Raw genomic sequence first — 57,671 nt, forward strand, 5'->3', positions numbered from 1 at the left:
CCCTCAGCTCAAGTCCAACAATTTAAAAGCGATAAAAATAAAAAAAGCCCTCGAAAGGACTTTTTAAACGACAGTAGATGTCGAGCGATTATTTAAAATAAGCGCCTTCAGCCTGTGTATGATCAGTTTGATCCACAACACGCTGTAACTCTGGTACATGCTGTCTTAATGTGGTTTCTACGCCTTGCTTTAAAGTGACATCAATCGCAGAACAACCTTGGCATCCACCACCGAATTTCAATACAGCAGTCAAACCATGCTCTGGGCTATCCTGTACTTCAACCAGACTACAGTTACCGCCATGACCCGCTAGACCTGGGTTAATTTCTGATTGCAATACATAAGTAATGCGTTCTTCAATCGATGCATCTGGGCCAACACGTGGCACTTTCGAGTTCGGTGCACGGAACGTTAATTGACCACCAAAACGATCTTTGTTGTAGTCAATCACCGCATCAACCAAATACGGAATTGATGGCGCATCCACATAGGCAGGAAAATCTGGATAATCCTGTTTATAGTCTGTTGGCACCACTTCATCAGGTGCACTATATGCCATACAACATTCAGCACGTGGAGTACCTGGATTCTCTACAAAAACACGAACGCCAATCCCTGGTGTATTTTGCTTTGCTAATAAATCACCTAAGTACTCTTGTGCAGAGGGAGTAATTAAAAGGTTTGGAATTTCTTCTGCGACAGCAGTGTTGGTGTTCTCAGTCGACATAACAATAATCCTCAAGCTGATGTCGTTATATTAACCGAAGATGGAGGGTAATTAAAAAAATTCAACCATTTTTGTAGGAATTCTATGCAAGATCATTGTTTATTAAGTTTTTAATGGCATTATTGCTTAGACTCTGATCAATTTAAAATATTTATGTTACATCTACCCTTTGGGCACACTGTGACCCTGATCATTATTACAGTTGCAATTTCCTTATTGGCCTTCTCCAATCAGGCAGTGATGAATCGTCTGATTTTCTGGCCTCCTGCCATGCAACGTGGGCAATATGACCGTTTTATCACGCATGGTTTTATTCATGCCGATGGCACACATCTCCTATTCAATATGATCACGCTGTTTTTCTTTGGCAATATCATTGAAAGCTTCTATCGTCAGTTTTTCTATGACATGGGCTTTGTCTTATTCTATCTGGGCGGTTTAATCGTTGCGATCTTACCTAGTTACCTAAAACATCGCCATGATGCGCAGTGGGCCAGTCTGGGAGCCTCAGGCGCAGTCTCAGCCGTGCTATTCGCCTATATCCTGTTCCAGCCTTGGAATCTGATTTTTGTCTTTTTCATTCCTGTGCCTGCGATTATTTTTGCAATTTTATATGTCGCTTATAGCATCTGGTCGGGCAAACGTGGCAATACCAATATCAACCACAGTGCGCATCTTTGGGGAGCCGCCTATGGGGTGGTGGTGACCATCATTCTGGAACCTCGCGTTGTTCCACATTTCCTGAATCAGTTGACCAAACTTCCTTTTTAAATCCATTCACGATTTGCCCCAGTTTTGGGGCTTTTCTTTTTTTAAGATTAACAATCAAATTTTAATTATTTTTATCATAAAAATCATCTCTCTAAACTCGACTGCATTATTTTAACGGATTAAGTCGATTCTCATGCCTCGTAACAGCCTTCTCACGACCTTGTCGATTGCTCTTTTTAGCCTTTCGATTTCAGCGTGCAGTAATGATGATTCAAATGAATCTAATACTGTGGTTGAAACCAAGAAACAGCCCAATATTTTATTCATCATGGCCGATGACTTAGGCTATTCAGACTTAGGTGCGTTTGGCGGAGAAATTCACACCCCGAATATTGATGCACTGACGCAAGAAGGCCGCATTTTAACCGACTACCATACAGCGCCAACTTGCTCTCCAACCCGTTCGCAATTGATTTCAGGTACTGACCATCATTTGGCAGGAATTGGGGCAATGGCTGAGCTGACGCCTGCACATTTAAAAGGCCAGCCCGGTTATGAAGGTTATTTGAATGAACGTTCACTTTCGATTGCTGAAGTCTTAAAAGACAATGGCTATCGTACGTATATCAGTGGCAAATGGCACTTAGGTTTGACACCTGAAACCAACGCACATGCCAAAGGATTCGATCATTCATTTACCCTATTACAAGGCTTGGACTTACATTTTAAACAAGCGCCGAGTGCCTATAAACGCAATGCAACCTATACAGAAGATGGCAAAGAAGTGCCTATTTCATCTTTACCTGATGATTTCTTCTCGACCAACTATTTCACCGACAAGCTGATCAGTTATTTAGAATCTGGCAAAGATTCAGGCAAACCATTCTTTGCTTATGCAGCTTACACCGCGCCGCATTGGCCTTTACAAGCGCCTGCTGAATATCGAGACCGTTATCGTGGTGTCTACGATGCGGGTTATGATGTAATTCGCGATGCGCGTATTGCTCGCCAGAAACAGTTGGGCTTGATCCCTGCCAACTTCACTGCAGCTGAACCCATTGCCACACAAAATGCACCACAGAAATATGGCAAATGGAATGAGCTTTCAACTGAACAAAAAGCACTGGAAGCACGCAGAATGGAAATCTATGCAGGCATGGTGGAAAATCTGGATGCCAATATTGGGCGGGTCATCCAATATCTCAAACGCAATAATTTATATGACAATACGCTCATTTTCTTTGTTTCAGATAATGGCGCAGAAGGTTTTATCCGCGGCAACTATGGCACTGAATCTGGCTTTGATAACAGTGTCAATAACGTAGGTACATCGAGTTCTTATCATTATGTGGGGCCACGTTGGGCAGAAGTGAGTGCTGCGCCATTCCACTTATGGAAGGATACGGCGGGTGAAGGTGCAACCACTGCCCCAGCAATTGTGAAACTCCCTTATCAAACCAAAGCACAAAGCACTCATCATGGTTTTGCTTCCGTGCTGGATGTGTTCCCGACAGTTTTAGATTACGCCAATATTGCCGTGCCACAAGGCCAATATAAAGGTCGCCAGATTAATACCCCAAGTGGCTATTCATGGAAATCGGTACTTGAAAATAAAGCTCAGGCCATTCGTCCCGTTAACTTTAGCTTTGCCGATGAATTACATGGCAGTAAATATGCACGTCAGGGTGACTGGAAAATTGCCTTACAGGGTAAAGCCGAACTTGGTACAGGCACTTGGGAACTCTACAACCTGAAAAATGATCGTGGTGAAACCCAAAATCTGGCCCAAACTAATCCTGCAAAACTGCAAGAACTGGTAGATGTGTATAACAAATACACCCAGCAAAATGGGGTCAAGGAATACAATCTTCAATGAAACTAAGTCCCCTTCTCGTTTCCCTCTGTAGCCTGTCCCTTGTGGCAGGTTGCAGTAGAGTTGGGCCAGAAGTAAAGCCATCTCAACAACACCCAACAACTCAACTTGCATTGTTGGGCTCTTTATCACAATGTCAGAGTTATTCTGGCTTACCCGATGCATGGCAAAAACATAAAACAGCGGGGATGGTCTGGATTCCTAAAGGCTCATTTCCACTGGGTTCCAATCAGGCCTATCCAGATGAACTCAATTTTGGTGCGAAAGAACGCCAAGTGGATGGCTTCTGGATCGATCAAACTGAGGTCACGGTTGCCCAGTTTTCCAGTTTTGTCAAAGCTACGGGCTATATCACAGATGCAGAAAAACAGAAGCAGGCAGCCGTATTTTCTCCAGATGCCAACCTGCCTAATCAATGGTGGCAGTTAAAGACTGATTACACATGGAAAACACCAAATGGTCCGTCGGGTCAAGCGCCTCTACCCTCCGAACCAGTCCGTTATGTCACCAAGAATGATGCAGAACATTATGCAGTCTGGTTGGGGCACGATTTACCCTCTGAACAGGAGTGGGAATATGCAGCCAAAGCGGGTTCAAAAAATGATACTCCGCTTCATCAGGCGCCACAGGATGCCCATCAACATCCGCAAGCCAATTATTGGCAAGGGGAATTTCCACTTAAAAATACAGCTGAAGACCATTTTGAAGGCGTTGCCCCTGTCGGCTGTTATGCGGCCAATGCATTTCAGTTATACGATATGATCGGGAATGTCTGGGAATGGACATCTTCTGTCTATCATGGTGCGCATGATCAACATATGGGAAATTATACGGATCTACGCCAGCAAAATAACGCGACCACGCAATATGTGCTTAAAGGCGGTTCTTTTTTATGTGCTTCTAATTTCTGTGCACGTTATCGCAATAGCAGTCGTTATCCTCAGGAGTTTGATCTGGCGGCAACGCATGTCGGGTTTAGAACTGTATTAAGGCCACAAGAGTGATATTCATCTCATTTAAAAAATTTTAGTCCCGTTCTGGTAAAATCGAACCGATCGTTTTAAAGTGATATTCAAAGCAATAAAAATACGGGACAGAACCATGAAAAAAATATCACTCTACCTTTGTCTGTTATTCACATTCAGTCTATCCGCTTGTGCGGTACATACGCCACATGGCAGTGTTGTGGTTGATCCAGAGGGTTATCACGATGGTCATGGTGACTTTTGCCCACCAGGACAGGCCAAAAAAGGCCGTTGCTAAATTTAATCTTGCCTAAATCTGTGATGGGTTTAGGCAATTCATTTTGTTCTGTCGTACCTGAATGGCTTAACTCATCTTTTGATTGCATAAAAAGTCACATTTTTTCTGATTGATAATTTTATTTTGGTAAAACCCATATAGACTATATGGAAATAGTTCTTGTTCTTTGCTGGACGCTTTAAATGAATCAAACCCAATCTCATGCTGTACTAGACATCCTGAACAAGGTTCAGCATGCTGATGACTGGATGATTTTCCTCGAAGAGCTTAACCATCATTTTGACTTTCAGGCAGCACAACTTCTTGCAGTTGATCTCGAGGTGCAGGCACTCTCATTCAGTGTGCATCATGGCGTTAATCTTGATCCTCATCAACTTGAACAAGCGGCTCTACAACAACTTCGTTTAGCCTTTGATGATGACCCACAATTAAAAAAATTATTGGCAGCACCAATCACGGGCTGGATGCATTGCAGCCAACATTTTACGGAACAGGACATTGTTCAGACGCAAGTCTATCAACAAATTTTACAACCACTTAATTTACGTTTTTGCTCAGCACTTCAGGTTATTTATGATCATAAAGTCTGTGTGATTCTGGCCTTTCTGACCAGTCCTGATCGTGGTGCATTAAGTTGCTCTGAACTCCAACCGATTTATCAAATATTGCCTCAGATCCAGCAAAAGCTTCAACAGTATCGCCATCATTTTGAATATTCCACCATGACCTTGCTTGGATCACAATTGATCCAGAAAATGAATCAGCCAATTGCGATTATTAATCTCAACGGCGATATTCTGGAAATGAATGGAGAGGCAGAAAAATTTATCGAAAATAATACGCACATCCAGATTGAACAGCGTCGCTTCTTTTTCAAACCCCATCAACAGCAAAAATTTGAACAACACCTGCTTGAATTAGAACGTCTGCATAACACCTATTCAGACGTAGCGTATGCTGAACGAAGTCAGGTGATGCACTTAGATCATCAGCTCTTTTTAACGCTGGATCTACTTTGTCCCGAAAAAACCCATAAGATTTTTGGTTTACGCCCAGTATTACTGGCAACATTTTCAGGGCTTCAACATCAACCTAAATATCAGAAAGACCGATGTAGACAGCTTTTTATGTTCACACCCGTCGAACATAAAATATGCGAGCAACTGCTTAAGGGCAAAACCACCAAAGAAATTGCTCTTTTATATGAAATTCAGGCCGATACCGTGAAAAAGCACTTGCAAGCTATCTTTAAAAAGACCAAAACACATCGACAAAGTGAACTGATCCAACTGCTGATGCAATTACTCTAAATTTTAAGATAGGCAGCGTTATGCAATCTCTGCAGGGAACGCAATCACCTGATCAATCTTGACCTGATTCATCGCAACCATCAACAAACGGTCGATACCTAACGCAATCCCTGAACATTCAGGCATATTCGGCAAAGCTGCCAGTAAATATTGATCGGTTGGAATGATGGCTAAACCCTGCTGTGCGCGCTCTGCATTATCGGCGTCAAAACGGGATGCCAACACATCTGCATCTAGCAATTCATCATAGGCATTTGCCAGTTCCAGACCTTCGATATAGACCTCAAAACGCGCTGCGACCAGTTCACCCTCTTCATCCTGTTTCACTTTTGCCAATGAAGCCATTTCAGGTGGAAAATCGGTTAAAAATACGGGTGCATCGAAGCCCAGACTTGGTTCAACAAAGTGCGAAAACAACAGGTCCATATACCCCAGACGATCATCACCTAAATCAAGGTTTAAACCGACACGATGAGCAGTATCTTTGAGTTGTTTTAAGGTTGCCTGCAACGGATTAATATCCAGACGATCCTGAAAGGCATGCTTATAACTGAGGATCACTGGACGAATTTCACCGAAACGATGTGCCAAGCATGTTTCTAACAAGTCCGCAGTTTCATGCATAAGGGCCTTTAGATCCAGACCCGGACGATACCATTCCAGCATGGTAAATTCACTGTTGTGCTTACGCCCATGCTCATCATCACGGAATACTTTACAGATTTGATAGATTGGCCCACTACCACTGGCCAATAAGCGTTTCATTGGAAACTCGGGTGAGGTTTGTAAATATTGTGTATTTAATTTGCCATGAATATGACGCTGTACCTGCACTGAAGCTAAATGCACATCGGTCACACCCGCCTGAGACAGGACTGGGGTTTCCACCTCAAGTACTTCACGCTCAGCAAAAAACTGGCGGATTTTCTGATACATCACTGCACGCGCTTTTAATGCTTCAATGGAGCACGTTGGTTGATAGTTTTTCATCATCTGGCTCATGCTTTTGGCCCACCATGTGCAGCCCATTCACGGCGCAAAGGATAATTTTTTCGGAGTAAATCAAATGCAGTTTGCTCAACCTTGCCGTCCTGAACACAAGCACGGAGTTGCTGATCATCTGCAGCAATATCATAAATCTGCGTGAGATGCTGTTTAAGCACAACTTTTAAATCCTGCTCAAAGTATTGTGGTACCTGTGGCAACTGGCTCTCAAAACGTTTTGTCACGTCATAAGCAAATGTCTGGCAAAAAGCCTCATAGATCATCTGCGTACCTCTGGCCTTACCTTCCAGACTATAACCCGCAATATGCGGCGTCGCTAACGCCAGTAGATCCAGTAATTGTTCAGAAATTTCTGGCTCGAACTCAAATACGTCCAGCACCACTTGACGTTTCGTTGTTGCAATATCCGCCATCAAGGCCGTTTGCTCAACCACAGGCCCACGCGCACTATTGATTAAAATAGCGGATGGTTTCATTGCAGCAAATGCAGTCGCATCAAATAAATGCTGGGTTGGACAATCGCCAGTCACAGTGAGTGGTACATGAATTGAGATAGCATCGGCGCGTTTTAGCAACGCATCAAAGGAAACATTTTCAATCCCCGCAATTTGCACATAAGGATCGTAACCGATCACATTCCAGCCCAATAGCTGCGCCATCACCGCCAGTCGGCTACCCACATTTCCCAAACCCACAATTGCTAAAGTGAAGTCCTTATTTTTCTCTAATAAATCAACATTTAAATGTAGCAAGGCAGTAATCACATATTCTGCCACTGCTTGTGCATTACAACCCGGTGCATTGCTCCAAGTAATGTTTTGTTGTTTTAAAGCCTGAATATCTAAATGATCAGTTCCAATCGTGGCACTGCCAACAAATTTAATTTTAGTCTGATCAACTAAAGCATGGTTCACTTTGGTTACCGAACGTACCAAGAGTGCGTCTGCATCCTGTACATCGTCATGCGTCAAGGTACGTCCTGCCCGATGCTGTATTTCTGCAAATTCCGCAAAGAAATAATCGGTAAATGCCAAATTTTCATCTGCGATAATTTTCATGCAGAATTTTCCCTCAATAAACCTGTGCTTATTATCCTTAGCCTGATCTGAATTGACAATTCATAAATGCAACTCTGATGAGATTCGCTGGCAGAAAACTGTCTTGATTGGTACACGCATGCGACATATTGCCAATTTACTGCAACATGTTTGGATTTATACTTAAGCTTTCTCCAGTCACTCCAAATCGCAATGACACCCTACTCTCCTTATAAAGGCAAAAATGGCCTCAAACGGATTTTAAATGCAACGGGCTATTCACTCGCAGGCTTTAAAGCGGCGTTTAGTCATGAAGCGGCATTTCGACAAGTCATTTTGCTCAATGTCATCCTCATCCCGCTGAGCTTTTTTGTGCATGTCTCTGCTTTGGAACAAGCCTTAATGGTCGCGGTATGTCTGTTGGCGATTATTGTGGAATTATTCAATTCAGCCATTGAAGCCGTTGTTGACCGCATTTCACTGGAAAAACATGAGTTATCTAAAAATGCCAAAGATATGGGTAGCGCTGCGCAATTCGTTTCTTTAGCCATTATCTTTTTCACTTGGACAATTATTTTATTTAAATAAACATTCAATATTTTGCACGTAAAAAAATCCCTGCATATGCAGGGATTTTTTTTGATCTAGACGTAGATGTAATTACATCATGCCGCCCATACCACCCATACCGCCCATATCTGGTGCAGCTGGTTTGTCTTCTGGGATATCAGTAATCATGCATTCAGTTGTCAACATTAAACCAGCAACAGAAGCTGCGTGTTCAAGTGCAGAACGCGTTACTTTAGCAGGGTCAAGGATACCCATTTCTAACATATCGCCATATTCGCCAGTTGCAGCGTTATAACCGAAGTTACCTTCACCCGCTTTAACTGCATTAATCACAACAGAAGGCTCATCACCTGCGTTTGAAACGATTTGACGAAGTGGCGCTTCGATCGCACGACGTAAAATGTTGATACCTGCTGTTTGATCTTCGTTAGCGCCTTTTAAGCCATCTAACACATTTACAGCGCGTACTAATGCAACACCACCACCGGCAACAACACCTTCTTCAACCGCTGCGCGAGTTGCGTGAAGTGCGTCATCTACACGGTCTTTCTTCTCTTTCATTTCAACTTCAGTTGCTGCACCAATTTTGATGACTGCAACACCGCCTGCTAATTTAGCAACGCGTTCTTGAAGTTTTTCTTTGTCATATTCAGAAGTAGATTCTTCGATTTGCGCACGGATCTGTTGAACACGTTCAGCGATTTGTGCAGCATTGCCCGCACCATCAACAATTACAGTGTTTTCTTTAGATACTGTGATTTTGTGCGCAGTACCCAAATCTTGAAGAGAAGCTTGCTCTAAAGACATACCGACTTCTTCAGAAATAACAGTCGCGCCAGTCAAGATCGCGATGTCTTGAAGCATTGCTTTACGACGGTCACCAAAACCAGGTGCTTTAACAGCACATACTTTGATAATACCGCGCATGTTGTTCACAACAAGTGTAGCAAGCGCTTCGCCTTCAACATCTTCAGCGATGATAAGAAGTGGTTTACCTGTTTTAGCAACAGCTTCTAATACAGTAATCAATTCACGAATATTGCTGATTTTTTTATCAACAAGAAGGATGAATGGATTTTCAAGTTCAGCAGTAAGCGTATCTTGCTTGTTCGCGAAGTATGGAGAGATGTAACCACGGTCGAACTGCATACCTTCTACAACGTCTAAAGCGTCTTCGAAGCCAGAACCTTCTTCTACAGTGATAACACCTTCTTTACCTACTTTTTCCATCGCTTGAGCGATCAGTTTACCCACAGTTGTATCAGAGTTCGCAGAGATTGAACCTACTTGTTCAATCGCTTTGAAATCATCAGCAGGTTTTGCGTTGGTACGGATATTTTCAACAACTGTTTTTACAGCGATGTCGATACCACGTTTTAAATCCATTGGGTTCATACCAGCAGTCACTGATTTGATCCCTTCATTTAAAATTGCTTGAGCAAGTACGGTTGCAGTTGTTGTACCGTCACCCGCGATGTCATTCGTTTTAGAAGAAACTTCACGAACAAGTTGAGCACCCATGTTTTCAAACTTGTCTTTCAAAGAAATTTCTTTCGCAACAGTCACACCGTCTTTAGTGATGTGTGGCGCACCGAAAGAACGGTCGATTACAACGTTACGGCCTTTAGGACCTAAAGTTACTTTTACAGCATCTGCAAGTACGTTAACGCCTGCAATCATTTTTGAGCGAGCTGAATCACCAAATTTTACGTCTTTAGCTGACATGTTAAACTCCGAATCTTTTTAAATACTGAATCTGATAATAAATTTGAGTTATGTGTCGATTAGCCTTCAAGCACAGCTAAGATATCTGACTCTTTCATAATCAAGAGTTCTTCACCACTTACTTTTACTGTTGTACCCGCATAAGTACCGAACAATACTTTGTCGCCAACTTTAACGTCTAAAGCACGAACGCCGTTGTCAGTGATCTGACCATTACCCACTGCAATTACTTCACCTTGAGATGGTTTTTCAGCAGCAGAACCTGGAAGTAAAATACCACCAGCCGTTTTAGTTTCTTCTTCTACGCGACGAATCACAACACGATCATGTAATGGACGAATGTTGCTCATAGTTAACTCCATCAGACTTAGTCTTATTGATTAATGTGTGTCACCAGTTCGTGGCAACACATATAAAATTTTGATATGCCACTTTTTTGGGGATGAAAAAAATGGCTTCAAGGGGAAAATGAAAAAAAATTCTATTTATAGATGTTTTTTTGAGCACAATAATGAAGTTATGCCGAATTAAACAACATTTTGTGATTTCACAAATGTTTTAACGGATTCATCAAACCAGTAATGTTCTATCAGACCGTCATCCGAAATCACATTAAAACTATTTGATAATCCAAAACGTAAACGCTTGGATGTTGCCGTTCCTGCATGAATATCCAGAATAGGATGATCAAATCCTAAATGAAAAATCTGATTGAGATCGTGTACTGCCACTTTATGTAAGTGACCATGCAAAAGACCGAACAAACCTGTTTTGCCCCATTGTTCTAAAGCAATTTTTCCCAATACAGGGCAGTCCTTATCGCCATGGTCATTTGGAAAGGTATAAAAAGGTTGATGGAATACCACGATTTTTATTTTATTGGCTGGCGCACTGTTCAACCGCTGATAAGTTTCATGAATCTGCTCCAGTGAAACATGTCCTCGGGTGTGATATCGCCGCCGAATACTATTTACACCTACCAAATAGAAATGTTCAGTCTCCAAAGTGGTTTCCATACGACCGAAAAAAGCCTGATAACGCACAAAAGGAGAAAAAAAACGGTTCCAGACATGATAAAGCGGAATGTCGTGATTACCAGGCACCACCAGATAAGGAATCGACAGTGCATCCAGAAATTGACGACAGGCATAAAACTGCTTAATACGCGCACGTTGGGTCAGATCACCACTCACCACCACAGCTTCTGGACGATGCTGCTGACAAAATGCCTTGATCGCGTCAATACAAGCTTCACGCTCTGTTCCAAAATGCAGATCAGACAGATGTAATAACATTCGGAACCATCACTTTTAACGCAGATTTTTCGACTGCAAATTTTAATGGAGTTTGCATCTCCTTCAACTCTCCATCTAACGCAACCGTTAACTGTGATTTTTTACACTCAACCAGTATATGTTCAGCACAAAATGAATAAACACCTGAAGCCTGATCGATTTTTCCCTGAATCAGTTTCCATAACATTTTCAATAAACTGAAACGATCACTTTTAGCCACCACCACGCCAGCCAGTTTGCCATTGGCGGCACATTCTGCAATTCTTAATTTCATGTCGCTGAGTTGCAACTGATTATTGCCAAAGAAAATTAATGGTGTTGCGACTGGATATTTTTCCCCATCTACGCTCACGGAAAGCTTTAAGGATTTATGCTCACGCAGTAATACATCTAGCGCAGAGGTATAAGCATTTAAAGGAAGCCGTCCAAAATGCTGATTAAAACGTTCCCGTTTTTTAATAAATAAAGGATATAGCCCAAGACTGGCATTATTTAAGTAAATTTGATCATTGATCGTGGCAATATGGACTTTTTGAATCGCGCCAGTTGCAATCACTTCTGCCGCCTCAAAAACATCTAGCGGGATATTCAAGACACGTGCGACATAATTAAAAGTCCCCAACGGAATAATACCCATCGGAATATCGGTATGCATCAATTTTTTTGCTACTGCATTTAAAGTGCCATCTCCTCCCGCTGCCACCACAACACCGCGTGACTCTGCCTGTTGATGTCGAGCCAGCACCGTTCTCATCATGGCATCAAAATCAGTTTGAGAACTCAACTCAAAAACCTGAATTTCGAATCCATATTGCGTCCAGAAAGTCATGAGACGCTCATATTCTTCATCTTGTTGTGCTGCATGAAAACCTGATTTTTGATTATAAATAATAGACAAAGGCTTTACATCGGGGGCCATAATTTTCAACCTTAAAGAAGATTACAGGCTTATTTTTGTTTACAAAATCAACAAATAATAGCTTGTTTATGTAAATTTTGAATGAGCTTCATTCATATAATCAATAACAATTCTCAAGAAATTTTAAAATATAATAAATATTTGTTTTTATTAAAAATTTATAACAAAAATAACATATATAAAAAAACAAAATAGCAAAATATAAAATGATTAATTTAAGTAAAAACAATACCTTAAAAACAAAAGTGGATTCCATACTTTAGACCCCACCCTATTCTTTAGTCTTATATTTTTTATGATTTTATGCTTTAATACAGCCACTTTTTTTACTTCATCTGTCTTACTGTCATCCAGTAGATGGAACTTGTACGTTGTACACACTTTAAAAAGGCATCACCATGACCCAAGTGAACGCACCAGAATTCGTTCGTCACCCTAAGCTAATTGCATGGGTGGAAGAAATTGCAAAATTAACCAAACCAGCAAATATCGAATGGTGTGACGGAAGCGAAGAGGAATATCAACGTCTAATGGACTTGATGATCGCTAACGGCACCATGCAAAAGCTCAACCAAGAAAAACATCCTGGTTCTTATCTTGCAAATTCTGATCCTTCTGACGTTGCTCGTGTTGAAGACCGCACTTATATCTGTTCACAAAATGAAGAAGATGCTGGCGCAACAAATAACTGGGTTGCTCCTGCGGAAATGCGCGCAAAATTAAATGGATTATTTGACGGCGCAATGGAAGGCCGTACCATGTATGTGGTTCCCTTCTCGATGGGTCCTTTAGGAAGCCACATTGCTCACATCGGTATCGAATTAACAGATTCTCCTTACGTTGCTGTCAGCATGACAAAAATGGCACGTATGGGTAAAGCAGTTTATGACGTGTTAGGCACAGATGGCGAATTCATTCCATGTGTACACACGGTTGCTGCACCGCTTAAAGATGGTCAAAAAGATGTTGCTTGGCCATGCAACAACGAAAAATATATCGTTCACTATCCAGAAACTCGTGAAATCTGGTCTTACGGTTCTGGTTACGGCGGTAATGCTTTACTTGGTAAAAAGTGCTTAGCATTACGTATTGCATCTGCAATGGGTCGTGAGCAAGGCTGGTTAGCTGAACACATGCTTATTTTAGGCGTGACCAATCCGCAAGGTGAAAAACACTACATCGCAGCTGCATTCCCTTCTGCTTGTGGTAAAACCAACTTTGCAATGTTGATTCCACCAGCTGGCTATGAAGGCTGGAAGATTGAGACTGTAGGTGACGATATTGCTTGGATCAAACCAGGTGAAGATGGTCGCTTATACGCAATCAACCCTGAAGCTGGTTTCTTCGGTGTTGCGCCAGGTACAAATACCAAAACCAACCCGAACTGTATCGCAACGATGCATAAAGATGTTATCTATACCAACGTTGCAGTGACTAAAGACGGCGAAGTATGGTGGGAAGGTCTAACTAAAGAAGTTCCAGCTGATCTAATCACTTGGAAAGGCCAACCATACGTTGAAGGCGAAAAAGCTGCACATCCAAACTCACGCTTTACCGTTTCTGCGGGTCAATGCCCTTCGATTGATGCTGACTGGGAAAATCCAGCGGGTGTACCAATCTCTGCGTTTATCTTCGGCGGTCGTCGTGCAGACACAGTGCCTTTAGTCTCTGAAGCATTTGACTGGGTTGATGGCGTTTATAAAGCTGCAACTATGGGCTCTGAAACAACTGCTGCGGCTGTTGGTCAACAAGGTATCGTTCGTCGCGACCCATTCGCAATGCTTCCATTTGCTGGTTATAACATGGCTGATTACTTCGGTCACTGGTTACAACTAGGCAAAGAAGTTGGCGCGAAAGCTGAAGCTGCTGGTAACAAATTACCAAAAATCTTCAACGTAAACTGGTTCCGTCGTGACGCTGAAGGCAACTTCGTATGGCCTGGTTTTGGTCAAAACATGCGTGTTCTTGAGTGGATCATTGATCGTTGTGAAGGCCGTGCTGAAGCGACTGAAACACCAATCGGTTACGTTCCAACTTATGAACAATTGAACTGGACTGGTATTGAGTTCTCTAAAGAACAATTCAACACAGTAACAGCGCAAGATAAAGACCAGTGGATCAAAGAACTTGAAAGCCACACCGAGCTATTTACTAAACTTGGTGATCGCTTACCTCAAGCACTTAAAGATCGTCAAAATGAATTATTAGCAGCTGTTAAATCTGCTTAATCTCTTTCGCCTCCCTCTTTAAAAGAGGGATTCAGAGAAATTAAAAAGGTCGCTTAGGCGGCCTTTTTTAATGGCTCTTCGAAATTTTCTATCAATCCCCTGCTTAGCTCTAACTATTCCCATTAAGCTTTAGACAAAATAAATTGCAAAGTTAACGAATATTAACAATAATTGTAATAATAATATTTCTCATTTACATGGTTGTAGGCATGAGTTCTTCTCCGCTGTTCAAACGCACTCCTCTCTTTTTAGCAATCTCTACATTAGTCAGTATCAGCTCATATAGCCATGCACTTGATGAAGGATCGCAACAACTCCCAACAATTAAAGTTCAAGCTACTCAGGATGATGGTACCAGCGAAAAAACCAAAGCTTACACCATTAAAAATAGCTCAAGTGCAACCAAGCTCAACATTGAAGCCAAAGAAGTTCCTCAAACCATTAATGTTGTCACACGCCAACAAATGGATGATTTTGGCCTTACCAGTTCCCGTGACATTTTAAATAATACGCCGGGCGTTATCGTCAATTCATCTGAAACTGAACGCTCTGTGTATATGGCACGTGGTTTTGAGATTTCGAACATTCTGGTCGATGGCGTCGGCTTTCCTGCAAGCGCATGGAATTATAATGATACCAATCCAGATAGTTTCTTTTATGATCGCATTGAAGTCATTAAAGGTGCAGATGCATTAACCAATGCCTTTGGTGACCCGAGCGCAACCATTAACTATATTCGTAAACGCCCAACTAAAGAGTTTCAAGCCAATGCAGGACTAAGCTATGGCTCTTGGGACACCCAACGCTACGAAGCAGATGCTTCTGGCAGCCTCACACCAAGTGGCAATATTCGTGGTCGTCTTGCTGGCTTTGAACAAACAGGTGACTCGCATTTAGATCGCTATTCTTCCGAAAAAAACGGAATTGCAGGCGTTTTAGAGGCTGATCTTACGGATAGCACCCTACTTACAGTGGGCGCCAGCCAAGAAAAAAATAAACCAAATGCCAACAACTGGGGGGCTTTACCCCTCATGGATTCCTCAGGGAAGCAGATCACTTATGATCGTTCTTACAACCCAAATCCTGACTGGGCATATTGGGACAACACCTCTCGAAATGCTTTCATTGAATTAAAACAAAAGTTTCTGGAAACATGGTCGGCTAATCTTAGCTACAACTACAATGAAAAAGAGCGTCAAAGCCAATTACTCTACTATTATGGTTATCCTAAAGCGGATGGCTCGGATGTCGATCTGACAGCTTGGGGTGGAACAGAACATAATAAATTGCAAACTGCCGATTTTAACCTACAGGGTAAATTCGATCTTTTAGGGCGCGAACACGAAGCAATTGTGGGATACACTTTTTCTCAAAGCGAACAAAAGGATAAGCAAAAATCTGGAACAATCCTCGACAGTAATATCGGAACATGTACTCGTGGTACAGCCCCAAATAGCTATCCAACACAATGTACAACTGGCTGGGCAAGCTGGACACCAAACAATGTAACATGGAGTGCTTTAACGGATGCTGCGGATTACACCCAACGCAACCAATCCGTTTATGCTGCAACACGCCTACATTTGACCAATGACCTCAAACTCACATTAGGTGCGAACTATGTTCAAGCCAAGAGTGAAGGCTCAAGTTATAGCTCACCAATGAATTATGATGAAAGCAAAGTATCACCATATGCGGGTATTACCTATAACTTTACCCCTGAATATACAGGTTATATGAGTTATACCTCGATCTTCCGCCCACAAACTTCAGTGGATCAAACAACAGGAAAAGTAGCCGATCCAATCGAAGGTAAAAGCTACGAAATCGGCGTAAAAAGTGCATGGTTAGACAATAAACTAACAGGCACACTTGCGGTGTTTAGAACTGAAGAAAATAATTATCCTCTCAGACCGACAGATAGCCACCCGCTCAACCGTACGTCAGCAATCAGCGACTTACGTTCACAAGGCGTAGAAGTTGGCTTAGCTGGACAATTAACAGATCAAGTCAATGTTTCTCTCGGCTATACCCAATTTAGCCTGCAAGATCTGAAAAATGGTGGCGCAGCACGAACCTACAATCCAACCCAAAGCTTTAATCTGTTAACAACTTACTCGCCTACTCAGCTACCAAAACTGAAAGTTGGTGCAGGTCTAAAATGGCAAAGCAAAATCACACGCTTTGATCCAAGCTACAACACTTATCTCAAACAAAGTGATTACGCCTTGCTTAACTTAATGGCGAGTTATGAAGTCAGTCCAAACTTTAGCATTCAGGCCAATGCCGATAACGTCACCGATAAAAAATACCTGAACAGCTTCACTGATGGGCAGGCATTCTACGGAGAACCAGCAAATTACACCGTCGCCCTGAAATTTAAATACTAATAAAAAAAGCCCTCTAAATCAGAGGGCTTTTTTATGAAAAGACTTAAGCGGCAACAATTGTATGTGGTTTATTTGCCAAATACGCATCTAAACTTTCAATCTCGCTTTGCGCAAAGTTCAGACCAAGTTTAGAACGTCTCCATAAAACATCCTGACTGTTGCTTACCCACTCAAAAGCATACAAGTAGTCAACTTCTTTTGCATACAAGCCTTGACCAAAATGCTGTCCAAGCTGCTCAACCGAAGTTGCATCACCCAAAATATTCCAGATGCGCGAACCGTATGCAGATGCCCAACGTTTTGCTAATGCTTCAGAAGCATCTGTAATTTGTGCGCGAATTTCTTTTGCCAACTGTTCAGCCGACTCCATATTTTCACCACCCGGTAAAGCTTCTGTTGCAGTCCAGCTACCCTTCATTTCAGGGAAGAATGGTTTCAACTGCTGCATAGCAGACTCAGCCAACTTACGGTAAGTTGTTAATTTACCACCAAATACTGAAAGTAATGGTGCTTGATCAGCCGACTCTTTAGACAGTGCTAAGGTATAGTCACGGGTAATTGCAGATGGATTATCAGACTCATCATCACACAATGGACGAACACCCGCAAAAGTCGACACAATGTCAGCTTGCGTTAACTGATTTTTAAAGTGTGCATTGCTCACTTTAATCAAATAGTCGGTCTCTTCCTGTGTAATTTTCACTTGTGCAGGATCACCTTGATACTCACGGTCTGTCGTTCCAATCATGGTGTACTGATCCAGATATGGAATAGCAAAGACGATACGACGGTCATCATTTTGCATAATGAATGCTTTGTCGCCTTCATACAGTTTCGGCACAATGATGTGACTACCCTGAATCAAACGGATACCGTATGGTGATTTAAGCTGTAAATCCTGCTTGATAAACTGCGCCACCCAAGGACCAGCAGCATTCACCAAAGCTTTTGCTTTAATCTGGAATTGACCTTTTTCATTTTCCAGAACAACGACCCAATATTGCCCTTCACGTTGTGCTGATAAACAACGGGTACGTGTCACAATATCTGCACCTTTTTCACGGGCATGCATTGCATTGAGCACAACCAGACGAGCGTCATCAACCGCACAATCTGAATACTCAAAACCACGGGTAATCGCCGCATTTAAAGGGCTGTCTTCTTTAAAATAGACATTGTTTGAACCCAATAATTTTTCACGCTTACCAAGATGATCGTAGAAGAATAAACCTGTACGAATTAACCAAGCTGGACGCAAATGCGGACGATGCGGCATGATAAAGCGCATAGGACGAATAATATGTGGTGCTTTTGCTAGCAATACCTCACGTTCAGCCAATGCTTCACGTACCAAGCGAAACTCTTTATGTTCAAGATAGCGTAGACCACCATGAATGAGCTTACTACTTGCTGAAGATGTATGGCTCGCCAAATCATCTTTTTCGCACAAGAAGACAGACAAACCACGTCCTGATGCATCAGCTGCGATACCAACACCGTTGATACCACCACCAATCACAGCAAGATCATAAATTTTGTCATTTAACTGAGGAGAAGTTTGCATAAATCACCGCAAATGTTCATTATTGTTCAATTACGAACATTTAAACATGTTAAATGAAAATAAACAATAAAAAATGAGCGCAAAAAACCCAATTTATAAACATTTTTAGATAAATGGTCAAAAATGAAAAGTAAGACAATGCAAAGATGAAAACGATGGAAAGCTAATGTTTATAAGAGAATCAGGATTATTTTAATAAAGTGCTCTTGAGCCAAAAGCCTTTAGCTCAAGAAAAGTAACAATTTTTCGAAAATGAAGATTTATGTTGCAATAATCAAACCAACATCCAGTTCCTGAATGGTTTTCATAAAGGCATCATTCGGTTGCTGATCCGTAAAAATACAATCCACCTGCTTGAGTGAACCTAAGCGAATCATGGCATTACGACCAAATTTACTGCTATCGGCAGCAAGAAAAACCTGACGTGCACTGGAAACGATTTCTTGAGAAACGCAAACTTCCTGAAAATCGAAATCCAGTAAAGTCCCATCCTCTTCGATTCCACTGATTCCTACCAGTGCATAATCGGCTTTGAACTGTTTAAAAAAGTCCGCTGTCGCTTGTCCAATTACCCCACCATCTGGGCGAACACGACCACTAGCAATCAAGACTTCAAAGTCTTCTTTAGTACTGAGGATTTTCGCAACATTAAGGTTATTGGTAATAATCCGCAAACCAGTATGATTTAACAATGCATGCGCAATTGCTTCGGTTGTGGTACCAATATTAATGAATAATGAAGCATGATCTGGAACGGCTGCAGCGACAGCGGCTGCAATCGTTCTTTTTTCTTCCAGCATATGGCCGACACGCATCGTATATTCAGTGTTCTCTACACTTGAATCATGCGCTGCGCCACCATGGTAACGACGTAATAACCCTTCATCCGCCAATTGATTAATATCACGACGGATGGTTTGCGGGGTAACATCAAAATGTTGAGCAAGCTCCTCAATACTGATATAGCCACGTTCTCTCACTAACTCGAGGGTTTTCTGTTGGCGCAATATCAAGCTCATGCTCATCCATCCTGTATTATTTTTTACGTCTTACTCAATCTGGTTATTTTAGCTTAATCTTCCGCCCAATCACGAGTACGTCCGACTGCTTTTAACCAACCTTTATACAGTTTTTCAGTCACTTCCTGACCGCATTCTGGCGTAAAGGTATTTTCGATGGTCATTCTGCTCTTTAACTCGTTCAAGTCAGACCAGAAACCAACTGCCAGACCCGCAAGGAAGGCTGCGCCCATACCCGTTGTCTCTTTCATCGCTGGACGTTCTACCGAAGTGCCCATAATGTCTGCTTGGAACTGCATCAAGAAGTTATTTGCCGTTACACCACCATCCACACGTAAGGTACGTAACTTTTCACCCGAATCCTGTTGCATGGCATCCAGTACATCACGTGTCTGATACGCAATCGATTCCAAGGTTGCACGGATAATGTGTTCAATACTCACACCACGGGTAATACCCAAAATCGCACCACGTGCAGTCGGATCCCAATACGGTGCACCTAAACCAGTAAAGGCAGGCACAACATAGACCCCATTGCTATCTTTTACTTTGGTTGCATAGTATTCAGAATCATGTGAGTCATTAATGGCTTTCAGCTCGTCACGTAACCACTGTACACATGAGCCACCATTGAACACCGCACCTTCCAATGCATAGTTCACTTCACCACGCGCACCACATGCAATCGTGGTCAACAAACCGTGATCTGACTGAACAATACGTTTACCTGTATTCATGAGCAAGAAACAGCCCGTACCGTAGGTATTTTTTGCCTGACCGACTTCAACACACATTTGACCAAACAAGGCTGCCTGTTGATCCCCCGCGATCCCGGCAATTGGAATTCCAATTTCCTGACCACTAATGGTGTGAGTATAGCCATAGACTTCAGAAGAACTACGCACTTCTGGCAACATTGCTTTCGGAATATTTAATGCTTCAAGTAGCTTGTCATCCCACTCCAATGTTTCAATGTTGAATAACATGGTGCGTGATGCATTGGTGTAATCAGTCACATGGACTTGACCATTGGTCAGTTTCCACAACAACCATGTATCAACGGTACCAAATAACAGTTCGCCACGTTCTGCGCGCTCACGACTTCCCTCAACACGATCAAGAATCCACTTAATTTTTGTTGCCGAGAAATATGGATCAATCACCAAGCCCGTCACTTTACGTACGTAGTCTTGCCAACCATCCTGACGAAGCTGATTACAAATCTCATTGCTTTGACGGCTTTGCCATACAATTGCATTGTAGATAGGTTTACCTGTCTGCTTATCCCAGATGACCGTTGTTTCGCGTTGGTTAGTGATCCCAATCGCCGCAATCTGATCACTTGAGATGCTTGCCTGCGCTAAAGCTTCTACCCATACTGCGCTTTGCGTCGCCCAGATTTCCATAGGATCATGCTCAACCCAACCTGGTTGTGGGTAAATTTGCGTAAATTCACGCTGAGCAATACTGATGACATTCGCATCGTGATCCAATACGATTGCACGTGAACTCGTTGTACCTTGGTCAAATGCAACCACGTATTTTTTTTGACTATCTGTAGAGATCATGACATACCTATCCAGACTTGCTTGTGTATAGTGCAATAAATTAAATGCCCGTTAAAAAACGGGCTCTAAATACTGCAAAAAAGCAATGACTTCTGTATTAAATAAAAAACTTGGCAGATTATATGCAAAATTGTTCGAAAACGAAAATTCTTTCTTTAACTTTGAACATAAAAACGATGAATAGCCCGTGTTTTAAAGATAACTCACAATAAAAAACTGTTTTTATGCGATACTAAAAGCAGAAATAACAGGACCATTGATATGAAAAAAACGAATTTATTCTTTCTTGTAAGCGGTACTCTTCTTATTGCAGCCTGTCAAAGCAGTCCACATCAATATAATGGTGTGACTGGCTATCAAATTGAAAATAAAACAACAACTTCGGCGACGATTGCTTATACACTTGCCGCTCACAGCAATCGTGATATTGACGAGAAAAAGTTACAACACGCTTGTAAGCAAGTGTTAGGTGCAGAAAAAAACTACAAAATTTCAGTGCTTAGCGTTAATGAAATTATGAATCCGACACAGCAAGAACAATACGGCGTCAAACTTGGTAACAGTCGCGCAACTTTTGGTCTATCGAACTCACCAGACTTAAATAATAGCGAAGGTTATGCGACCCGTCAGGCACTTGAAACACGTCCAACTACATTAAAAGTTGTACGTTACACCTGTTCTTGATCAGGCTGATTGTGAAAAAAAGGACGTATCCAGCTCAGAATACGTCCTTTTTTTATCATTTTAGAACATCGTGAATAGAGAGATCTTTATCAAATACAGATTTTGCAAAAGGACATAAAGGAATGACTTTTACCTGATGCTGCCTGACGAATGCGATTAATTCATGTAGAAGCTTGTGTCCAACACCTTGACCACGAAATTTATCGCTGACATCCGTGTGGTCAATAATTAACATGCTATCTCCTGCCCATGTATACGCCATTTCTCCCGCTAGCACGCCATCTTCCAACAGCTTGAATGAGCCATGTTTACCATCATCAGTTTGTTCAATTCCCATGTACGCTCCTCATCTTGTTATTCAATCCAGTCGCAAAATTTCATTTTTTAACTTCAATGTTTTAACATGGGCGTTAACCCTGCTTTGTTAAAATTTTATATTTATTTATGAGGCAATCGTGGTCATCCTTAACCACAATCACATTTATTTAGTACGATAAAAACTCACATTTCGAAACTCTTTGGATTCATCCAGATCAGGCCACGTTGTGGCACTACGTTCGTCAATTTTTAGATATTGAGGATGACTAAAATTCTTCACCCGACTATCTGCCACCCACACTTCAGGTGCAAATTTCAAGAATTCATCTAAAAAGAAACGATTACATTGATCATAGAGTACATCGGCTGCTAGCAGCACATCGACTTGCTCTGCTTGATATAAATCCTCCAGATATTCCAGTTCAACATCATTCAATAATGCATTTTCACGACATGATGCCAAACTGACAGGATCAATATCACAGCAAATCACCCGTTTTGCGCCCGCCATTTTTGCTGCAATGGCGACCACACCAGATCCAGCGCCAAAGTCCAGCACCACTTTATCTTTGACATGGTGCGGCTCTGCCAATAACCATTGCGCCATTGCCAGACCAGATGCCCAACAAAAAATCCAGTACGGTGTTTCATTCCAGATTCTTCGGATCACTTCATCATCTAAACGATCTGTTGGAAATACCGGGGGAATTAACCAGAGTGAAATCGGTGTTTCAGGCAGTTGCTGCGCCAGCAAATCCGTGTTTGGAATCACTTCATGCAATGCTTTAAGCAATTGCTCAGGGGCTTTGGCAAATTGAAAAGTACAGCTCATATTTGTTTAATTCTAAAAAAACCCCTCTTAGCGAGGGGTTGTTGATGCTTATCCTAATGCTTTTTCAGCAGCTTCTACGGTTTGACGAATTAATGTGGTAATGGTCATTGGACCGACCCCGCCTGGTACTGGTGTATAAGCAGACGCAACTTCTTCGATGCCGACCAACTGGATATCACCTACACCGCCACCATCACGCGGGTGGAAACCAGCATCAACAACAACTGCACCTTGCTTGATCCAGTCTTTTTGAATTAATTCAGCTTTACCCACTGCACCCACAATAATATCTGCCTGTTTTACAAGATCAGAAAGATTTTGTGTACGTGAATGGCAAATGGTCACAGTTGCATTGGCTTGTAATAGCATCATTGCCATTGGTTTACCCAAAATCGCTGAACGGCCCACCACTACGGCATGTTTACCTGCGATTTCAATATTGTTTTCTTTTAGAATCGTCATGATGCCCGCTGGTGTTGCAGAACCATATGCTGCTTCGCCCATTGCCATACGACCAAAACCAAGACAAGTCACACCATCTACATCTTTTTCTAATGAAATCGCATCAAAACACGCTCTTTCATCAATTTGTTCAGGCACTGGATGTTGCAACAAGATCCCGTGAACATCTGGATTGGCATTTAATTTTTCAATTTCAGCCAAAAGCTGTTCAGTTGTGGTTTCTTTTGGAAGTTCAACTTTAAGAGAATCCATACCGACACGGCGGCAAGCATTTCCCTTCATACGCACATAAGTTGCAGATGCACCATCATCGCCAACCAGAATGGTGGCCAAGATTGGGGTACGTCCCGATTTTGCTTTTAATGCTTCTACACGTACCAACAAATCCGTTTCAATTTGTTTTGCTAATGCACGACCGTCTAAAACCAATGCCACAGCGCATCTCCAAAGTGGGTATGAATGAATTGGGTAAATAATACATGATAATTTGACCAATATTCTTTTAGATGTTGTTTTTATGTGCATATTCGCAATAAACACTATTGTTTTTTTTTTAAAGATTGCTAATATGTGCATCACCAAGAGATGGCGGGGTGGCAGAGTGGTCATGCAGCGGACTGCAACTCCGTGTACGCCGGTTCGATTCCGACCTCCGCCTCCATTGGTAAAGCCCGAGTGGTGAAATCGGTAGACACAGGGGATTTAAAATCCCCCGCCCACAAAGCGTGCCAGTTCGAGTCTGGCCTCGGGCACCATTTTTCAGCTAATGAAATATGGTGCAAATAAAAATCCAGCGTAAGCTGGTTTTTTTATGCCTGAAATTTGGATCACAAGAAAAAAAGCCAAGCACGATAGCTTGGCCTTTGCTACTTTTAAATTTATGCCACCTGTTGAGCAGTTTTCATTGGCAATAAATTTTTATCCAGACTTAACTGATAGCCACGGTTTTGATCAATCGCATATACAGGTTTTTTGATTGAATCCAGATAAATCCATTGGGATTGGACTTGTGTCTCATCAAACTGAACCATCAAATACCCTCTCTGATTCAAATTGCAATAATTCAATTCATCAATCAATGTATTAAAAGCAAATTCGAATTGCTGTAACTGCGCCAAAGGAATATTCAGGTACTTTTCCAAACCCGGTGAAGACACCGAACTGGTGGCAAGCTCTACACCGACAAATGCACCATCTTTACTATATAGATTAGAAGACCATGCATTATGTGTATCCCCTGCCAACACCACGACTTTTTTCTTTAATTGCGCCAAAGTGCCATAAAGAATTTCACGCTCTGCAAAATAACCATCCCACGCATCAAGGTTATAAGGCGCGACAGTTAACACACGTGCTTTTTCTTGTGCAGTTAGCGTCGGATCACCTTTCTGCAAACGGATTTTGAGGGTAATCAGCTCAGCAATCTGTGCATTCATTTTTTCCAAAGTTTCATCACTCGGATTTCCCGAAGTAATTTCTGCCAACGCAAACAGTAACTCAGCGGGTACCAGCATTTTAGTCATGAGAATTTGCTGACCCAAGACATTCCATGTCGCTGTTGATTGCTGCAATTTTCCAAGCAACCAGTCTCGTTGGGTATAACCCATCAAAGTACGTGCGGGATTGGTTAAATCAGCCTGAAACTTGGCAATATCCAGTCCTGTAGCTGTCAGATAGTCGTCATAATCAAGTTGTTCATCACGCGCAATAATACGGGTATCTAACATGGTTAACTGAACCAAATTACCGAAATCGAATTGGCGATAAATCTTGGTATGTTGATCATCAACTGGACGAATCGGCATCCATTCAAAATAAGCCTGTAATGCGGCAAGTTTACGCTCTAAGAAAGGCCCTTCATCTGACTGATGATTTTCCGCACCTTCTCGCCAAGTATCATTGGCTAACTCATGGTCATCCCAAATCACAATAAAGGGATGACGTTGATGTGCTGCCTGCAAATCCAGATCTTTACGATAGAGTGCATAACGCTTACGATAATCATCCAGCTTGATAATTTCCTTATCATTATCTGCGGGTAATGTCCGTCCCAACTCCTTCGCTTCTTCCGTAGCATAGCCAGTGGCACCATATTCATAAATATAGTCCCCCAGATGGATGATCACATCGACATTTTGCTTGGCCATTTCACGATAGACATAAAAATGGCCTGCTGGATAATTCGAGCATGAACACACCGCAAAACTGACTTTAGAGGTGCTGGTGGGCAAAGTCTTGGTTCGCCCGACTGGAGAAATTTTATCTCCAAAGATAAAACGGTAGAAATAACTTTGATCTGGAGTTAACCCTGTCGCATCGACCTTGACGGTAAAATCTTGCGATGCAGCCGTTGTCACTTTATCCGTTTTTACGATCTGCTTAAATTGGTCATCCAGTGCAATTTGCCAAGTGACTTGCAAACGTGCACTGCTGTCATTGGGTGTCAAACGCGTCCATAAGATCACACGATCTTTTAACGGATCACCACTGGCAACCCCATGTTCAAAATTGACTTTTAAAGTTGAAGATTCCTGATCAGAGCTATCATTACACCCTGTGAAGCCAACCGATAAAGATAACGCGCCGAAACCGAATAAACTTTTTTGAATGAGTTCCCGCCGAGAAATTTTTGCTGTCATGTGATAGCTACCTTTACTTTTATTCGTTTAAATAAATGAGTAAAGTTAATTTGCCAACATGAAGCTTTGATCTCAGTTTAATGAAATAATCATGAAAAGAAGCCTTTGCCGTTTATTTTTTATCAGATAACTGCATGAATCGCTTGAAAAGAAAGCAAATAGTGAGTTTTACTCTTGCCAAGTTTTAAAGTGTCCTCTATTATTGCGCACATGCCCGAGTGGTGAAATCGGTAGACACAGGGGATTTAAAATCCCCCGCCCACAAAGCGTGCCAGTTCGAGTCTGGCCTCGGGCACCATTTTTCAGCTAATGAAATATGGTGCAAATAAAAATCCAGCGTAAGCTGGTTTTTTTATGCCTGAAATTTAACACTACAAAATAAAAATGCCCGAGCAAAAGACTCAGGCATTCGATAGAAAACAATAAAGATTATTCCACCCGAATAATTTTACCATTCTCATCATGATGAACAACACTCACCTTCTGCTGACGTCCCGCCTGAATTTCTTGCTCAGGGAGCTCAAAATAACGTGCGTAGTCAGGCAGTGTCTTTTCCACCACATGTTTTTGATGCACACGTTTGGCAGGCAACAATCCCCAAAGCAATAACGCAACTGCACACATAAATAAGGCAGTTACACCGTGCTCAAGACCATCACTAAATGCCGACATCAAACGCTGGGCAATATGGGTCTTTTGTAATTCAACCAACACCCACACCAAAATAAATGGACGCCATAATAATAACCAGGCTGCCCACATCATTGCGGTAGTTGTTGTCGAAAAATAACGTTTATGCCATGGGAGCTGGCGACGTACATCAATAATCAAACTGTCTGCTTTCATTGCTTTTTCTCAGCAAAAATGAATCTTTGCGATTCAACGAATTCCACGATCTGGGCTAATCCAACGGGCACGCTTTTCATCATTACGCAACAGGACCTTTGGAAAGGCGACGATTGTAGCAGTAATCGTGATCAACCAAAACACAAATGGGTACCAAATCATCCAATAATAATTTTTCCCTAGGTTTGGTTCATAACGACTATCCATCCATTTGCTTAAAGCAAACTGAATTAAACAGGTTGCCCCCAATAAAATTCCACTACCATACGGTAAAAATGGTGAGCTGACGATCGCCAATGCTGGTATTGCCAGAATAAAATGCAATAACCAGATCACAGCCATAATAAGCATCAAATATGACCAAATGAGTGTCAAACACAGCTCAAACATCAAAGGCCATAAAAAATTTAATTTTGGTTTCAGGAATACATCAATATTCTTGACCAAAACCTGTGCCCCACCCATAGCCCAACGCAAGCGCTGCTTCCATAAGCCATTTAAAGTTTCAGGCATTAAAATCCACACCAGCGCATTCGGCTCAAAGCGTACATCCCAGCCTGCACGTTGCAGTTTCCAGGTAATATCAATGTCTTCAGTCAACATGTTCGGTGACCAATAATCCACTTGATGCACAGCACTTTTACGGAATGCGGTAATCACACCAGATACGGTAAATAAACGACCAAATGTACGCTGGGCACGTTTGATCATACCGACAATCGAGGAAAACTCACCAACCTGAATCCGTCCAAGCAATGTTGAACGAGTCCGAATACGTGGGTTGCCTGTTACAGCCGCAACCGTTGGATCTTCCAGAAAGTGTCGCATCATCCATTTTGCGGCATGTGGATCCAGCAAGGCATCGCCATCAATCCCGATCAGGAATTCAGCATCAGTCATCAAACTGCCCGCTTGCAATCCCATTGCCTTACCCTGATTTTGTGCCAAATGCACCACACGCAATTTGTCATACTGTGTCGCTAAGCGATCCAGTACTTCCCCTGTATTATCAGAACTACCATCATTAATTGCGATGACCTCAAAATTTGGATAATCCAATTTCAGTGCATGACTAATGGTTTCTTCGGCATTGTCCCCTTCGTTAAAGCAGGGAACCAATACCGCAACTTTTGGGTATTCAGGCAAAGTGGCGGGTTGCTGATAAGGCGGATCCTGACGCTCTTTCCAGTAGAAAATGATTGCTCCAACCATCCACAAATACGACATAAATAAGGGATAGTAAAAAACAAACTTAATGGCGTATGACCACAATAAAGCAATCCAACTCATCTCATTACTCCACTATGGTACTAATTGAGATGATTTTAGACTAAAAGCCTTATGCATTGTTTCTACATCTGGATGTCCTTTGATCGGATCGTCAGGATAATAGGCAATATGCATCGCACCTTGCTCATATAAAGACTTGATTGTCGCTGACATTTCTTCAGAAGGCACCTTTTCATTGTTGCGCCAGTTAATGGCCTGCAATTCCATGACCGTCTTTTTAATGCCATTTGGATATTTTTTCACGCGATTTAAAATATCACTATAGAACTTTTCTGGATTCTCAGATTGTTCCATATAAGGCATCGCCATGATTGCAGTGAAATCATAACGGTTGATCGATTGCTCTAAGGATTGGGCATACCAGTTTTCCGCATACGGATTTAACGCCACTTGTGCATATAGATTACGGGCAGTCACGAGGAAAGGTTGATATTGACGCACCTCTCCTGCCAGCTCCATCGCAAAATCATCTAAATAACGCGTCTTATACGCTGTCCATTTTTGCAAATCAGCATCATTATCACGAATTTTAGCTAAATCAGTTGGTAGACCTTGTTTTGCATAAGCAGCCAAAGCTTCTGGGCTGGCATCTTCATAGTCAGACAAGGTCACGTCATCATGGAACAACAAACCATCAAACGGCGTCGATTTTGCCAAATCCTGATAAATTTCCTTAATGGTTTGACGTGCTTCTGGTGAGAATGGGCTGAGACGGATATAACCCATATTCAAATGGTCACCTTCTTTTGCCTGCTGGGTTTCAACCAGATCTTTGGATACAGGATCCGTTTTTGGCAGCTCCCAAGCCAATAATGGCATCCACGCATATAAACGTTGTACAGGTGTGCGGGTCTGGATTTGCCAAGCCACACGGTTAAACAAGTCCGCACGCATTGGAATATGACGGTTCGGGAAATACACCATATCCGCTGAGCCGTTGGCATCTGGATCAGAGAAAGCTTGTAAATAGACGGTATTGACGCCCATGCCATTAATACGGTCAATCAGATGATCCAGATTACGTTCTTGCTGCTTCTCATCTGGATCATAAATATAGTCCAGATCAACATGCATGATTTTTTGCGGACGATTATTGTCGTTCAGGTTCAATTCACGGTTTTTAATTTCTTGTGCTAGTGCGCTGGTCGACATACTACCCTGAATCAGAATACGACTCATATTCTGTAAGGATTGCTTGGCATGGTCTGCCCCATCATCCAGTGTAATGGTAATTGGCATACCGAGCTGTTTCGCGGCTTGTACCAGTTGCATATTATAACGACCATAAGGCCAGACCATAACACGCGGTGAACGAAGACCATGTGCTTTTAGTAGCTCATTGTTCTTTTTCAGGTCTCCAAAAACACGTGCCTGATAAGTTGCATCACTTTCATAGCTTTTGCTTTTTGGATCATAAATTCGCGCAATTGCAGCAGGTTCCAGATTGCCCTGTGGATTGGCATTAATCCCTTGATGCAAATGATAGCTGTGGCTGGCAATTTCCACCAAGCCACTGTTTTGCATTTCTTTAAGTTCTTCCCAACTCAAGATTTTATTACGTGCAATTTCCTCACCACCAAAGTCCACCTTTTGGCCCGCCTTTGGTTCTAGCCACGATCCGACTACAGCCAAAACAACCGGGATTTTTTTCGCACGAATAATTGGATAGGCATTTTGATAAAAAGATTGATAGCCATCATCAACTGTTAATAAAACAGGTTTTGTGGGTAACTTATATTTACCTTGATGGGCCTTAATCAATTGATCAACATTAATAAAGTGATAGCCATTCTTCTTGAGCCAGTCGATATGCTCACTGAACTGTTGTGCAGTCACCGAATAACTAGGAATCAGCGCATCTTTTCTGTCTGTGATTTCATGATAGCCAATGACGGTTAAGGTGGTCGCATCAATTTTTGGTTTTGCCGCAAAAGTAGTGGTGCTTGCAACCACGCCAAACACAAGACCTAAAAATGCATTTAAGGTCGGAGACACTAAACGTGTTGTCATAGAGATATCGTCTCAAGATTAGAAATGTGCTGATCGCAAAGCATGCCTGAATCATCTTACCGTTTATGGAAACACAAGATGATTTAAATGATCAGCTGGGAATATGGATTGTATTTATAATTTTAAAAACTGAAAATAAACTTAAAAGTATTTTTTATGAAATAAATCACCCGATAACGGCATATTGATTAACAAAAATCTAAAAACTCCTAAGATGACAAGCAACATTAGGAGTTTTCAAGCAGTGAGCGAGTTAAATTAATACTGGATTGACTGAAAATTTGGATGCTCTGCGAGTTGCTGTAAATAATGACGCTCTTTTTGATAAAAATATTTATTTAAACGGTTCACCCATTCTCCACGGCGAAAGGTCAATATTTTTTTATGGACACCATCATATTCCAGCAATACCACATTACTGTCATCTTCCCCTGAGGCTAAACGGGTAATTTTATAATCATGCGGCGCATATTGATGTGAGGGCTGTAATGATCTCAAAATTTCTACTTTATATTCACCATCCAGCCAGTAATGTTTATCCATCAGGGCTTTTTCATTGACCCAGAAACCAGTCTGTGCGCCATCATGCGTATCGATCAGAAAAAAATGATCGAGCTCTCTTAATAATTCTGATGCAGTGATATCCAAATAATCATTCATACCCACCTCTACTCACTCAAATTCTTATCGTTGCTTATTGCCATATTTTTATCGTGGATAAACTACAAGTGACTGTTCCCCCATCCACCCGTAGTAATCCGAAGTGCAAACTTTCACGACCTGTATTGAATAATCGTGCTTTAAAATAGAATCGTAGAAAATTGCTCTTTTAACTCAAAGATATACAGGACTGTATACAGAATCAATATTTTTCTCTTGGGTTGCCGTATAATTCAGATAAAAGAAATTTATATAAAAATCAAAATGTTAGTTGGAGATTGTATTTTTATTAATAGGTATTTGATTTTAAAGTGATTTAGCTCAAAAATAAGACTAAATCACTTTAATTTCGACATGACAAACGTGTTATTCGTCGCGCGTTTTTACATCAAAAAGTTCGATTTCAAAAGTCAGATTGGCATTAGCTGGGATAATTTTCCCAATCTTACGTGTGCCATAAGCCAAGTGTGCAGGAACGATCAATTTACGCTTTCCGCCTACTCGCATCCCCATAATGCCCTGATCCCAACCTTTGATCACACGGCCTGTACCAATCACGGTTTCAAAATAGTTGCCGCGATCAAGTGAAGAATCAAACTTTGTGCCATCTTCCAGCCAGCCGGTATAGTGGGTCGTGATCAAAGCACCACGAACTGCCTCTTTACCTTCGCCTACTTTTAAATCAATAATTTCTAATTCTGCAGTCATTTCTATCTCTCCAAATTACTCAAACCAAGATTATTGCAATTGTTGCCATTGAATGTCGACCTGACCTTTGTCACTTAACAACGACCATTCTCCATCCATAATATTGAGCTGTAATTGCATGGTTCGTTCGCATAAGCTTTCAAGTGCTTGCGTGGTTTGAGGAGCCAATTGCCATACTTGCACATTACTTAAGGTTTTAATCTTGCTATTCTTCTGCCACCAGTCATCTGCCTGTGAGCCATAAGTCACGACTGCCACCTGCTTACAACGTGCGCTGGCCTTTTTGACTTTATCTTCCGATGGGCAACCCACTTCAATCCACTTTTCTAAAAGTCCAGTCAGATCTTTTTGCCATAAAGCAGGCTCATCTGTTTCAAACAAGTCTTTGGTAAATTCCAGACGCTCATCGGCAAAACGTGCATAAGCAAGAATACGAACCATTAAACGCTCAATCGTTTCTGATGGATGCAAAGCAAGTGTCAGTTGGTAATCTGCATAGATATGCTCATCCATATTGGCAATATTCAGGTCTGCCTTATATATTGTTGCTTTTAACGCCATAAACGATACTCTTAAAATGCGGTGCTCTCAAATTTGGCGCTAAGCATACTCTATTTTGGGGGCAAGAATGCGCTGAATTATTCAGGTGGTCGACGAATCTTCAGGATTGCGACAAGCCAACAACTGGGTCTCAAATGCCAGCCAATCCTGCTCAGACTGCGTAATCACCTCAATCCGGTTATCAATGCCCTCTTCGGCAGATTTATAGTTAAATTGCTGTGGATTGAAATTAAAACTTTTCCAGCCCTGATCGGTATTAAAGATTCCCTTAATGCGCACCCAGTCTTGCTGCGCACACAACACATCCAGCAGATCATAAAAATTAAACTGCCAGCGTTTGGGAAGTTTCCAGCCTGCAACCGTATAGCCCTGAGCTGTTTCAATATAATGATAAGGAAGCTGTTTAATCTCAGCGTTTGGCACATGCGTCGGCTGTGCTTGCTGTATCTTTAATAAAGGCTGAATTTTTCGTTGCAGCGCTTGCTGTTGAATATCTAATTGTTGAATATCCACTTGTCCATTTTCAGCTTCAATCCAATATTGGACATAAGGTTCATATTCTTGTTTTAACGCCATATAAGCTTGACGATCTGCTGCTGTCATACAATCGATATGAGATAACACCACAATTTGTGCCGCTTTGAGTTGATCGGTATATAAGTTTTGCTTAACCCATGCCTCGTCATGCAAACGGCTACCATCTACCACAATAACCAAAGCTCGCATCGCCAAACTGCTTTGCCAATGTGGCTCAGTCAATTGTTCCAAAAGTTGAGCTGGATGCCCTAAACCTGTCGGCTCGATAAATAAACGGTCAGGCTTACTTTCAGTTAATAAACGCGCAAGTGCAATTTGCATCGGCAATTGACTACTACAACATAAACAGCCGCCTAATAATTCTTTAACTGCATAACCTTTCTGTTGGCTAATCAGTTGCTGATCGACACCAATTTGCCCAAATTCATTCATCAATATCGCCCAAGTCTCATTCTCAGGCTTTTGCGTCAGTAAATGCTGTAATAAAGTGGTTTTACCCGCTCCAAGAAAACCAGAAATAATATGGGTTGGAACCATTTTGGGAGCAAGAAATTTCACGATGCACTCGCATTAAAAATTTATTTCATTTTAAAGAGAAAAATTTATTAAATAAATTAAAGAATAGAGATTTAATATAATTTGCCTTTTGACTCACTAATTAAAAATAAAGAGATATACATCACAAACAATATCTAGAAAGCTTATTTAATGTTGAAAACTAAATGGTTTATTCAATTAATAGATATTCGTCAAACTTAAATCAATGTTTAAAATACGTAAAAAACCAGCTTGTTTTTTAACCACAAAAACATATTTCCATACATTTTCATCCTTAATTTCTCCATGCTGTTTTACATAGCAACTACATAAAGCGACCCAATATTTCATATTGTTAAGAATGACGTAATAGATTGTTAAGGATGTTGCCGCAAAAACGTTTGGCCCATAGCATGGACCTCATGCCGAAATGAGAGATTTGGATTAACCGAATCATCCATTGATGGCTGTTATTTTAAATGAAATAAGGATGCCAAACATGAAACTTATCAAAACTCTTCTTGCAACAACTCTTACTCTTGCAGCAGCTTCTTCATTCGCAGCAACAGCTGAAGAACAAGCTCAAACTCAGGACCAAGTTGTTGTTTCAACTCAAGAGCAACCTGGTACTCAAGCTGCAACTGATGCTACAGCGCCTGCATCTACTCCAGCACCAACTAACTAAGCAGATCTAAAGATTTCCTCCAAATCTTTAGACCAACATTCGTAATGATCTAACGCTTATTTCATTACCAATGTAAAAAAAGATCGGACCATGCTGCGGTCCGATTTTTTTATTTTTGAATGATCTATAACTTAAAGCATTAGCACTGCGTTGATTTTTTAAACATACTGCATGAAGGTTGATGGACTTCTTGCAAACGCGTTGCTTTACGTTGCTCTGCTGCCTCAAAACGACAACGCTTCCACTCAGTGTCTAAATTTAATTGCGGCACTTCTTTTGGCTTACGCTGCTCATCAACTGCGACCATAGTGAAATAACAGGTATTGGTATGGCGTATGGTTCTGTTCTGAATATTCTGTGCTTCGACACGAATACCGATTTCCATTGAAGTACGGCCAACGTGGTTCACACTGGCCAGAAATGTCACCAGTTCACCCACATAAATCGGCTCTTTGAAATTTACGCGGTCAACCGATAAAGTCACCACATAGCTCCCCGAGTATCGACTTGCACAAGCATACGCAACTTGATCTAACAGCTTGAGGATCGTACCCCCATGAACATTGCCTGAAAAGTTTGCCATATCAGGCGTCATCAAAACGGTCATGGTCAACTCTGACTGGTCGTCAGGTGCCTGGTTCGCTTGATCTAATTGATACATGAGAAGAGCTCATTAAGAATGCAACCTCATTATTATCGTTTATTCATGCAGATAAAAATATGCGCAAAATGCTAAAACATCATCAATTATTTTTATGATCTGTCTATTTATTCATTTGAAATAATGACATTAAAGCTGCTTCTACAAGAGAGATGACATTCTCTCCCACATAAAAACAGCTCCAATTTCAAAAATTCAGATCCTAAGCGGTTTAGCTTAGATTGGCTGAACGAATCAGTCCTACTACGCCATTCACGATCATATCAATCGCAATCGTACCAATCAGCAAGGCAGATAAACGACCAACGATATCAAAATACCGGTCAATATATTTGGCATGTTTATAGCGAAGATGATCATGACCAAATTTCATCAGGATGAGAATACTACAAGTCAAAATCAAGGTTAATGCGATCACCGCCATTGCGCCTGTAAAAGGTACGCTCACCCCTGTTACAACCGCCGCACTAATCGTACCTGGGCCGATCATAAAAGGCATCGCAATTGTACCCGCCAGATGCTCAGGTGCGCCGCGCATTTCACCAATGGTTTCTGCACCCTGAAACACATAACGATAGCCAATGACCAGAAAGATTAAACCGCCAAAAATTTGAAAAGATTCAAAACGCACATTCAAATAGCGACTAAAAATGTTCTCGCCGCCCCAGGCAAACAGGATAAATACCCCAAAAGCAATCAAACTCCCCTGAATCAATGCCTTACTAAATATCTTGGCATCCGTATTGCGGATCATCCCTACCATATAAACACTCATCAGGAAGGGATTTAAGAGTGAGAAAAATAATGCAAACGCATGAATATAAGGAGAAAACATGGCACTCTCGTTATCAGCGGAAAATATTAAAAACGATCAACATAAAAATCAGATATCGCGCTTATGAACCTGCGACCAATGACTTACAACGCGGTGTCACATTCTTGAGCTGATCATCTTTATTCAGATCCAATGTCACCCCTAACCCCAGCAGACTCACGCGTATTTTTGCATTGCTATTATTTAATGCTTTCACATTAAATTTCACGCCTTGATCACTATAAAGCACATTGTCGACCAACTTCACTTTATAAGACATCGCTTCCTTACGATCGTCCAGACACAATACGTCACTTCCCTGACGATTCAGATTTAAGACTGCCATCGACGAACCCGCTTCCCCTGACCAACTCCCTGAAAATGGTAGTTGGGTAGCACTTAACTGATTAAATTGAGCAGGTGTCATGGTTGTTATCGAAGTACAGCCCACCAAAGCAAAAGCGAAAATCCCGGGTAATAAAATGTTCTTCACAACCATCACCTAAACTAATAAAAATAAAAGAATTCCTTCCATTTTCCCACATTTAAGCTTTTTTTAATTTGTAGCGCATGTATATAGCTAGTATCGGAAATGTTAAGAAATTTAGATCACTTCGACGTTACTCCGCTATTTTTTCAACAGTGATCTAAAAATAATAATTGTGAATGAGAATATAAAAATGTTCATTCTTATCTTAATAAATCAATACCGACTCCATTAAATGTGAGCACTTTGTAATAATTAATTTAAATATAAAATTATGACTTGATTTCTACTCGATTCATCTGTAGATTTTCTTTTTGAGCGAGTAATTCAAATGACTTTCCAAACGATCTTTGAAACCTTTCAAACACTTCCAAATGGAACGGATGCTTACAAACAAATAAAAAACCAATGTGAACAGGCAATTATCAATGCCGAAAACCCTCTGGAGCATTGTGCCTTATTGCTGGTTTATGGTTTCACAAAAAACTATGTTTTGCTCTACGAAGATCAACCTGTCACCCCTGATTTTTCAAACAAGGTAAAAGCCCAACTCATTCATTATATGCAGGAAATCAGTACTGCTTTAGCCACTGAGGATGCAGCTTCAATCCTGACTGCCTTAAATCATATTTCTAAACAATACATCGATAGTTCTAGAATTTTCTAGTGAGTTAAGGCGCGAAAAATAAAGGACAAGGTTCATCTATTTTCAGTATCGCTTCTAAATAACGTCTCATTATTATTTTTATACTGAGATTATTATTTAGAAGCGACTCAATATAAATAAAATATGAGATGTTTTAAATACATCTCATATTTTATGTCGTGCATAAAAACATATAATATTTATCTTAAAGAGTAACCTTTATATTTTTAGATCAGAATCGTCTTTGCGTGACTCACAATATGTTCAGTCAAAAGCTGTAAAGGATTGGATTGCTGATTCCAGTGATGCCAATACAATGGCACTTCTATTTTCGCTTCTGGTAGCAACTCAACCAGAGTATCCGCTTTATTTTCACTCACCAACTGAAGCTCCGGCACCATGCCATAGCCCAATCCCAATTTAATTGCAGTCACAAAAGATTCCGAAGAAGGAATGAAATGACAAGGATAGCTGCCTTTCATTAGACCGTAACCTTTTTCCAGAATATCGAAATGCATACGATCTTTATCATTAAAGATAATCGCAGGTGTAGTCCTTAAGCTTTCCCGATGAATACCGTCTGCAAACCATTTTTGACTAAATTTTTGAGTCGCAACCATTCGATAACGCATCACACCCAAATATTCAGTATGACAGCCCCGCATCGGCTTATCTTCAATCGAAATACAAGCACTGACCGTTCCCTTCTCTAATAAAGAATAGGTATGAGACTGGTCATCTATTCGAATCTCAAGCGCAATTTTCTGTTTGATCAGAACGTCTTTTAAGGTCGGCAATAACCATGTCGCCAGAGAATCAGCATTTGAAGCAATCACCGCCTTAAAAAAGTTTGATTCAACGCCACCCGTCAGATCGTGCAGCATGTTTTGTTCTAAACGCTTTACATGCTGCAAATGCTCAAATAACTGTTGTCCAGCTTGTGTAAGAACACAAGGACGACCACGGATCAATAACAGCTTGCCCAGCTCTTTTTCCAAAGCCTGCACTCTTAATGTGACAGCAGAAGAGGTAATGCAAAGCTGTGCCCCCGCCTGTTCAAAACTTCCATTCTCCGCAACTGCGAAAAAAGCTTCACATTGTTTAGTATCTAGCATCACAAACCTTAAAAAAATTTAGGCAACCCAAAACAATCTTAATTTTACTGACTTTTCTAATTTAAAAAAGATAATAGCAAACATAAATTTTCAATACGCAAAATCTCCCTTTCTTTCAAGATCAGATTGAATGCTCCGTCAGAAGTTAAATCAACGGCATCAGCTCGGATCCAGAAAGATAAATCCATCTCCACCACAATTATTGAGGAGCTAAAAATATGACCGCATTCTTCTATGGGCTAGGTATCGGCTTTTCTTTAATTTTAGCTATTGGCGCACAAAATGCCTTTGTATTAAAACAAGGCTTAAAACAGCAGCACGTTTTTTGGGTCTGTTTAATCTGTGCACTTTCTGATTCTATTCTGATCTATTTAGGTGTGACTGGTTTCTCGAAAATTGTTGTCGATTATCCTCTAATTGTCACGCTTGCAAAATATTTTGGTGCAGCATTCTTATTTCTCTATGGACTCAGAAATTTTTATTCAGCCATTCACAATAATGCTGGACTCAATCCAAGTGAAATTGAAAAAGACTCATTACTTAAAATTATAGGTATGTGTCTTGCCTTTACCTGGCTGAACCCACATGTGTACTTGGATACCGTGATTCTAGTAGGTTCTATTTCTGTGCAGTTTGCAGATCAGATCTATTTATTTGCAGCAGGCACTATTCTGGCTTCATGGATTTTCTTCTTTGCTCTCGGTTACGGTGCAAAAGTATTGCTACCTTTATTTAAGAAAGCCGTTTCATGGAAAATTCTAGATGTGCTGGTCGGTATCATAATGTGGGCGATTGCCACTAAATTATTGTTCTAAATCATCAGACAATAAAAAAGCCCTTGTTTTCACAAGGGCTTTTTCGTATTTGGCGGAAGCGGTGTCCGTCTAACACCAATCCTAAGAAGTCCAATCCAATATTATAAATTAATATTTTTCAATTAATTACAATTACACCCATCCAACTCAGTCTTGTCTAATCCGACTATTTCCAGTATTTTATGAGGGGTAATTTGAGGGGTAGACAATAACATGCCAAAGAAAGCTAAAGAGCTATCTGCGCTTAGTGTAGCAAAAATTAAAGAGACTGGTCGATATCACGTAGGTGGTGTTGATGGTCTTTGTTTAAACGTCGAAGGAACTTCCCGTGTCTGGATTTTACGTGCGGTGGTGGGAAAACATCTGGATAAAGATGGAAAATTAAAACCTCATCGACGTGATATTGGTATTGGTCCATACCCTGAAGTTTCTTTAGCTGAAGCTCGTGCTAAAGCCACTGAATTAAAATTACAAATACGAAGTGGTATTGATCCAATTGTCCATCAACAGGAACAGCTTGCAAAGCTTCATGTTCAGCAACTACGGAACAAAACATTCATGGAATGTGCAAAAGTTGTTATTGCCAATAAAACCCGTGAACTCAAAAATGAAAAACATATTGGACAATGGTCATCAACACTAGAAACTTATATTTACCCAACTTTGGGCAATCTTACTATTAGTAACATTACCAAAGCCGATATTGCTGAAGTTTTAAGACCTATTTGGGTTGAGAAAAACGAAACAGCCAAACGTATCCGTGGTCGTATAGAAACCATTTTTGATTATGCCAAAGCAATGGGATATTTTGAGGGTGACAACCCTGCCGAATGGAAAGGCAATCTTGAACCTATATTAGGTAATTTAAAGCAGGAATCACGCCCTCACCCATCCCTGCCCTATGAACAGGTTGCTGAGTTTATCCAACACTTAAGACAGAAAAAAGGAATTTCACCAAAAGCTCTGGAATTTGCAATTTTAACCGCCTGTCGCTCTGGTGAGATTTTTGGGGCGAAATGGCAGGAAATTGATTTTAAGAATAAAGTCTGGATTATTCCTAAAGAACGTATGAAAGCAGAAAAGGAACATCATGTGCCTTTGTCGAAAGAAGCGATAAGTTTGCTTGAATCAATTCAAAATCATACTCTAATTCAAGATTTCATCTTCCCTGCGCCACGGAGTGGTGAGATGCTTTCTGATATGTCTTTGACGACCCTAATCAAACGACTGCATGAGCAAAAGCTTAAAGAAAATGGCTTAGGCTATATTGATCCCAAACAAAACCGAGTCATTACAACGCATGGCTTTCGGTCTACTTTCCGTGATTGGTCGGCAGACAAAACAGATTACCGTAGAGAAGTGTGTGAACATGTTCTCGCACACAAACTTCCAGATAAGGTTGAAGCTTCTTATTTACGTGGAGGCTATTTAGAAAAACGTAAAGGCTTAATGGCTGATTGGGCAACATATATCATGCACAAATAGCCTGAAGCCATGTGGTACAGCTCAAAAAAGTACAATCCCAATTACAAAAACACTTAATATAAAAATAAGAGATAAAGGAATTTTATCTCTTATAAATCTGAATTTTAATTGCTCATCCATCCAACTAATTTGATGTTCCCAAAAGAATTTGTAATGAGCATACCAATTACTAAAAAGGATCTGCTTACTTATCCCACACTCGCTTTAAGTAAGCGAATCCGAAATAGAGAAACGCTGGCGTAACACTATAAGTAGCTAAATAAAAAAACAATATAGAAAATCTAACTCCACCCATGAGAGGTGGAGTTAGCTTGATTTATTTCAGTGAATGTATTGATTATTCTTGATTGTCTAAATACTTTTCAGCATCCAATGCTGCCATACAACCCGAACCAGCCGAGGTAATCGCTTGACGATAAATACTGTCTGCCACATCACCCGCAGCAAATACACCCTCGATAGATGTAGCTGTTGCATTACCCGTAGTTCCACTTTGGACTTGGATATAGCCATCACGTAGGTTCAATTGACTTTCAAACATTCCTGTATTGGGTTTATGTCCAATCGCAACAAACAAGCCTTGCACTTGAACATCTTGGATACTTGCATCTTGAGTGGATTTAATACGTACCGCCGTTACACCTGTGTTGTCACCTAAAACCTCATCAACTTGATGGTTCCAAATAATGCTGATTTTGCCCTCTTTTTCTTTGGCAAAAAGATGGTCTTGCAAAATCTTTTCAGAACGCAGACTGTCACGACGGTGTACCAGTGTCACATGTGCAGCGATATTTGACAGATATAAAGCTTCCTCAACCGCAGTGTTACCACCACCAACCACCATGACATTTTGGTTTTTATAGAAGAAACCATCACAGGTTGCACAGGCACTCACACCCTGCCCCATGAAAGCTGCCTCTGACTCAAGACCTAGATATTGAGCCGTTGCACCTGTTGCAATAATCAGTGCATCACAAGTATATTCACCCATGTCACCTTTGAGTACGAATGGGCGAGTTTTGAGATCCACCTCATTGATGTGATCATAGACCATTTCTGTACCAAAGCGTTCTGCATGCGCCTGCATACGCTCCATGAGTACAGGACCAGTTAAGCCCTCAGCATCGCCAACCCAATTATCAACTTCAGTCGTTGTTGTTAATTGCCCGCCTAATTGTAGTCCAGCAATCAATGTTGGTTTGAGGTTGGCACGAGCTGCATATACGGCTGCACTATAACCCGCAGGTCCCGAACCTAAAATAATTAAACGAGAATGTTGATTTTGCATTTAATTTTCTCCAGCATTCTACAAACTTCGCTGATTAACACGTTTTGATAATTCTTCAGCAGATTCTTTACGCTCAGAATAACGATCAGTTAAATACTGACTTTGCCCCCGTGTCAGCAAGGTGAATTTATACAGCTCTTCCATCACATCCACGATACGGTCGTAATACGATGATGCTTTCATTCGCCCATCTTCTTCAAACTCTAAAAATGCTTTTGGAATTGAAGACTGATTCGGAATCGTGATCATCCGCATCCAACGCCCTAAAATACGCATTTGATTGACACTATTGAAAGATTGCGAACCACCACTGACTTGCATTAGTGCCAGTGTTTTTCCTTGAGTGGCACGAATCGCACCACCTGCCAATGGAATCCAATCTATCTGTGACTTAAAGATCGAACTCATTGAACCGTGACGTTCAGGCGAACACCACACCATGCCCTCTGACCATGCCAAAAGCTCATGTAGTTCTTTTGCTTTTGGGTGTTCCATATCCGCATCTTCTGGCAAAGGTAGCCCTTTCGGATGAAAAATTTTAACCTCAGCACCAAACTGTTCCAAGATTCGACCTGCTTCCATCACGGCTAAACGACTATACGAACGCTCACGGTTAGAACCATATAACAACAAAATACGTGGCGCATGATCTAACGATTTAGCTTGAACTTTTTCCAAAGTTGGCTGTTCAAGTAGCTCCATATCAACATTAGGAAGATTCATTACAATTACACCGATTTAAAATACTTTTTTCTGAGCCATAGAGACACACTCACTAAAGCGATCAATACAGGTACTTCAACTAAAGGACCAATCACGGTGGTAAATGCCACAGGTGAAGCCAAACCAAAGGTTGCAATCGCTACAGCCAAAGCCAACTCAAAGTTATTACCAGCAGCCGTGAAAGAAATTGCTGTGGTTTTAGGATAGTCATTGCCCATCCATTTACTCATAAAGAAGCTGATGAAAAACATCACAATAAAATAAATCGTGAGTGGGATTGCGATACGCAGAACATCCAATGGTAAGCTCACTACATCACCACCTTTTAGGCTAAACATTGCCACGATGGTAAAAAGAAGTGCCAATAAACTGAGTGGGCTGATCTTGGGTAAAAAGACATTTTGATACCAATCTAAGCCTTTGGCTTTGACCAAAACCAAACGAGTCAAGAAACCAAGAAGAAATGGAATCCCCAAGTAAACCAACACCGCATGGGTAATCGTCCAGAAATCAACATTGATCACTTGCCCTGCAATACCGAAATAGGGTGGCAAGAATGTGAGGAACAGCCAAGCATAGGTACTAAAAAACAGAATCTGGAAAATACTATTGAATGCCACCAACGCTGCTACATATTGGTTATCACCACAGGCTAAACCATTCCACACCAAGACCATTGCAATACAGCGAGCCAAACCGATCAGGATCAAGCCTGTCATGTACTCTGGATAGCTATGTAAAAAAATAATTGCTAATGCAAACATTAATACAGGCGCAATCACCCAGTTCTGCACCAAAGACAAAGTTAAGGTTTTCTTGTCTTTAAACACTTGTGGCAAAGTAGCATAGTCCACTTTGGCTAAAGGTGGATACATCATCAGAATCAAACCAATCGCAATTGGAATATTGACGGAATCCACACTCATTTTGTCTAAAGTAACGGAAGCTTGCGGAAAGAACACACCTATCGCAATCCCCAATGCCATGGCGATAAAAATCCATAGAGTGAGGTTACGATCTAGAAAAGATAATCTTTGTTGAGCCATGATGTTCTCATTCAATATGCGAAATTTGATTGATTGCTGCAATCAAATCTGGGCGAGACATATGAGTTGTATCTAGTGCCAATAAAGCGTCTAAGCGGCGGTTGATATGATCAACAGTAACTTGGAATGCTTTTAATTTTTCTTCTTTCGGCAAATCTAAATGTGAAGGATCAGCCAAGCCCCAATGTGCCTTAATCGCTCCACCTAAATAAAGTGGACACGCTTCTTGAGCTGCTGAATCGCAAACAGTAATCACGACGTCAGGTTGATATTGTTCGCAGTCATCAATGGTTTTACTCCACAAACCATCTGTTGAGAGACCAAGATTTTCTAAAGTTTCTATAGTCAATGGATGTACTTGCCCTGATGGCTTACTACCTGCACTGTATGCTTTCCATCCTTCAGGCGCACGACTGTTAAAAAGGACTTCTGAGAGGATGCTACGGCAACTATTTCCAGTACACAAAAAAAGAAATTTCATATTCTATTACTCACAATAGCTATTTATTTGGATATTTTGGGAATCTTTATTTACTATGGTTTGACTGCTTACCAAAAGATTCAGAACGTCATGGCACCACATTGGTAATTGCGGATTAATGCTGTAATACACCCATTGGCTTTGTCTCCTGTCCTGTAAGAGACCAGAAGAACGCAATAACGCTAAATGCCTAGAAATCTTTGGCTGACTCAGTTGCAACTTTTCAGTCAAATCACAAACACATAATTCTTTATTCTCAGCGACTAAAGTCACGATATTTAGTCGAGTTTCATCTGATAAGCATTTAAAAAAATTAACTTGGTCCATTCTTAACTCCCATTCACTTATTTGGATATGCGGATAATCACATACAAAAAGTAAAATTTTTAATTCACTCGTTGACCATTTTCATCAATCACTTTTTCACCATCCTCTTTCGTAAAGGCACCCTTCTGAGGTAATGGTAGAATATCTAAGACAACTTCAGAAGGACGGCTTAAGCGAGTGCCTAATTCAGTAACAACAAATGGTCGATTAATCAATATTGGATGATCAAGCATAAAACTAAGTAACTGCTCATCACTCAAATCACTACGATCAAGGTCTAAATCCCGATAAGGATCTACATTCTGGCGAATGGCCTCTCTTACTGTTAATTTTGCATCCTGAATCAATTTAACTAATTCGTCATGACTAGGTGGTGTAATGAGATATTCAATCACAGTTGGCTCAATCCCTGTATTACGGATCAAAGCCAAAGTGTTGCGAGATGTCCCACAAGCTGGGTTGTGATAAATCGTCACAGTTGATGAAGTTGTCATCGAATTGAGCTCTTTTGATAATTTATAATATCTTTATATTCGAATTACCATATATATGCAATACCATATGTTTTGTTTTTTATTAGAGAATAAGGCTCTTTTGAAAAGAACCTCATTACTATCAAAATTCTATCTACTAAATCATCCTATTTTTTTAACTTAGCAGCTACGACTGTGTATGTTTCTCCCTCAGCCTTTAATTCAAAATCAACTTTTTGCCCTACTGCAAGCCCATTCAATAATGCAGGATCAGCAACTTTAAAGCCCATGGTCATCGCAGGCCATTTAATCGCAGGAATTGCCTCATGATCGAGTGTCAAAATATTTTCTTTCGTATCAATAGCCGTAATCACTCCAACTGCTTGAGTTGTCGTTGCTGTAGATGATTCTTTACTCATCTGCTCCATAGGCGCTTCCGCTTTCTTTTGCTCTGACGCCTCATTTTTACTACATGCACTTAACGCAGTAACAGTGGCAACAAGAGCGACAATTTTAATAAATTTAAACATAATAAAACCTCTTTGAACGAAATAAGAAAACTATCAAGATTTTGATAGTTTTCTTTTGATTAAAAGCTGATATGCAGCGGGAATAACAAACATTGATAAAAGTGGAGCTGAAATCATGCCCCCAACCATAGGTAAAGCAATACGACTCATCAATTCAGAGCCCGTTCCAGTTCCTAAAAGGATAGGAATCAAACCCGCCAGAATGACAGCTACAGTCATCGCTTTAGGGCGAACCCGTAGTACTGCCCCTGTACGAAGGGCATCATTGAGTTGCTGCTCAGTTAAAGATGATAAATTTTGTTGAGCATGTTCTATCGCCTGCTTTAAATAAAACAACATGACCACTCCAAACTCTGCGGCAACACCGGCAAGTGCAATAAAGCCTACTGCAATGGCAATTGAGAAATTATAACCACTGAAATACATTGCCCAAATACCACCAATTAAAGCGAATGGTAGAGTCAGCATAATCAGAGCAGCATCTTGTACTTGTCTAAAAATCAGATACAGCAATAGAAAAATGATCATCAAAGTGATTGGTATTACTACCTTTAGGCGAGCATTTGCTCTTTCCATAAATTCAAATTGACCTGAATAACTAATACTCATACCCGCAGAGCGTTTCACTTGTTGGTCAATAGACTGTTTCAAATCCCGAACAACGGAGGCTAAATCACGTCCTTGTACATCAACATAGACCCAACCACTTGGACGAGCATTCTCACTTTTTAACATCGGAGGACCATCTGTGATTTGAATGTTGGCAACACTACTCAAAACAATTTGCTGACCTGATTCAGTCAGAATTGGTAAATTTCTTAATGCCTCAAGTGAATCTCGAATTTCTCGCGGATAACGTACATTAATAGGATACCTTGCTAACCCTTCAACAGTTTCACCAATATTTTCCCCACCAATTGCTGATGACACAATTTGCTGTACATCGGTGATATTGAGACCATAGCGTGCAGCTTCCATTCGATTAATATCGATATCAACATATCGCCCACCAGTGAGTCGTTCAGCTAAAGCTGAGCTAACACCGGGCACTTTTTTGGCAACCTGTTCAATTTGTTGTGCTACCCGATCAATATCTTGCAAATCATTTGCTGAAATCTTGATCCCGATTGGGCTTTTAACCCCGGTCGCCAACATATCAATTCTGTTACGAATAGGCGGCACCCAGATATTTGTTAAACCCGGTACTTGAACAGCTTTATCCAGTTCTTTTATCAACTTATCTGGTGTCATACCTGAACGCCATTCAGATCGTGGTTTAAACTGAATCGTGGTTTCAAACATTTCTAAAGGTGCAGGATCTGTAGCCGACTCTGCTCGCCCAGCTTTACCAAATACAGTGGCAACCTCTGGAACAGTTTTAATCATTCGATCAGTCTGTTGAAGTAATTCAGAAGCTTTTGCTGCGGACAATCCCGGTAAAGCTGAAGGCATATACAGTAAATCACCTTCATCCATATTAGGCAGGAACTCTCCACCTAATTGCGTTAAAGGAAAAAGACTGATAAGAAAAATGAGTAACGCACCTAATAACGTTGTCTTTGGATAAGCTAAGACTTTATCTAACATAGGACGGTATATTTTGATGAGAAAACGGTTTAATGGATTCCGTTGTTCAGATGGTAACTTCCCGCGAATCCAGTATCCCATCAAAACTGGAATCAATGTAATAGATAGCCCCGCAGCAGCAGCCATGGCATAAGTTTTAGTAAATGCCAATGGAGAGAACAATCGTCCTTCTTGTGCTTGCAAAGTAAAAATGGGAATAAAGGATAAAGTAATGATGAGTAAACAGAAAAATAAAGCAGGCCCAACCTCACTGGCAGAACGTGTAATGATGTCCCAACGCTCTTGTATTTCTAAAACTCGATCAGGATGTTCATGTTGCCAAGCTTCGATATGCTTATGTGCATTTTCGACCATAACCACAGATGCATCAACCATAGCACCAATCGCGATTGCAATCCCACCCAATGACATGATATTGGCATTTAGTCCCTGATAATACATCAATAAAAAGGCTGACAAGATTCCCAAAGGCAAAGAAACAATCGCAACCATTGCTGAACGTAAATGCCAGAGGAATAGCCCACAAACCAAAGCCACTACAATAAACTCTTCAATTAATTTATGGCTGAGATTCTCTACCGCCCGATCAATCAATTGACTGCGGTCATACACAGAAACAACTTGTACACCTTTCGGTAGACTTTGTTGTAATTCAGCAAGTTTTTCTTTTACAGCAGTAATGGTTTCACGTGCATTTTTACCAGCACGTAAAATCACAACACCTCCAACAGTTTCCCCTTGTCCATTGAGTTCAGTAATTCCACGACGCATTTCAGGACCGAGTTGAATCATTGCAACATCTCCAAGAGTGATTGGAACACCTAAATCGTTTGTACGTAACGGAATCTGCCGAAAATCTTCTAATGTTTTTAAATAACCTGAAGCTCTCACCATATATTCAGTTTCAGCCATTTCTAGGACTGAACCGCCAGTTTCCTGATTTGCCTTTTGAATTGCTTCAATTATGCTTCGCTGAGTTATACCGAATGCTGCCATTTTGGTTGGGTCTAAAACAACTTGATATTGTTTAACCATCCCCCCAATTGTGGCGACCTCAGCCACATTTGGTACTGTCTTCAGTTCATACTTCAAAAACCAATCTTGTATGCTTCGCAGTTGTGAGAGATCATGTTGCCCTGTTGGATCAACCAAAGCATATTCGTAGATCCAACCAACACCTGTAGCATCTGGTCCTAATGAAGATTTTGCATTTGCAGGCATTCTTTCTTGTATTTGATTGAGATATTCCAATACACGAGAACGTGCCCAATAAAGATCAGTATGTTCATCAAAAATGACATAAACAAACGAATCACCAAAAAAAGAATAGCCCCGAACAGCTTTAACACCGGGTACTGATAACATGGTCGTTGTTAAAGGATAAGTCACCTGATTTTCAACAATTTGTGGTGCTTGACCGGGAAAATTAGTTCGCACAATCACTTGTACATCAGACAGATCTGGCAAAGCATCAACCGGAGTATTCTTGACAGCCCAAGTTCCCCAAACGGCAAGAACTACAGCAGCTAATAAGACAAATACTCGATTTGTAATTGAAAAACGAATAATACGGGCGATCATAATGGTTCTCCCGTTTAGTTCTGCATAGATGTCATAGACATCTTGGAAATGTCAGAAATAACATAAGCATCCCCAACACGTGTAAAACGAAAACTGACCTGCTCGCCTTGCTGAATTTGGGTAAATGGTTGTACTGGTTGTTTAAAGCTCATGGTCATAGCCCCCCACCCCAATTCAGCAATTGCATGATGTGAAATGGTAATGTCTTGAGCTGTAACTTTTTCCACTTTACCAATGCCTTGGTATATTGATGCCTTAGTCACTTGAGATGATGTAATCGATTGTCCAGTGTTCAGCTTATCCAGTACACCCTGTAAATTGGCCTCAGAATCAATTAGGAATTGTCCCGAAATCACGATTTTCTGACCAGCGTTCAAACCCTGTAGAATTGCTATTTTATTTCCGTCACTCTGTCCTAACTGTACAACAACAGGTTCGAAACGCCCTTTTTCATGTGCGACAATAATAATATTACGAGTACCTGTACGTATAACAGCTTGCTCTGGCACAACTAAACTGCTTTGAGGATTGTTGGAAAATTTGACAGAAGCAAACATTCCGGGCTTGAGTTGCCCCTCTCTATTGGGTAACTCAATACGAACTTTTATGGTTCTGCTTGTAGTATCTAATGTCGGTAAAATATCAATGACTTTGCCAGACACTTTTTGAGGGTACGCAGCAAAAGTTGCTTCGATTTTATCTCCTCGCTTTATCCCAGCAATTTGCGTTTCAGGCACTGCTGCTTCTAACCAAATTGGATTCACGCCTTTAATGGTGGCAAGTGTTTGCCCCATAGCTAAAGCCATTCCACTACGAACTTCTAGTGAGTCAATGAATCCACTCAAAGGAGCACTCAAAGTCATATTAGACTGTACTTGATGTGTCCGTTCGACTTGATGGATCACATTTGGTGGGATTCCCAGAAGCTGTAGGCGTTGTCGACTTGCTTGAATAAGAGAACGGTCTCCTATTTTAAGTACTGCCAAAAACTCAGTCTGTTCCCCAGTCCACTCAGGGATTGAAATATCAGCAATCGGACTCCCTTGAGTCACTATATCCCCGACTGCATGGCCATAAACACGCTGAACAAAACCACTTGCTCGTGTTTGCAGAATTGCTACCTGTCGTTCATTCGCTTGTAATATGCCATTGGTTAACAAGGTATTGCCCATTACAGCCTGTTCGACTGTGGCATAACGAATGGCTAGATTTTGTTGAAGAGCTGGATCAATCTTTACTCCTGCACTTTCAGTTATTCCAGAAGTACTTTCATCCGCATACTTAGGGACTAACTGCATATCCATAAAAGGGGATTTCCCTGGCTTATCAAAATGCTGTTCTGGTTTCATTGGATCGTACCAGTACAACACTTTAGCAGTTGCCTGATCACTTACAGTTTGCTTTTCATCATTTTGATGCGCATACCAATATCCAATCCCACTACCGACTCCCAAGCTGCCCACAATCAAGCCAGCAATTACAAATGCCAATTTATTTTTTAACATTATCTTGACTCCTCAGCATGGTTTAAGGTGGGTTCTACAAAAGAAAAATAGAGCTGGGCTTTGATCATTGCTTGCTGTTGTTGTAAATCGATGAGACGTAATCGCTGATTTAGTAATGCTTGTCGTGTCTCAATGACATCTGACAAATTGGCTTTACCAGCCTGATAACTTGCTAACTGTAAAGTTACTTTTTCTTTAGCCAAAGGAAGTGTACTTTGAACGGTACGTTGGATTTGTCTTTCAAGAGCTTTTAAATCCGATAGCCCCTCATCTAACATGGTGAGATGGTCGCGGTATTTTATCTCCTGATCTGCTGTAATCCGATTTTGTTCAGCTAATGCTGCCTGAATGAGCGGACCACTACGTTTTTTTGAAAATATTGGTAGTTCTGTTGTCAGTTGTACACCAATCATATCTCCAAATTCAGGAGCACGATGCTGATAGGCAAGCTCAATACCCCAATCTGGTTTTTGAAGGGCTTGGGCTTGCTTAAGCTTTGCTTCAACAGTTTGCTTTTCTGCTTGGAATGCTTTTAGTTCAGGGTGTTGATGCAGATGATGATATAAACGTGATGTATCAAAATTAATTATAGGTTCTTGGGTAGGCAAACTTTCTATTTCAGTTGTACCACTAGAATCCTCACTGATTAATCGGTGTAATTCTAGTTTTGCCTTATTTATATCTCGAAGCAAATCATCTTTTTGATCAAGCAAAATAGTTTTGTCCAGCCTAGGGGAAATTGTATTAGCAACCATGGTTCGACCAGACGCAACCTGTGTTTGTGTAATCTGGGATAGCAATCCATTTTCTGAAAGAAGGTCATCATATAACGCCAGTTTACGCTCAAGATAAAAACGTTTAAGCCATGCCGATGCTACTTTTTGACGTAACTCAATTCGCAGAATTTCTGTTTGAGCATTTGCTGAACCCAATTCAGCTTTTGCTAATTCAACTTCAGCTAATCTTTTGGCACGATTTGGAAAATCTTGCATGATGCCAATCTTTTGCATCGTCATCCCCTCTTGTGTGACAGACCATGCAGCATCACCTGATACAGGGTAATTATCGAGACCCACAAATAGTTTAGGATTGGGCAAAATACCTGAAGCTGAAACTATATTCTCAGCACCTTCAATCTGAGCACTATTAGCTCTTAGAGCAGGCGCATATCGCTCAGCAAGCTTCAATGCTGTATCCAAAGTCAGTGGCTGGGCATAAGCATGTCCATAACTCAAGAAAAAACAGATCGTCGCAATCGAGCATCCACCCCATTTTAGGGACAGCTTTCCTTTATTAAAGTTCATATTTTTAGCTCTAAAATGATGTACACGCGCACGTGCAGAACACCCATAGAAAACTCTATGAATGATGAAGAATCATCAAATTAGTTAAAGCGTGGGGGTTTCCATAAATTGGAAAGATCAGATGAGATGAAATTTTGATTTAATGGAGAAAAAGTAGACTGTTCCGCAGGTAAAAAAATCATCGACTGCAAAACATCCAGCGCTGTAGATGTATATGCAATTTTAGAAAATGACATAATACAATCTTGCTTAGACATACATGATGGATCATGTAATTGCTTCTTAATCTTTACCTCAGCTTTCATACAATCCATGTGCATAGCACTTGCTTTTTCATGATCTTCAGAATTCATCATTTGCATGGATTGTGTATCTTGAGATGACATTAAACATGGGCTATGTACAGATGCAGCAGCTGCTGCCGATCCTACAATTAGGATAGCAAAAGATAAAAACAGCGATAAGCATGTCCTTAACAAGTGCATAACATCAAGACCAAAATTTAACCTTTTTAGTTTTACAGATTATCCTGTAAATAACAATCCTATAATTAATTAAACTAATTCATTAAACAGCGGTTGTTGGTTTATATCAACAACCGCCTTCTAAATTAAAACCGACTTATAACTTGATAAGTTATAAAGGAAAATAAATAAGCCAATGAAAAGAGATATACAGCCATTACGACTGGTTGTTTCCAACTCCCTGTTTCTCTTCGAATGGTCGCTAGTGTTGCTAAACAATGCGGGGCAAAGATAAACCAAACTAACAATGACATACCTGTCGCTAGCCCCCATCCATCCGGACCAGATATTTGAGATAATAAAGTCTGGGTAACTGCATCTTCATCACCAGACATTGCATAGATCACCCCTAACGCAGCAATAATCACTTCACGAGCTGCCATTGCAGGAATCAAAGCAATACAAATTTCCCAAGTAAATCCAATCGGAGCAAATATTGGATGGATTAGATGCCCTAACTGTCCAGCAATACTATAATTGATTGGTGGCATTGTTGGATTATCAGGTGGTAAAGGGAACGTTACCAAGAACCATAATAAAATAGAAAGTGCGACAATAATTCCACCAACTCTTTTTAAGAATATAGTTGCTCTATCATAAAGCCCCAAAGCTACATTTCGAACATCTGGAATACGGTATGTAGGTAATTCAAAAATGAAAATACTTTCAGTTTTATCTTTTCTGACTAATTTCAGGAATAAAGAAACCAATAAAGCGGATACGATTCCTGACATGTAAAGCCCGAACAGAACTAGACCTTGTAAACTGAGCCAACCATAAACCAACTTGTTTGGAATGAATGCAGCGATCAGCAAAGCATATACAGGTAGTCGTGCAGAACACGTCATTAAAGGTGCAATCATAATCGTTGCTAAACGATCTCTTTCAGAGCTAATACTTCTAGTCGCCATGACTCCGGGAATTGCACAAGCAAAGCTCGAAAGTAGTGGAATAAATGAACGCCCACTTAAACCAGCTTTAGACATCAGCTTATCTAACAAAAAAGCAGCTCTAGGTAAGTATCCCGATTCTTCTAAAATTAAAATAAAGAAAAATAAGATCAGAATTTGAGGCATGTACGCGAGTACACTACCAGCACCTGCAATTACACCATCAACGACCAAACTTCTTAAAAGTGGATGAGTAATCAGAGGTCCTATCGCCCCACCAAACCATGAAATCGAATCCTCAACAAAGGAAATTAACGGTTGAGCCCAAATAAAGACAGCCTGAAACATTACAAACATGGTAAAGGTCAATATTAATAATCCAAAAACTGGATGTAAGAATATTTTGTCCAAGAAAGCCGTTCGTTTATCACCATTATCATTTTTCAAGATGACTTGTTTTGTAATATATTTGATTTGGTCAAAGTGACTCAGATCAGAATGATAAGGGGCAACAAACAAATTCTTTTGATCCAATTGGGTCAATAGCCCCTGAATGCCTTTTGTTTTTACAGCTACTGACTCAACAACAGGAATACCTAAAAGCTGAGATAGCTTCGTTGTATCAATTGAAATCCCACGCTTTCTAACCTCATCCATCATGTTAAGAACAAGTAACATTGGTCTGTTTAAAGCCCTGACTTCAAGTACAAGACTTAAATGAAGATGAAGATTCGTAGCATCGACAACACATACAAAAATATCAGGTATAACTTCGCCTTTTAATTCACCAAAGCATACTGCTCTAGTTACCTCCTCATCTAAACTGCTCGGTTTTAAACTATAAGTCCCAGGCAAATCCAATACTCGAACGGTATCACCAGATGGCAGTTTAAAAAATCCCTCTTTCCGTTCTACCGTTACCCCAGCATAATTTGCAACTTTTTGACGAGTCCCTGTGAGGGTGTTAAAAAGTGATGTTTTACCGCAATTAGGATTACCAACAAGTGCAATATTTTTAGTGTCCATTGGTAATCTCTACAAAAATTCGTTCTGCTTCATTTTTTCTTAAGGCGAAACGTGAGGTTTCGATTTGAACCAACACAGGATCACCACCAAAAAGCCCTTTCGCAAGCACTTGTAAGGATTCACCTACTCTAAAGCCCAGCAGTTCTAAACGCTCCAGAACAGGATCATTTTTATCTTGATACTGTTCACCCTTTTTAAGATCAATGATTTTTACAGTCTGGTCTTGCTTTACTTGAAATAAATTCATTGTCAGCACCCTACTTCAACGCCAAAATTTTTCGAGCGCCATTCAGTACAAACAGTGAAACAAGAATACCAATAATCAAATCTGGGTAAGCTGAACCAGTCCATGCAACAAGTACACCTGCTAAAATAACCCCCATATTTACTATTACGTCATTAGCTGAAAAGATCCAACTCGCTTTCATATGGGCTCCGCCATCTCTATGCCCAGAAATGAGATACAAGCACGTCACATTGGCAATAAGTGCTAAGAAGCCAATAATGATCATCAAATCTGACTCTGGTTCACTACCGAACATGAAACGTCTGACAACATCAATAATAACGATCAAAGCTAATAAAAGTTGAATCCATCCTGCAAAATGAGCTGCTTTTAATTGGTATTTAGCCGCTTTCCCTACCGCGTAAAGTGCTATACCGTAAACGGCCGCATCAGCAAACATATCAAGAGAGTCCGCAATGAGCCCCGTCGATGCGGCAATAATTCCACTTATGAACTCAATAAAAAAAAGAACACCATTAATCGCTAGTAATAATTTAAGGACTTTCGCCTGCTTAGTCGGATCTGGTGTTTCAGGCAATTCCCCAGTGGCTTTTACTGTTTCCACGAGCTTTGCACCAAAACCTAGGGCTTCAAGTTTTGTGGTAATTTCATTAATCCCATTGGTATGGAAAACAACTAACTGTCTTTGCGCCAAATCAAAAGATAAACCTTTAACTTCATGCAAGGGAGAAAGTGCCATTCTTACCATTTGCTCTTCTGCCGAACAATCCATCTTCGGAATCAGAAAAGTACTAGCTTCTTGTGCTTGTTCTTTATTTTCATAAGCTTCAGTTTTATTTAATTTTGCCCCAAATCCAAGAGCTTCAAGTTTTGCAGTGATTTCATTACTTTCACCATTATGCAGAACTTTTAGGTTTCGGTTCGGCAAATCAAAAACCAAGCTCTTAACATCTACCAATGAAGATAAAGTCATCCGAACCATTTGTTCCTCTGCGGAACAATCCATTTTCGGGATGCTATAGTCACTGATGAAAGTCGCTGTATCTTCACTCCCCCTAATCTTTTCAGGTGAAGTTATCGAATCCGAACCACAGCATGAATTCGACTGCTTACTACCGCATGAATCTTTTTCATCAGGGTTAGGTTCTTGCTGTACCTCATTATCGCAACAAGAACTTTCACTTTCTTCTGTAGCTAAATCTTTAATTTTACAAGAATCTGTTTTTGATTCATTTTGTTTTTGCTTAGTGTCTTCACAAGAACTTTCTTGATTACAACCGCAACCACTCATTGATGTGCCTATAGTCATATCTTCACGTATTGCATATTAAAATCCCTATAGCTACTATAGAGTCAATAGATCAGGTGACTTGAAATGAACTTAAAAATTGGTGAATTATCTCAGCTATCCGGTTGCCCTGTTGTTACAATACGGTTTTATGAAAAAGAAGCTTTATTACTAGCCCCTAATCGTTCGGAAGCTAATTATCGACTTTATAACAAAGACCACTTAGAGCGACTTCTATTTATTCTTAATTGCCGAACTTTGAATATGAGCTTGGACGAAATAAAAATTTTATTAGCATACAAAGACAAACCTTGTGGAAACTGTAGTTCTATTAACATCTTAGTTGATAAACATATTCATCAATTAGAGCAGAATATCCAAAAACAGATTCAGCTTAAGCAACAACTTTCTGATTTAAGAAGCAAATGCTCTGGTTTTTTGGAAATTAACTCTTGTAAAGTACTTGAAGGGTTATCCGTAAGTTTAAAATAATTAAGAATGAATAATGGAATATCACCATTATTCATTCTTAATAAAATATTTAGAAAACTAATTCAATACCTGCCCCGTATAACCACCCCTTTTCAGAATTTGTAGCTTCTTGAAAAGTTGTTAATTTCTGTCCTTTTTCATATTGATAAGCGACATCAACAAATGGTCTTATACGCTTATTAATCTCGTAACGAGTTTTTAGACCTGTCTTTAACTCAGACAAACCTGACTTTGTAGCAAAATCAGAATTATCATTAAACACAATATCTGCTGCAATATATGGCTGAGTAATTAGCTTTTGAGTGAGTAATAGATCTCGATCAAACTCAAAACTGGCTCCCCAAAAATTATTTTCACCACCATAAAGGTAGGCTTTTGTCTCAAAGAAATAAGGTGCAAGGCCTAATAATCCAATAACGCCATCAATGCGATTACTATTACGGTTATTTTTGTCCTCACTATACCTTACCCCAGCTTGTACATCCCAAAATGGTGCAACATTTCTACTGTAAAGAGCTGATACATCATATTTGGGATCATTACTCTCCGCTTTATTCATATTAGCTTCAACAAACATTCGATTTTCATCTGTTCCAATCAATGCCTCGAAACTCGAACCTAAGCTGCCCTTTCCATCTTTATCAACTATCCACTCATTGGAAAATTTAGTTGTCTGATAAATTTGCCCACCATGCTCGTTCATATGATTTTGGCTAAAAGCTAAAGTTTCAGACCCTTTGCTGTTTGAAGACTTTTGATCAGTATTACGTTCAACATAGCCTAATCCGCCTGATTCGCGTAAAAGCACACTCATACTTGACGTACTCTTATTTAGATTTTCAGTCGAATTATCATTCGCAAATGCCATACCCGCTAAGCCAATTAAAGCAACAGATAAAATTGTTTTTGAATATAACTGTTTAGTGATGTGCATGTTGATTCACTCCCTCATGGCTAGTTTGAGGTTGGGCAACGATACTTTTCGTATCATCATCATTGCTATCTACATTTGCCACAATGAGTTTGTTCATCATTCCAGCTGCCATGTGATATAACAAATGGCAGTGGATAGCCCATTCACCCAATTCATCAGCAGTAAGTAAAGTTGTAACTGTTTTCCCCGGTGGCACAATGATCGTGTGTTTATTTGGCATATTACTTGGATCTTGACCATTTTCAAGCTGCATAAACATACCGTGCAAGTGCATTGGGTGAGCCATCATACTGTCATTCACAAATTTCAAGCGTATACGTTCCCCGTATTTCACTTTGAATGGTTCTGTTTCATTAAACTTCTTACCATTAATTGTCCAAATATAGCGCTCCATGTTCCCACCAAGACGGATTTCCATTTCACGTTCAGGGGCACGAGTATCTGGTTGAGGCTTTAAAGATTGTAAGTCACTATATTGAAGTGCTTTTTGACCAACAGGTGTTGAAGCATTTGCCCAGCCATATACAACATCACCATTCTTTTCTTGTGTAGGTGCATTAGATGTAGTCATTTGCATGCCATGGTTCATACCTGACATAGATTGATCTTTTGAGCTGTCTGTCATAGACGACATATCGTGATCCATGCCTTTCATTGAAGACATGTCATGGTTCATTCCAGACATTGACTGATCTTTTGAGCTGTCTGTCATAGACGACATATCGTGATCCATGCCTTTCATTGAAGACATGTCATGGTTCATTCCAGACATTGACTGATCTTTTGAGCTGTCTGTCATAGGCGACATATCATGATCCATGCCTTTCATTGAAGACATGTCGTGATTCATGCCCGCCATAGAAGACATATCATGCCCCATCCCCATATCTTCCATAGTTAATAAAGAACGAGGACGTGACTTCGGCATTTTGATTTGATTTATTGGAGGAGTATTCTCATCATGTAAGGAACCAACTGAAAAACCACTCCTATCAATTGATTCTGCTTCAATTTGATAATTTGATTGTTTGGGTTCTACAATAACATCATACGTTTCAGCCGTCCCTATTCTGAATTCATCAACCGGAACAGGTTTCACTGGTTGCCCATCTGCACTGACTACCGTCATTTTCAAGTTAGGGATTCTGACGTCAAAGAATGACATTGCTGAGGCATTAATAAACCGAAGACGTACTTTTTCACCCGTCTTAAAATTACCAGTCCAATTTTGTTCTGGAGTCTTACCATTCATCAAAAAAGTATATTTTGTCACATCAGACATATCTGTCTTGAGCATTCGCATCTGGTTCCACATCGAACGGTCTTGCCATGTTGCTTTTAAACCATCTTTTTTAATTTGTTTAAAAACATCAAAAACAGTTTCACGACGGTTCTGATAATAGTCAGCTTCTTTCTTTAGATTATTCAT

56 protein-coding genes and 3 tRNA genes (1 of these 59 cut by a window edge) are annotated in these 57,671 nt (G+C 40.6%); 17 read left to right on the top strand and 42 right to left on the bottom strand.

The genetic code is table 11. The features are described 5' to 3' along the window. Positions 1-88: 88 nt before the first annotated feature. The gene (gene nfuA / locus AWW72_RS04045) at positions 89-727 is read right to left on the bottom strand and encodes a Fe-S biogenesis protein NfuA (RefSeq protein WP_004770341.1); all 639 of its coding nucleotides are present in this window, start codon (positions 725-727) and stop codon (positions 89-91) included. Between the two features lie 153 nt (positions 728-880). On the opposite strand from nfuA, the gene AWW72_RS04050 reads away from it, so the two are divergent. From AWW72_RS04050 to AWW72_RS04070, 5 genes are all read left to right on the top strand, one after another. After that, positions 881-1,498 (top strand): rhomboid family intramembrane serine protease, encoded by a 618-nt coding sequence (locus AWW72_RS04050; RefSeq protein ID WP_004770342.1) that lies wholly within the window; start codon positions 881-883, stop codon positions 1,496-1,498. Between the two features lie 133 nt (positions 1,499-1,631). Further along, complete coding sequence (locus AWW72_RS04055) at positions 1,632-3,314, top strand: arylsulfatase (protein WP_062846532.1); 1,683 nt, start codon at positions 1,632-1,634, stop codon at positions 3,312-3,314. Further along, positions 3,311-4,315, top strand: a complete 1,005-nt coding sequence (locus tag AWW72_RS04060) for an SUMF1/EgtB/PvdO family nonheme iron enzyme (protein WP_062846533.1) — start codon at positions 3,311-3,313, stop codon at positions 4,313-4,315. The genes AWW72_RS04055 and AWW72_RS04060 overlap by 4 nt, the downstream gene beginning before the upstream one ends. A 97-nt stretch (positions 4,316-4,412) precedes the next feature. Further along, positions 4,413-4,574, top strand: a complete 162-nt coding sequence (locus AWW72_RS19395; protein ID WP_004770345.1) for a hypothetical protein — start codon at positions 4,413-4,415, stop codon at positions 4,572-4,574. A gap of 182 nt (positions 4,575-4,756) precedes the next feature. Beyond that, positions 4,757-5,884, top strand: a complete 1,128-nt coding sequence (locus AWW72_RS04070) for a helix-turn-helix transcriptional regulator (protein ID WP_062846534.1) — start codon at positions 4,757-4,759, stop codon at positions 5,882-5,884. Between the two features lie 18 nt (positions 5,885-5,902). Here AWW72_RS04070 and epmA read toward each other — a convergent pair whose 3' ends face one another. Beyond that, entirely contained in the window at positions 5,903-6,877 is a 975-nt protein-coding gene (gene epmA / locus AWW72_RS04075; protein WP_171254676.1) for an EF-P lysine aminoacylase EpmA, read from the bottom strand. 5 nt (positions 6,878-6,882) lie between these two features. Continuing rightward, positions 6,883-7,947, bottom strand: a complete 1,065-nt coding sequence (locus AWW72_RS04080; RefSeq protein ID WP_062846536.1) for a 4-phosphoerythronate dehydrogenase — start codon at positions 7,945-7,947, stop codon at positions 6,883-6,885. A gap of 192 nt (positions 7,948-8,139) precedes the next feature. On the opposite strand from AWW72_RS04080, the gene AWW72_RS04085 reads away from it, so the two are divergent. Beyond that, positions 8,140-8,514, top strand: a complete 375-nt coding sequence (locus tag AWW72_RS04085; RefSeq protein WP_004770353.1) for a diacylglycerol kinase — start codon at positions 8,140-8,142, stop codon at positions 8,512-8,514. Between the two features lie 72 nt (positions 8,515-8,586). Here AWW72_RS04085 and groL read toward each other — a convergent pair whose 3' ends face one another. From groL to AWW72_RS04105, 4 genes are all read right to left on the bottom strand, one after another. Then, the gene (gene groL / locus AWW72_RS04090; RefSeq protein WP_004770360.1) at positions 8,587-10,221 is read right to left on the bottom strand and encodes a chaperonin GroEL; all 1,635 of its coding nucleotides are present in this window, start codon (positions 10,219-10,221) and stop codon (positions 8,587-8,589) included. A gap of 59 nt (positions 10,222-10,280) precedes the next feature. Beyond that, positions 10,281-10,571, bottom strand: a complete 291-nt coding sequence (locus tag AWW72_RS04095) for a co-chaperone GroES (RefSeq protein WP_004652030.1) — start codon at positions 10,569-10,571, stop codon at positions 10,281-10,283. A gap of 177 nt (positions 10,572-10,748) precedes the next feature. Then, positions 10,749-11,516: a metallophosphoesterase family protein gene (locus AWW72_RS04100; RefSeq protein ID WP_047426618.1), complete on the bottom strand. Its 768-nt coding sequence runs from the start codon at positions 11,514-11,516 to the stop codon at positions 10,749-10,751. Then, the gene (locus tag AWW72_RS04105; RefSeq protein ID WP_062846537.1) at positions 11,497-12,435 is read right to left on the bottom strand and encodes a diacylglycerol/lipid kinase family protein; all 939 of its coding nucleotides are present in this window, start codon (positions 12,433-12,435) and stop codon (positions 11,497-11,499) included. Before AWW72_RS04105 ends, AWW72_RS04100 begins: the two co-directional genes overlap by 20 nt. A 398-nt stretch (positions 12,436-12,833) precedes the next feature. Here AWW72_RS04105 and AWW72_RS04110 point away from each other — a divergent pair, with 398 nt between their 5' ends. Together AWW72_RS04110 and AWW72_RS04115 are read left to right on the top strand one after the other, a co-directional pair. Continuing rightward, on the top strand, positions 12,834-14,663 hold the full coding sequence (locus tag AWW72_RS04110) for a phosphoenolpyruvate carboxykinase (GTP) (RefSeq protein WP_005259074.1): 1,830 nt from the start codon (positions 12,834-12,836) through the stop codon (positions 14,661-14,663). A 197-nt stretch (positions 14,664-14,860) separates the two neighbouring features. Next, the gene (locus AWW72_RS04115) at positions 14,861-17,053 is read left to right on the top strand and encodes a TonB-dependent siderophore receptor (protein ID WP_062846538.1); all 2,193 of its coding nucleotides are present in this window, start codon (positions 14,861-14,863) and stop codon (positions 17,051-17,053) included. Between the two features lie 43 nt (positions 17,054-17,096). Here AWW72_RS04115 and glpD read toward each other — a convergent pair whose 3' ends face one another. From glpD to glpK, 3 genes are all read right to left on the bottom strand, one after another. Next, the gene (glpD, locus tag AWW72_RS04120) at positions 17,097-18,617 is read right to left on the bottom strand and encodes a glycerol-3-phosphate dehydrogenase (protein WP_047426609.1); all 1,521 of its coding nucleotides are present in this window, start codon (positions 18,615-18,617) and stop codon (positions 17,097-17,099) included. Positions 18,618-18,877: 260 nt separating this feature from the next. After that, the gene (locus AWW72_RS04125) at positions 18,878-19,636 is read right to left on the bottom strand and encodes a DeoR family transcriptional regulator (protein ID WP_047426606.1); all 759 of its coding nucleotides are present in this window, start codon (positions 19,634-19,636) and stop codon (positions 18,878-18,880) included. A 53-nt stretch (positions 19,637-19,689) separates the two neighbouring features. Continuing rightward, positions 19,690-21,204 carry a glycerol kinase GlpK gene (gene glpK / locus AWW72_RS04130; protein WP_047426602.1) on the bottom strand — a complete coding sequence of 505 codons (1,515 nt, stop codon included), beginning with the start codon at positions 21,202-21,204 and terminating at the stop codon, positions 19,690-19,692. Between the two features lie 261 nt (positions 21,205-21,465). Between glpK and AWW72_RS04135 the strand changes: the two genes are divergently transcribed. Then, on the top strand, positions 21,466-21,888 hold the full coding sequence (locus tag AWW72_RS04135; protein ID WP_004770368.1) for a hypothetical protein: 423 nt from the start codon (positions 21,466-21,468) through the stop codon (positions 21,886-21,888). A 55-nt stretch (positions 21,889-21,943) separates the two neighbouring features. Here AWW72_RS04135 and AWW72_RS04140 read toward each other — a convergent pair whose 3' ends face one another. The 3 genes from AWW72_RS04140 to folD form a co-directional block, all read right to left on the bottom strand. Beyond that, a complete protein-coding gene (locus AWW72_RS04140; RefSeq protein WP_047426598.1) occupies positions 21,944-22,225 on the bottom strand; it encodes a GNAT family N-acetyltransferase in 282 nt (93 codons plus the stop codon). 144 nt (positions 22,226-22,369) lie between these two features. Further along, entirely contained in the window at positions 22,370-23,038 is a 669-nt protein-coding gene (locus AWW72_RS04145) for a class I SAM-dependent methyltransferase (protein ID WP_047426595.1), read from the bottom strand. 48 nt (positions 23,039-23,086) lie between these two features. Beyond that, on the bottom strand, positions 23,087-23,935 hold the full coding sequence (folD, locus tag AWW72_RS04150) for a bifunctional methylenetetrahydrofolate dehydrogenase/methenyltetrahydrofolate cyclohydrolase FolD (protein WP_005259091.1): 849 nt from the start codon (positions 23,933-23,935) through the stop codon (positions 23,087-23,089). A gap of 152 nt (positions 23,936-24,087) precedes the next feature. Here folD and AWW72_RS04155 point away from each other — a divergent pair. Then, positions 24,088-24,161: transfer RNA gene (locus AWW72_RS04155), tRNA-Cys, on the top strand. A gap of 8 nt (positions 24,162-24,169) precedes the next feature. After that, positions 24,170-24,255 (top strand) — tRNA-Leu (locus AWW72_RS04160). Positions 24,256-24,378: 123 nt separating this feature from the next. Here the strand turns inward: AWW72_RS04160 and AWW72_RS04165 are convergent. Next, complete coding sequence (locus AWW72_RS04165) at positions 24,379-26,139, bottom strand: alkaline phosphatase D family protein (protein ID WP_062846539.1); 1,761 nt, start codon at positions 26,137-26,139, stop codon at positions 24,379-24,381. Positions 26,140-26,351: 212 nt separating this feature from the next. On the opposite strand from AWW72_RS04165, the gene AWW72_RS04170 reads away from it, so the two are divergent. Next, positions 26,352-26,437: transfer RNA gene (locus AWW72_RS04170), tRNA-Leu, on the top strand. A 131-nt stretch (positions 26,438-26,568) separates the two neighbouring features. Here AWW72_RS04170 and pgaD read toward each other — a convergent pair. From pgaD to AWW72_RS04205, 7 genes are all read right to left on the bottom strand, one after another. Beyond that, complete coding sequence (gene pgaD, locus AWW72_RS04175; RefSeq protein ID WP_005259094.1) at positions 26,569-26,985, bottom strand: poly-beta-1,6-N-acetyl-D-glucosamine biosynthesis protein PgaD; 417 nt, start codon at positions 26,983-26,985, stop codon at positions 26,569-26,571. Positions 26,986-27,018: 33 nt separating this feature from the next. Then, the gene (pgaC, locus tag AWW72_RS04180; RefSeq protein ID WP_062846540.1) at positions 27,019-28,275 is read right to left on the bottom strand and encodes a poly-beta-1,6-N-acetyl-D-glucosamine synthase; all 1,257 of its coding nucleotides are present in this window, start codon (positions 28,273-28,275) and stop codon (positions 27,019-27,021) included. Positions 28,276-28,287: 12 nt separating this feature from the next. Further along, positions 28,288-30,285 (bottom strand): poly-beta-1,6-N-acetyl-D-glucosamine N-deacetylase PgaB, encoded by a 1,998-nt coding sequence (gene pgaB, locus AWW72_RS04185; protein ID WP_062846541.1) that lies wholly within the window; start codon positions 30,283-30,285, stop codon positions 28,288-28,290. 258 nt (positions 30,286-30,543) lie between these two features. Then, entirely contained in the window at positions 30,544-30,945 is a 402-nt protein-coding gene (locus tag AWW72_RS04190) for a hypothetical protein (protein WP_004770378.1), read from the bottom strand. A gap of 366 nt (positions 30,946-31,311) precedes the next feature. Further along, positions 31,312-31,653: an FKBP-type peptidyl-prolyl cis-trans isomerase gene (locus AWW72_RS04195; protein ID WP_004770379.1), complete on the bottom strand. Its 342-nt coding sequence runs from the start codon at positions 31,651-31,653 to the stop codon at positions 31,312-31,314. A 30-nt stretch (positions 31,654-31,683) separates the two neighbouring features. Further along, positions 31,684-32,214 carry a YaeQ family protein gene (locus tag AWW72_RS04200; RefSeq protein WP_062846542.1) on the bottom strand — a complete coding sequence of 177 codons (531 nt, stop codon included), beginning with the start codon at positions 32,212-32,214 and terminating at the stop codon, positions 31,684-31,686. Between the two features lie 81 nt (positions 32,215-32,295). Then, positions 32,296-33,309, bottom strand: a complete 1,014-nt coding sequence (locus AWW72_RS04205) for a CobW family GTP-binding protein (RefSeq protein ID WP_062846543.1) — start codon at positions 33,307-33,309, stop codon at positions 32,296-32,298. A 478-nt stretch (positions 33,310-33,787) separates the two neighbouring features. On the opposite strand from AWW72_RS04205, the gene AWW72_RS04210 reads away from it, so the two are divergent. Then, positions 33,788-33,973: a hypothetical protein gene (locus AWW72_RS04210; protein WP_004770385.1), complete on the top strand. Its 186-nt coding sequence runs from the start codon at positions 33,788-33,790 to the stop codon at positions 33,971-33,973. A 139-nt stretch (positions 33,974-34,112) separates the two neighbouring features. Here AWW72_RS04210 and AWW72_RS04215 read toward each other — a convergent pair whose 3' ends face one another. From AWW72_RS04215 to AWW72_RS04225, 3 genes are all read right to left on the bottom strand, one after another. Further along, entirely contained in the window at positions 34,113-34,634 is a 522-nt protein-coding gene (locus tag AWW72_RS04215) for an acyl-CoA thioesterase (RefSeq protein WP_004770386.1), read from the bottom strand. A 211-nt stretch (positions 34,635-34,845) separates the two neighbouring features. Next, positions 34,846-35,469 carry a MarC family protein gene (locus tag AWW72_RS04220; RefSeq protein WP_004770387.1) on the bottom strand — a complete coding sequence of 208 codons (624 nt, stop codon included), beginning with the start codon at positions 35,467-35,469 and terminating at the stop codon, positions 34,846-34,848. A gap of 61 nt (positions 35,470-35,530) precedes the next feature. Next, a complete protein-coding gene (locus tag AWW72_RS04225) occupies positions 35,531-35,947 on the bottom strand; it encodes a J517_1871 family lipoprotein (RefSeq protein WP_062846544.1) in 417 nt (138 codons plus the stop codon). A 319-nt stretch (positions 35,948-36,266) separates the two neighbouring features. Here AWW72_RS04225 and AWW72_RS04230 point away from each other — a divergent pair, with 319 nt between their 5' ends. Next, on the top strand, positions 36,267-36,602 hold the full coding sequence (locus AWW72_RS04230; RefSeq protein ID WP_062846545.1) for a hypothetical protein: 336 nt from the start codon (positions 36,267-36,269) through the stop codon (positions 36,600-36,602). A 206-nt stretch (positions 36,603-36,808) separates the two neighbouring features. On the opposite strand, the gene AWW72_RS04235 is transcribed toward AWW72_RS04230, so the two are convergent. Further along, positions 36,809-37,696, bottom strand: a complete 888-nt coding sequence (locus tag AWW72_RS04235) for a LysR family transcriptional regulator ArgP (protein WP_062846546.1) — start codon at positions 37,694-37,696, stop codon at positions 36,809-36,811. A 218-nt stretch (positions 37,697-37,914) separates the two neighbouring features. Between AWW72_RS04235 and AWW72_RS04240 the strand changes: the two genes are divergently transcribed. Both AWW72_RS04240 and AWW72_RS04245 read left to right on the top strand, forming a co-directional pair. Continuing rightward, entirely contained in the window at positions 37,915-38,511 is a 597-nt protein-coding gene (locus AWW72_RS04240; RefSeq protein ID WP_005259114.1) for a LysE/ArgO family amino acid transporter, read from the top strand. A 213-nt stretch (positions 38,512-38,724) separates the two neighbouring features. Beyond that, complete coding sequence (locus tag AWW72_RS04245) at positions 38,725-39,996, top strand: tyrosine-type recombinase/integrase (RefSeq protein ID WP_004699746.1); 1,272 nt, start codon at positions 38,725-38,727, stop codon at positions 39,994-39,996. A gap of 21 nt (positions 39,997-40,017) precedes the next feature. Here the strand turns inward: AWW72_RS04245 and AWW72_RS19815 are convergent, their stop codons facing one another. The 15 genes from AWW72_RS19815 to AWW72_RS04315 form a co-directional block, all read right to left on the bottom strand. Next, entirely contained in the window at positions 40,018-40,188 is a 171-nt protein-coding gene (locus AWW72_RS19815) for a hypothetical protein (RefSeq protein ID WP_323807942.1), read from the bottom strand. Between the two features lie 145 nt (positions 40,189-40,333). After that, a complete protein-coding gene (gene trxB / locus AWW72_RS04250; RefSeq protein ID WP_004699744.1) occupies positions 40,334-41,284 on the bottom strand; it encodes a thioredoxin-disulfide reductase in 951 nt (316 codons plus the stop codon). Positions 41,285-41,302: 18 nt separating this feature from the next. Beyond that, the gene (gene arsH, locus AWW72_RS04255) at positions 41,303-42,007 is read right to left on the bottom strand and encodes an arsenical resistance protein ArsH (protein ID WP_004699742.1); all 705 of its coding nucleotides are present in this window, start codon (positions 42,005-42,007) and stop codon (positions 41,303-41,305) included. 5 nt (positions 42,008-42,012) lie between these two features. Continuing rightward, complete coding sequence (arsB, locus tag AWW72_RS04260) at positions 42,013-43,053, bottom strand: ACR3 family arsenite efflux transporter (RefSeq protein WP_004699740.1); 1,041 nt, start codon at positions 43,051-43,053, stop codon at positions 42,013-42,015. A gap of 7 nt (positions 43,054-43,060) precedes the next feature. Then, on the bottom strand, positions 43,061-43,534 hold the full coding sequence (locus tag AWW72_RS04265; RefSeq protein WP_004699737.1) for an arsenate reductase ArsC: 474 nt from the start codon (positions 43,532-43,534) through the stop codon (positions 43,061-43,063). Positions 43,535-43,540: 6 nt separating this feature from the next. Beyond that, a complete protein-coding gene (locus AWW72_RS04270; protein WP_004699734.1) occupies positions 43,541-43,861 on the bottom strand; it encodes a metalloregulator ArsR/SmtB family transcription factor in 321 nt (106 codons plus the stop codon). A gap of 59 nt (positions 43,862-43,920) precedes the next feature. After that, on the bottom strand, positions 43,921-44,355 hold the full coding sequence (gene arsC / locus AWW72_RS04275; protein WP_004699732.1) for an arsenate reductase (glutaredoxin): 435 nt from the start codon (positions 44,353-44,355) through the stop codon (positions 43,921-43,923). 146 nt (positions 44,356-44,501) lie between these two features. After that, entirely contained in the window at positions 44,502-44,864 is a 363-nt protein-coding gene (locus AWW72_RS04280) for a copper-binding protein (protein WP_004699729.1), read from the bottom strand. 33 nt (positions 44,865-44,897) lie between these two features. After that, positions 44,898-48,032: an efflux RND transporter permease subunit gene (locus tag AWW72_RS04285; RefSeq protein WP_005144795.1), complete on the bottom strand. Its 3,135-nt coding sequence runs from the start codon at positions 48,030-48,032 to the stop codon at positions 44,898-44,900. A gap of 14 nt (positions 48,033-48,046) precedes the next feature. Beyond that, on the bottom strand, positions 48,047-49,537 hold the full coding sequence (locus tag AWW72_RS04290) for an efflux RND transporter periplasmic adaptor subunit (protein ID WP_004699726.1): 1,491 nt from the start codon (positions 49,535-49,537) through the stop codon (positions 48,047-48,049). Continuing rightward, the gene (locus AWW72_RS04295; RefSeq protein ID WP_005144794.1) at positions 49,537-50,841 is read right to left on the bottom strand and encodes a TolC family protein; all 1,305 of its coding nucleotides are present in this window, start codon (positions 50,839-50,841) and stop codon (positions 49,537-49,539) included. The genes AWW72_RS04290 and AWW72_RS04295 overlap by 1 nt, the downstream gene beginning before the upstream one ends. 80 nt (positions 50,842-50,921) lie before the next feature. After that, on the bottom strand, positions 50,922-51,326 hold the full coding sequence (locus AWW72_RS04300) for a hypothetical protein (protein ID WP_004699723.1): 405 nt from the start codon (positions 51,324-51,326) through the stop codon (positions 50,922-50,924). Between the two features lie 125 nt (positions 51,327-51,451). Next, the gene (feoB, locus tag AWW72_RS04305) at positions 51,452-53,281 is read right to left on the bottom strand and encodes a ferrous iron transporter B (protein WP_004699721.1); all 1,830 of its coding nucleotides are present in this window, start codon (positions 53,279-53,281) and stop codon (positions 51,452-51,454) included. After that, entirely contained in the window at positions 53,271-53,528 is a 258-nt protein-coding gene (locus AWW72_RS04310; RefSeq protein WP_004699719.1) for a FeoA family protein, read from the bottom strand. The genes feoB and AWW72_RS04310 overlap by 11 nt, the downstream gene beginning before the upstream one ends. A 10-nt stretch (positions 53,529-53,538) precedes the next feature. Further along, on the bottom strand, positions 53,539-54,819 hold the full coding sequence (locus AWW72_RS04315) for a cation efflux transmembrane domain-containing protein (protein ID WP_004699717.1): 1,281 nt from the start codon (positions 54,817-54,819) through the stop codon (positions 53,539-53,541). An 84-nt stretch (positions 54,820-54,903) separates the two neighbouring features. Here AWW72_RS04315 and cadR point away from each other — a divergent pair, with 84 nt between their 5' ends. Next, positions 54,904-55,308: a Cd(II)/Pb(II)-responsive transcriptional regulator gene (gene cadR / locus AWW72_RS04320; protein ID WP_004699715.1), complete on the top strand. Its 405-nt coding sequence runs from the start codon at positions 54,904-54,906 to the stop codon at positions 55,306-55,308. 49 nt (positions 55,309-55,357) lie between these two features. On the opposite strand, the gene AWW72_RS04325 is transcribed toward cadR, so the two are convergent. Beyond that, a complete protein-coding gene (locus AWW72_RS04325; protein WP_004801527.1) occupies positions 55,358-56,242 on the bottom strand; it encodes a copper resistance protein B in 885 nt (294 codons plus the stop codon). After that, on the bottom strand, positions 56,229-57,671 hold the 3' portion of the coding sequence (locus AWW72_RS04330) for a multicopper oxidase domain-containing protein (protein WP_062846547.1). It continues 525 nt past the right edge of the window; the window shows 1,443 of its 1,968 coding nt (coding positions 526-1,968); its start codon lies beyond the right edge, outside the window — the gene reads right to left on this strand; the stop codon is at positions 56,229-56,231. Before AWW72_RS04330 ends, AWW72_RS04325 begins: the two co-directional genes overlap by 14 nt.

It is taken from the genome of Acinetobacter sp. NRRL B-65365 (genome assembly GCF_001605865.1).
Classification (GTDB): Bacteria; Pseudomonadota; Gammaproteobacteria; order Pseudomonadales; family Moraxellaceae; genus Acinetobacter; species Acinetobacter vivianii.

Coding starts and splice junctions, on each gene's coding strand:
- AWW72_RS04115 (WP_062846538.1), top strand. CDS start 14,861: ATGGTTGTAGGCATGAGTTCTTCTCCGCTGTTCAAACGCACTCCTCTC.
- feoB (WP_004699721.1), bottom strand. CDS start 53,281: ATGGACACTAAAAATATTGCACTTGTTGGTAATCCTAATTGCGGTAAA.
- glpD (WP_047426609.1), bottom strand. CDS start 18,617: ATGCAAACTTCTCCTCAGTTAAATGACAAAATTTATGATCTTGCTGTG.
- AWW72_RS04285 (WP_005144795.1), bottom strand. CDS start 48,032: ATGATCGCCCGTATTATTCGTTTTTCAATTACAAATCGAGTATTTGTC.
- AWW72_RS04135 (WP_004770368.1), top strand. CDS start 21,466: ATGAAAAAAACGAATTTATTCTTTCTTGTAAGCGGTACTCTTCTTATT.
- glpK (WP_047426602.1), bottom strand. CDS start 21,204: ATGATCTCTACAGATAGTCAAAAAAAATACGTGGTTGCATTTGACCAA.
- cadR (WP_004699715.1), top strand. CDS start 54,904: ATGAACTTAAAAATTGGTGAATTATCTCAGCTATCCGGTTGCCCTGTT.
- AWW72_RS04225 (WP_062846544.1), bottom strand. CDS start 35,947: ATGGTTGTGAAGAACATTTTATTACCCGGGATTTTCGCTTTTGCTTTG.
- AWW72_RS04325 (WP_004801527.1), bottom strand. CDS start 56,242: ATGCACATCACTAAACAGTTATATTCAAAAACAATTTTATCTGTTGCT.
- AWW72_RS04070 (WP_062846534.1), top strand. CDS start 4,757: ATGAATCAAACCCAATCTCATGCTGTACTAGACATCCTGAACAAGGTT.
- AWW72_RS04085 (WP_004770353.1), top strand. CDS start 8,140: ATGACACCCTACTCTCCTTATAAAGGCAAAAATGGCCTCAAACGGATT.
- epmA (WP_171254676.1), bottom strand. CDS start 6,877: ATGATGAAAAACTATCAACCAACGTGCTCCATTGAAGCATTAAAAGCG.
- AWW72_RS04195 (WP_004770379.1), bottom strand. CDS start 31,653: ATGACTGCAGAATTAGAAATTATTGATTTAAAAGTAGGCGAAGGTAAA.
- AWW72_RS04105 (WP_062846537.1), bottom strand. CDS start 12,435: ATGGCCCCCGATGTAAAGCCTTTGTCTATTATTTATAATCAAAAATCA.
- AWW72_RS04095 (WP_004652030.1), bottom strand. CDS start 10,571: ATGAGCAACATTCGTCCATTACATGATCGTGTTGTGATTCGTCGCGTA.
- AWW72_RS04240 (WP_005259114.1), top strand. CDS start 37,915: ATGACCGCATTCTTCTATGGGCTAGGTATCGGCTTTTCTTTAATTTTA.
- AWW72_RS04050 (WP_004770342.1), top strand. CDS start 881: ATGTTACATCTACCCTTTGGGCACACTGTGACCCTGATCATTATTACA.
- AWW72_RS04190 (WP_004770378.1), bottom strand. CDS start 30,945: ATGAATGATTATTTGGATATCACTGCATCAGAATTATTAAGAGAGCTC.
- AWW72_RS04270 (WP_004699734.1), bottom strand. CDS start 43,861: ATGGACCAAGTTAATTTTTTTAAATGCTTATCAGATGAAACTCGACTA.
- AWW72_RS04290 (WP_004699726.1), bottom strand. CDS start 49,537: ATGTTAAAAAATAAATTGGCATTTGTAATTGCTGGCTTGATTGTGGGC.
- AWW72_RS04100 (WP_047426618.1), bottom strand. CDS start 11,516: ATGTTATTACATCTGTCTGATCTGCATTTTGGAACAGAGCGTGAAGCT.
- pgaD (WP_005259094.1), bottom strand. CDS start 26,985: ATGAAAGCAGACAGTTTGATTATTGATGTACGTCGCCAGCTCCCATGG.
- AWW72_RS04280 (WP_004699729.1), bottom strand. CDS start 44,864: ATGTTTAAATTTATTAAAATTGTCGCTCTTGTTGCCACTGTTACTGCG.
- arsC (WP_004699732.1), bottom strand. CDS start 44,355: ATGACAACTTCATCAACTGTGACGATTTATCACAACCCAGCTTGTGGG.
- nfuA (WP_004770341.1), bottom strand. CDS start 727: ATGTCGACTGAGAACACCAACACTGCTGTCGCAGAAGAAATTCCAAAC.
- AWW72_RS04295 (WP_005144794.1), bottom strand. CDS start 50,841: ATGAACTTTAATAAAGGAAAGCTGTCCCTAAAATGGGGTGGATGCTCG.
- AWW72_RS04230 (WP_062846545.1), top strand. CDS start 36,267: ATGACTTTCCAAACGATCTTTGAAACCTTTCAAACACTTCCAAATGGA.
- groL (WP_004770360.1), bottom strand. CDS start 10,221: ATGTCAGCTAAAGACGTAAAATTTGGTGATTCAGCTCGCTCAAAAATG.
- AWW72_RS04200 (WP_062846542.1), bottom strand. CDS start 32,214: ATGGCGTTAAAAGCAACAATATATAAGGCAGACCTGAATATTGCCAAT.
- trxB (WP_004699744.1), bottom strand. CDS start 41,284: ATGCAAAATCAACATTCTCGTTTAATTATTTTAGGTTCGGGACCTGCG.
- AWW72_RS04300 (WP_004699723.1), bottom strand. CDS start 51,326: ATGCACTTGTTAAGGACATGCTTATCGCTGTTTTTATCTTTTGCTATC.
- AWW72_RS04220 (WP_004770387.1), bottom strand. CDS start 35,469: ATGTTTTCTCCTTATATTCATGCGTTTGCATTATTTTTCTCACTCTTA.
- AWW72_RS04055 (WP_062846532.1), top strand. CDS start 1,632: ATGCCTCGTAACAGCCTTCTCACGACCTTGTCGATTGCTCTTTTTAGC.
- AWW72_RS04245 (WP_004699746.1), top strand. CDS start 38,725: ATGCCAAAGAAAGCTAAAGAGCTATCTGCGCTTAGTGTAGCAAAAATT.
- AWW72_RS04235 (WP_062846546.1), bottom strand. CDS start 37,696: ATGCTAGATACTAAACAATGTGAAGCTTTTTTCGCAGTTGCGGAGAAT.
- AWW72_RS04315 (WP_004699717.1), bottom strand. CDS start 54,819: ATGAGTGGTTGCGGTTGTAATCAAGAAAGTTCTTGTGAAGACACTAAG.
- AWW72_RS04310 (WP_004699719.1), bottom strand. CDS start 53,528: ATGAATTTATTTCAAGTAAAGCAAGACCAGACTGTAAAAATCATTGAT.
- pgaC (WP_062846540.1), bottom strand. CDS start 28,275: ATGAGTTGGATTGCTTTATTGTGGTCATACGCCATTAAGTTTGTTTTT.
- pgaB (WP_062846541.1), bottom strand. CDS start 30,285: ATGACAACACGTTTAGTGTCTCCGACCTTAAATGCATTTTTAGGTCTT.
- arsB (WP_004699740.1), bottom strand. CDS start 43,053: ATGGCTCAACAAAGATTATCTTTTCTAGATCGTAACCTCACTCTATGG.
- AWW72_RS04210 (WP_004770385.1), top strand. CDS start 33,788: ATGAAACTTATCAAAACTCTTCTTGCAACAACTCTTACTCTTGCAGCA.
- AWW72_RS04060 (WP_062846533.1), top strand. CDS start 3,311: ATGAAACTAAGTCCCCTTCTCGTTTCCCTCTGTAGCCTGTCCCTTGTG.
- AWW72_RS04145 (WP_047426595.1), bottom strand. CDS start 23,038: ATGAGCTGTACTTTTCAATTTGCCAAAGCCCCTGAGCAATTGCTTAAA.
- AWW72_RS04165 (WP_062846539.1), bottom strand. CDS start 26,139: ATGACAGCAAAAATTTCTCGGCGGGAACTCATTCAAAAAAGTTTATTC.
- AWW72_RS04110 (WP_005259074.1), top strand. CDS start 12,834: ATGACCCAAGTGAACGCACCAGAATTCGTTCGTCACCCTAAGCTAATT.
- AWW72_RS04125 (WP_047426606.1), bottom strand. CDS start 19,636: ATGAGCTTGATATTGCGCCAACAGAAAACCCTCGAGTTAGTGAGAGAA.
- arsH (WP_004699742.1), bottom strand. CDS start 42,007: ATGAATCTTCCTAATGTTGATATGGAGCTACTTGAACAGCCAACTTTG.
- AWW72_RS19395 (WP_004770345.1), top strand. CDS start 4,413: ATGAAAAAAATATCACTCTACCTTTGTCTGTTATTCACATTCAGTCTA.
- AWW72_RS04265 (WP_004699737.1), bottom strand. CDS start 43,534: ATGAAATTTCTTTTTTTGTGTACTGGAAATAGTTGCCGTAGCATCCTC.
- AWW72_RS04215 (WP_004770386.1), bottom strand. CDS start 34,634: ATGTATCAATTAGATCAAGCGAACCAGGCACCTGACGACCAGTCAGAG.
- AWW72_RS04140 (WP_047426598.1), bottom strand. CDS start 22,225: ATGGGAATTGAACAAACTGATGATGGTAAACATGGCTCATTCAAGCTG.
- AWW72_RS04080 (WP_062846536.1), bottom strand. CDS start 7,947: ATGAAAATTATCGCAGATGAAAATTTGGCATTTACCGATTATTTCTTT.